Consider the following 50,517-nt stretch of genomic DNA (forward strand, 5'->3'; position numbering starts at 1 on the left):
GCAAGAACTCCGCTCGGCCTCCTGAAGTCGCAATTGGCGGCGCCTGAACTATCGTGCACTTAGAAGCAAGAGCAAAACAAAAAAACAAAAAAACAAAAAAACAAAAAACAAAAATATAGCCTTAGACCAGAAAACTTTCAGAATTATTTTTATTGACCACACAAACACTTTCGCGGGTAAACCCGCTCCCACAGATTGTATGCAATGCCTGTAGGAGCGGGTTTACCCGCGAATGAAGGAACAGGGCTCAGCGCGCCGGCGCAAGTTTGCCCTTGTCATCGGAAAAGACAATCTCGACCCGGCGGTTCTGCGCCCTACCCCGCTCCGAGGCATTGGCTTCCACCGGATACTGGTCACCGTACCCCTCAACCTGAATACGTTTCTCGTTCACCCCCAGATCGACCAGCATATCCGCCACGGCCTGCGCCCGATCGCGCGACAACTTCAAGTTGTCATCCGGCGCGCCGGTACTGTCGGTGTAACCCTCGATCCGCACCACCCGACGCGGATTGAGCTGAAGGAACTGCACCAGCTTGAGCACCGTGCGACTGGCCGAGTTTTTCAGATCGGCCTGGCCAGTGTCGAACAGCACATCGCCCAGGGTCATCACCAACCCACGGTCTGCCTGCTCCGACGCCAGCGCCACGATCTGCGCCTCGACGAACTTGCCCTGCTGCTGCACGCTGGCCAGCTTGGCCTCGCGCAGGGCCAACTGCAGGCGCTGACGCTCCAGGTCAAGCTTGGTCAGGCGCTCCTGGCTCAATGCCAGCTTGGCGTGCTCACTGGCGATCTCGCTGTAGCGCTCGCTGAGGTAGGCGTAATGACGCACATCGCTGCCCGTGCCGACATAGCCCGAGAGCCGCTCGGCCCGCCCCAGCGACTCACCGGCACGAATGACGTCGCGCGGCGCGCTGCGCAGTACATCGGCGTCATCCTTGACCTTCTGGAACGCGGCGCTGGCCTCATCCAACGCCGACTCGCTGCGCTGGCTCGCGCAGCCCTGCAGCCCGGCCAGCGCCAACAACGCCAGAACGGCCATTGGCTTGAGACGGCTCATGGCTGCACCTCCAACTGCTTACGCAGACGCTTGACCCGCGACTGCATCACCTGCAGCTGTTCCTCGCTTTTCTGGTTCAATACCCGCGCCTCGGCCAGGCGCGCATCCAGTTCGGCTTGCTCGGCGCGCATGCGCGCGTCGCGGTAGCTCTCGCTGAGCATGTTGCTCTTGGCCCGCGCCAGCTTTTCTTCGGCCAGCTTGAACTCCGGCACCTGGTCACTGGCGCCGACCGCCTTGGCCTGCTCCAGTGCCTGCTCGGAAAGACGCAGCTGTTCATTAGGTGCCGGGTCGTTGGCACAGCCGGCCAGGCCAAGCACGGCCAGGGCGAGCATCAAGGGTTGGATTCTCACTCACGCTTCCTACTGTTTGGGGGCACCCTGCGACGCCTGCATCTGCGCCTTCCAACGCTCGACATTGCGCTGCAGCACAGCTTCGCTCGCCCCGGAGATCGGCAATTCTGTCAGTTTTTTCGCCAGTTGTCCGCGCAACCAGCTGTCGTTACACGCCGAGTTGTGCGAGACCGCCAGGTACAGCCCCGGACGATCCACCGGCAAGCCCCGGGCGATGAGGTCGCTGCCCACGCCCAGGCTCTGGGCCATGGCCATGCCCGAGTAGCGCCCGGCCAGCACATAATCGACCTGGCCAAGCACCAGCTTCTGGAAGGCCTGCGTCAGGTTCTGCGCAGGCTCAGGCTTGAGCTGGGCCTTGGCGAAGGCGTCGAAGGCCGGGGTCAGGCGCGCCTTCTCCGATAATGCGCCACGGTAGCGGGCAAGATCGGCTGGGCCATCGAATACCAAAGTGGCGTCATGGCGGGTCCAGACCAGATATTCATTCAACTGCAGGGCAGGGTGGATGTAGTCCAGGCGGGTGAGCTGATCCACCTGCATCGGCGTATCCAGCAATAGGTCCATGCGCCCGCTACGCACCTCCTCCAGCGCCTGCTCGCGCTTGCCGGCATGCAGCACTTCGACCCTCAACCCCAACTCGCCAGCCACCTGGCGCAGCAAGTCGACATTGGCGCCTATCAGGTGTTTCGGGTCCTGCGGATCCTGCCAGGAATACGGCGGCGCATCCGGGCTGCCAGTAGCCACCAAGCGCTCGCACTTGCCTGCCGCCAGCGCCTGCGTCGACAGCAATGCCAGCATCCAGGCCAGCCCCCTCATCCCTTTGCGACACACCATGCCACCCTTCCCCCACCCCTGAAAAAACCCATGAAAAAACCCGGACCGCCAAAGGCGGGCCGGGTTCTTTATAAGTGAAGCAGGCGGATCAGACCAGCTTTTCCAGCTCCGGAACCGCTTCGAACAAGTCGGCGACCAGGCCGTAATCGGCCACCTGGAAGATTGGCGCTTCTTCGTCCTTGTTGATCGCGACGATCACCTTGGAGTCTTTCATGCCGGCCAGGTGCTGGATCGCGCCGGAGATACCGACGGCGATGTACAGCTGCGGCGCGACGATCTTGCCGGTCTGGCCGACCTGCATGTCGTTCGGCACGAAGCCTGCGTCGACGGCGGCGCGCGAGGCACCGACGGCGGCGCCGAGCTTGTCGGCCAGGGCGTACAGGTGCTTGAAGTTGTCACCGTTACCCATGCCACGGCCGCCGGAGACGACGATCTTGGCGGCGGTCAGCTCAGGGCGGTCCGATTTGGCCAGCTCTTCATTGACGAAGGCCGACTTGCCGGCATCGTGGGCAGCCGCGACGGCCTCGACGGCGGCCGAGCCACCTTCGGCGGCCACGGCGTCGAAACCGGTGGTACGCACGGTGATGACCTTGACCGCAGCGCTCGATTGCACGGTGGCAATGGCGTTGCCGGCGTAGATCGGACGCTTGAAGGTGTCGGCGGATTCGACCGCGATGATCTCGGAGATCTGGTCGACGTCCAGCAGCGCGGCGACGCGCGGCAGGATGTTCTTGCCATTGGTGGTGGCCGGGGCCAGCACGTGGCTGTAACCCTTGGCCAGCTCGACCACCAGCGGCGCGACGTTCTCCGGCAGGGCGTGGGCGTAGGCGGCGTTATCGGCGACCAGCACCTTGGCCACGCCAGCGATCTTGGCGGCGGACTCGGCGACGCCACCGACGTTCTGGCCTGCGACCAGCACGTGGATATCACCACCGATCTTGGCGGCGGCAGCGACAGTGTTCAGGGTGGCCGGGGCTACGGCACCGTTCTCGTGTTCAGCGACAACCAGGATAGTCATTTAGATTACCTTCGCTTCGTTCTTCAGCTTCTCGACCAGTTCGGCCACCGACTTGACCTTGATACCCGCGCTGCGGGCGGCAGGCGCTTCGACCTTGAGGGTCTTGTTGGTGGAGGCGAGAGATACGCCCAGCGCGTCCGGAGTGACGGTCTCCAGCGGCTTCTTCTTGGCCTTCATGATGTTCGGCAGCGACGCGTAGCGTGGCTCGTTGAGGCGCAGGTCGGTGGTGACGATGGCAGGCAGGTGCAGCGCGACGGTCTGCAGGCCGCCATCGATTTCACGGGTGACGTTGACCTTGTCGCCGGCGACCTCGACCTTGGAGGCGAAGGTGCCCTGGGCGTAGCCGGTCAGCGCGGCCAGCATCTGGCCGGTCTGGTTGTTGTCGCTGTCGATGGCTTGCTTGCCGAGGATGACCAGCTGTGGCTGCTCCTTGTCGACAACAGCCTTCAGCGCCTTGGCCACGGCCAGGGAGTTCAGCTCGTCAGCGGCTTCCACCAGGATGGCGCGGTCGGCGCCCAGGGCCAGGGCGGTGCGCAGTTGTTCCTGGGCAGCGGTCGGGCCGATCGAGACGACGACGATTTCGCTCGCCACGCCCTTCTCTTTCAGGCGGACGGCTTCTTCCACGGCGATTTCGCAGAAGGGGTTCATGGACATCTTGACGTTTGCAAGGTCGACGCCGGAGTTGTCCGCCTTGACGCGAACCTTGACGTTGTAGTCGACCACTCGTTTGACAGCTACAAGAACCTTCATGGATTCCTCGTTACTCTCCGGTGAAAAGAAGATCGCCTGGGGACTGCCCGGCGAATGCGCGTGGGTACAAGGGCACCTCTAAAAACGTTCTGGAGCGGGCGAACTTCAATTGACCGAACAGTCCTGTTTCGACTGCCGCGGGTAAAACCCACGGGTCATTTTCTGTCGTGGCGTGTAGACTCCACTACAAAACCTGATTCGGCCCGTAAACCCTGCTCCACGCCTGGTCTTTAGGGGTGCACCTGCGCCCGACGGTCAGCCTACGGCGAACGCGAAAGCGCTCGTATCTTGACCGTAACACCCAATCCGGTCAATACGGCAAATTGGCCAGCCTCCAGCCGCCTACCTGTGATTCTACGGGCCTCCGGCAAATTCAAACAAACGTTTGTATTGGACCCGCCAAGTGGTGTAGATATAATGCGCGGCCAAGACAAGACGGTGTAGTCCGTCATCCACGCAGCTACAGCCACCGCGCGCCGTGCATGACCGTGAAGCACCCATAAAAGACAAGCAACAGCGATGAGCCTTGAGTAGGAGAGAACCAGTGGAACGCGAATACATGGAATTCGACGTGGTCATCGTCGGCGCCGGCCCGGCGGGCCTGTCCGCCGCCTGCCGCCTGAAGCAGAAGGCCGCCGAAGCCGGTAGCGAGATCAGCGTCTGCGTGGTCGAGAAAGGCTCCGAAGTCGGCGCCCACATCCTCTCCGGCGCGGTGTTCGAACCCCGCGCCCTGAACGAACTGTTCCCCGATTGGAAAGAGCTCGGCGCGCCGCTGAACACCGAGGTCAAACGCGACGACATCTATGTCCTGAAAAGTGCCGACAGCTCGACCAAGGTCCCCGACCTGTTCGTGCCCAAGACCATGCACAACCACGGCAACTACATCATCTCCCTGGGCAACCTGTGCCGCTGGCTGGCCCAGCAGGCCGAAAACCTGGGCGTCGAGATCTACCCGGGCTTCGCCGCCCAGGAAGCGCTGTTCGATGAAAACGGCGTGGTTCGTGGCATCGTTACCGGCGATCTGGGCGTCGACCGCGAAGGCCATCCGAAGGACGGCCTTTACACCCCGGGCATGGAGCTGCGCGCCAAGTACACCCTGTTCGCCGAAGGCTGCCGTGGCCACATCGGCAAGCAGCTGATCAAGCGCTTCGACTTGGACAACGAATCCGACGTCCAGCACTATGGCATCGGTCTCAAGGAAATCTGGGAAATCGACCCGGCCAAGCACGAGCAGGGCCTGGTGGTGCACACCGCTGGCTGGCCGCTGGACGTGATGAGCGCCGAGAACACCGGCGGCTCCTTCCTCTATCACCTGGAAAACAACCAGGTAGTGGTCGGCCTGATCGTCGACCTGTCCTACTCCAACCCGTACCTGTCGCCGTTCGACGAGTTCCAGCGCCTCAAGCACCACCCGGTGATGAGCCAGTACCTCGAAGGCGGCAAACGCATCAGCTACGGCGCCCGCGCCATCTGCAAAGGCGGCCTGAACTCGCTGCCGAAGATGGTCTTCAATGGCGGCGCGCTGATCGGCTGCGACCTGGGCACCCTGAACTTCTCCAAGATCAAGGGCAGCCACACCGCGATGAAATCGGGCATGCTCGCCGCCGATGCGGTGGCCGATGCACTGATCGCCGGCAGTGAGGGCGGTGACCAGTTGAACGGCTACGTCAGCGCCTTCAAGGCCAGCTGGCTGTACGAGGAACTGTTCGCCAGCCGCAACTTTGGCCCGGCCCTGCACAAGTTCGGCCCGCTGCTCGGTGGCGCGTTCAACTATGTCGACCAGAACTGGTTCGGCGGCAAGCTGCCGTTCACCCTGCACGACACCAAGCCGGACTACGCCTGCCTCAAGCTGGCCGCCGACTCGCAGAAGATCGACTACCCGAAACCAGACGGCAAGCTCAGCTTCGACAAGCTCAGCTCGGTATTCCTCTCCAGCACCAACCATGAAGAGGAACAACCCTGCCACCTGAAGCTGACCGACCCGAACATCCCGATCGCCAGCAACCTGCCGCTGTACGACGAGCCAGCCCAACGCTACTGCCCGGCCGGTGTGTACGAAGTCGTCACCCAGGAAGACGGCAACAAGCGCTTCCAGATCAACGCGCAGAACTGCGTGCACTGCAAGACCTGCGACATCAAGGATCCGGCCCAGAACATCACCTGGGTCACCCCTGAGGGCGCTGGCGGGCCGAACTACCCGAACATGTAAGCCCTGCCCTCGCGGCAACAACAAGCCCCCTGGTCACACGACCCGGGGGCTTTTTCGTGTCAGGCGCTGCGCACTTCTTCGAACAGCTCTGGGTGACGATCGAGCAGCTTGAACAGCTTGATCAGCGCAACCGGTGGCTGGGTCTTGCCGTTTTCGTAGCGGGAGAAGGCGTTAACGCCACCGCCGAAGATTTCACCTGCCTCACGCTGGTCGAGGTCAAACTTACGGCGTACGGCGACAATAAAGGCTGGATCGACGGCGGCGGCATTGATTTGCCGGTCGAAAGCCCGCATCAGATCGCTTATGCGCTCCGACTCTGCAATGGTCAGCACCGCTTCGCCACAGACCGGGCAGTAGTCCCCGAACACATCGGGGATCATCGTATCCTGGCCTTTATAGCGATAGGGCATGTCCTGAGCCTGGGCAACCAGCTCTGCGCCTCCACACATTGGACATTTCATTTCAGAGCTCCTTGAAGGACACGACCAGTACGTCGTCCACCACCGTCAGTTTCACGTAGATCCAGCCGGGCTGAGCATGAACGTGATAAACATCCTGCCAAAGCCTGTGATCATGATAGGTGGTCATGCTTTTATAAAAATCAGAGGGCGAAAGCGCGCGAACAACATCAAAAATCTGCCGAGGTTGCAGGCCAAGCGCATGAGCGCCTTGAGTTGCGGCTCGCGTCGATCTTGCCTTCCCCTGACGCAACAGAACATGTACCCGCTCCAAAGGGCAGTGTGGCGTTCTCTTTTCCATGAGAAATTAACCTTTAAGGTTAAATTTGGCTAATAGGTTATTCCAATAGCCGCCACCCGAAAGTCTGCCTCACCACCCGCCAGCCGCTACCACCTCATTTGTCACCACACATGATCGGCATCGGCTCCGCGGCAAACGCCAAGGGCTCACGGCGCCCGAAGTAAAAGGCCGTCAGCAGCCCCACGGCCCCCATGATCAGACAAAAGCCGACACATACCCACGGACTCCAGGGCATCAGCGCGATCAGCACCAGCGGCGTGGTGCTGGCCCACAGGGCGTAGGCCACGTTGTAGGTGAACGAGATACCCGACACGCGGATCTGCGCCGGGAACAGCCCGACCATCACCGACGGCACCACCCCCACCACGCCACAGGACAGCCCTGCCAGCGCATAGGCCGCCCAGGTCGCGCCCCACTGCCCTACCAGGCTGGCGTAGAGCGCACCGATGCCCAGCGGCAGCAGCAGGCTGTAGAGCATCAGCGCGCGCCAGGCGCCGATGCGATCCACCAGCAGCCCGGCCAGCACACAGCCGATGTTGAGAAAGACGATGCCCACGCTGCTCAGGGCGAAGGTATGCCCTGCCGTCATGCCGAAACGCTGCTGCATCACGGTCGGCGTGATCACCACCAGCACCACCACGGCGGAGGTCAGCACGCAGGTCAGCAACGCAGCCGGTAGCAACGCCTGGCGATGCTCGCCCAGCACGCTGCGCAACGGAAACTTCACCGGACGCTCCTGGCGCTCGCGCAGGGCCAGGAACACCGGAGTTTCACTGAGCCAACGGCGCAGCCAGACACCGATCACACCGAACACTCCGCCCAGCAGGAAGGGATAGCGCCAGGCGTGATCGAGAATTTCCTGAGGGGTGTAGACCTGCGCCAGCAAGGTGGCGGTCAAGGCGCCAAGCAGATAGCCGAAAGTCAGCCCCGCCTGCAGGAATCCCAGCGCATAGCCCCGCCGCCCAGGCGGCGCATGCTCGGCGACGAAGGTCCAGGCACTGGGCACTTCGCCACCCACCGCCGCCCCCTGCAGGATGCGCAGGGCCAACAGGATCAACGGTGCGGCATAGCCAATGTCGGCGTACGTCGGCATCACGCCGATCAACAGGCATGGCAGGGCCATCATCAGGATGCTCAGGCTGAACACCCGCTTGCGCCCCAGATGATCGGCGAAATGCGCCATCAGGATCCCGCCCAGCGGCCGGGCCAGGTACCCCGTGACGAAGATCCCGAAACTCTGCAGCAGACGCAGCCACTCCGGCATCTCGGGCGGGAAGAACAGCTGGCTGAGGGTCAGCGCGAAGAACACGAAAATGATGAAATCGTAGATTTCCAGGGCGCCGCCCAGCGCCGCCAGGCCCAGGGTCCGGTGGTCGCCACGGCTGAACCGGGGCGGGCGGGCGGTATCGATGGCAGTCATGACAGGTTCCGCAACTCGGCAAAAGGCCAAGAGGATAGCAAAAGCCTGCGCCCGACAGGGCTCAGGCGTTGCGGCAGAACACGGTCTGGGCGAGCCCGCTGCGCCGCCAGGCAGGGCTCGCGCTGCCCGCCAGGCCAGGTGGCAATGGCAGTTGCCCGACCAGCACCGGCATGTCGATGATCGCCATGAATGATTCGAGCGCCTCGCTGTCGGGCGCATGCGGCAGGCTGATGCTCACGGCATGGCGCTCGCCGGGCGGCACCGTCGGCACTTTCAGGTGCGGCGAGTGATACAGCAAGGCGTGCTGGATCTGCGGGCTGACCCGACAGAAGCGCGCCAGGTCGACACCGGCGTGGCTGGCCAGCTCGATGTTGCCCACCAGCAGGTCGAAGGGTTGCAAGGCACTGTGCACCAGGCGCTGCAGGTCGTCGAAGCTCTCGACCGGGGCGATTCGATAATAGCCCAGGCTGTTGAGCATCCTTTCCAGCTGCAAGCGCTGGTCGAGGTGCTCGTCGGCGATGAGGATGCGCATGGATTTGTTGGGCATCGTCCGGACCTGGGCAGCAGGGTGATAAGGGTGGCTCCTTGACCGTACTGCGCCAGTGAAGGCACCGCCGGACGGAATGCCCGGGCGGGGTCTTCTTTGATAGTTGTCGTGAAACATCGAGAAATCAAGTCGCGCCTTCACGGAATTTTCACGTGCTGCGTCGCCCGCTCAGGACTCCCACTGACGCATGCGCACACGACAGTGCTTCATGGCGTTGACGATGTGCTTCTCCACCAGGCTGCGGGAGATCCCCAGGCGCTCGGCGATCTGCAGGTGCGACAGCCCGTCGAGCTTGCGCAGCAGGAAGCTGTCGCGACAGGGCGCGCTCAGTTCGTTCAGGGCCTGTTGCATCAGGGCCAGGCGCTGGTCCAGTTGCATGTGGTGCATGGGCGCCGGGCCGTGCCAGCGCTCGTCGTGGTCGAGCACTTCCAGGGGCTCGGTCTGACGCACCTGGTGACGTCGGTGGCGATCGATCACCAGGTTCAACGCGGTGCGATACAGAAAGGCGCGCGGATGCTCGATCTGCCCGAGGTCGCAGCGCTCCAGCACCCGCAGGTAGGCATCATGGGCGACGTCTTCGGCAGCCTGGCGGTTGCCAAGGCGGGCGCTGAGGAAGCTCACCAATTCGCGATAATAATGTTCCACGATGGCACCTGGCGCCTTTCTGCATGCCGTCAGGCATGCATCAGTTGCGGATCTGGATGATGTCAGCGTGCGATCTTACAAATTATAATTATTCTCAGCAACACGAAGTACGCCCTGCGCTCGGCGCTAAATCATCATGCTTCGCGTTCGTTTAACTGGGAGCCCCGAGCTCGCAGCCCGCTGCCGCACTCGGCCACAACCTTCGGCTGGAAGTCCGCATGACACGCACACCCAACACCCGCCGCCGAGTGCTGCTCGGCGCCCTTGGCCTGCTCGGCCTCGGTAGCCTGGTGGCCTGGCAGACCATGCCGTTCGGCGCCGCCCCCGTGAGCACCGTGCCGGTGATCCGCGCCGATATCGAGAGCAGCGTCACCGCCCTGGGGACCCTGCAACCGCGCCGCTACGTCGACGTCGGCGCGCAGGCCTCCGGACAGATCCGCAAGCTGCATGTGGAGTCTGGCGACGAAGTGCGCCAGGGCCAGTTGCTGGTGGAGATCGACCCTTCGACACAGCAGGCCAAGCTCGACGCCGGGCGCTACTCGATCGAAAACCTCAAGGCCCAGCTCGCCGAACAACGCGCCCAGTATCTGCTTGCCCAGCAACAGCAACAGCGCCAGCGTGGCCTGGCCGCTGCCGGCGCCACCCGCCAGGAAGACCTGCAGGCCGCCGAAGCCCAGTTGAAAGTGACCCAGGCGCGCATCGACATGTATCAGGCGCAGATCCGCCAGGCCCAGGCCAGCCTGCGCAGCGACGAGGCGGAGCTGGGCTACACGCGCATCTACGCGCCGATGAGCGGCACCGTGGTGGCGGTGGACGCCCGCGAAGGCCAGACTCTCAATGCCCAGCAGCAGACGCCGCTGATCCTGCGTATCGCCAAGCTGTCGCCGATGACCGTCTGGGCCCAGGTCTCCGAAGCCGACATCGGCAAGGTCAGGCCGGGCATGAGCGCCTATTTCACCACCCTGTCCGGCGGCAAGCGACGCTGGACCAGCACCGTGCGGCAGATCCTGCCGATACCGCCCAAGCCCCTGGACCAGACCAGCCAGGGCGGCGGCAGCCCGGCCAGCGCCACGGCCGGCACCACCGGCAGCAAGGTGGTGCAGTACACCGTGCTGCTGGACGTGGACAACCCCGACGGCGCCCTGATGGCAGAGATGACCACCCAGGTGTTCTTCGTCGCGGGCAACGCCAGCCAGGTCCTGAGCGTGCCACTGGCGGCCCTGGGCGACGCTTCCACTGACGGCCTGCGCCTGGCCCAGGTGGTCGACGGCAAGGGCAGGATCGAGGCACGCAAGGTACGCACCGGCCTGAGCGACCGACTGCGGATCGAGGTCGTCGACGGCTTGAGCGAGGGCGAGCGCCTGGTCATCGGCGCACCCGCCGCCAGCGGAGGTTGACATGACCGCCCCCCTGATCGAGCTGCGCGATATCCGCAAGGTCTATGGCGGCATCGACTCGCCGCAGGTCGAGGTGCTGCGCGGCGTCAGCCTGAGCATCCACCCCGGCGAGTTCGTCGCCATCGTCGGCGCCTCCGGCTCCGGCAAGTCGACCCTGATGAACATCCTCGGCTGCCTCGACCGCCCCAGCGCCGGCAGCTACCACTTCGCCGGCCGGGATGTCGCCGAGCTGGACAGCGACGAGCTGGCCTGGTTGCGCCGCGAAGCCTTCGGCTTCGTGTTCCAGGGCTATCACCTGATCCCCTCGGGTTCGGCCCAGGAGAACGTCGAGATGCCGGCCATCTATGCCGGCACGCCGCCCGCCGAGCGTCACGCCCGCGCCCTCGCCCTGCTCGAGCGCCTGGGCCTGGCCAGTCGTACCGGTAACCGCCCGCACCAGCTGTCCGGTGGCCAGCAGCAGCGCGTGTCGATTGCCCGGGCCCTGATGAACGGTGGGCACATCATTCTCGCCGACGAACCCACCGGCGCGCTCGACAGCCACAGCGGCGCCGAGGTCATGACCCTGCTCGACGAACTGGCGAGCCAGGGCCACGTGATCATCCTGATCACCCATGATCGTGAAGTCGCCGCCCGCGCGCAGCGGATCATCGAGGTCCGCGATGGCCAGGTGGTCAGCGACTCGGCCGCCGACCAGCCCACTCCCGCCGTCAGCGAGCAGCTGCAGGCCGATGACCTGCGCCAACGCCTGGACCGCGGCGCCACGCTCAAGGGTGCCTGGAAGGGCGAACTGCTCGAGGCACTGCAGGCGGCGTGGCGAGTCATGTGGATCAACCGCTTTCGCACCGCCCTCACCTTGCTCGGCATCGTCATCGGCGTGGCCTCGGTGGTGGTGATGCTGGCCGTCGGCGAAGGCAGCAAGCGCCAGGTGATGGCACAGATGGCCGCGTTCGGCTCCAATATCCTCTATCTCAATGGCAAGCAGGCCACCGAGCGGGAACCGGGTGGCATCGTCACCCTCGACGATGTCGACGCCATCGCCCAACTGCCCCAGGTCAAGCATGTCATGCCGGTAATCGGCGACAAGCTGATGGTGCGCCAGGGCAACAACAGCCAGCAGTTCTACGTGGGCGGTAACAACACCTGGTTCCCCGAGGTATTCAACTGGCCGGTGGTCGAAGGCAGCTTCTACAGCGAAGCCGACGAAGCCAACGGTACCGCGGTGGCGGTGATCGGCGCCAAGGTGAAGGAAAAGATGTTCGGCGATGGCAGCAACCCGCTCGGCCAGTACCTGCTGATCGGTAACGTGCCCTTCCAGGTGGTTGGCGTGCTGGTGGCCAAAGGCGCCAGCTCAGGCCAGCAGGATGCCGACGAGCGCATCGCCGTGCCCTACTCCGCCGCGGCCGTGCGCCTGTTCGGCAGTCGCGACCCCGAGTACATCGCCATCGCCGCCCAGGACTCCAGTCGCGTACACGAGACCGAGCTGGCCATCGACCGTCTGTTGCGCCAGCGCCACCAGGGCAAGCACGACTTCGAACTGACCAACGACGCCGCCCTGATCCAGGCCGAGGCCCGCACCCAGAACAGCCTGTCGCTGATGCTCGGGGCAATCGCCGCCATCTCTCTGCTGGTGGGCGGTATCGGCGTGATGAACATCATGCTCATGACCGTGCGCGAGCGCACCCGCGAAATCGGCATCCGCATGGCCACCGGCGCGCGCCAGCGCGACATCCTGCGCCAGTTCCTCACCGAGGCGGTGATGCTGTCGATGGTCGGTGGCGTGACCGGCATCGTCCTGGCCCTGTGCATCGGCGGCAGCCTGCTGCTGAGCGGCATCGCCGTGGCCTTTGCCCTGCCAGCCATCCTCGGTGCCTTTGCCTGCGCCGTGATCACCGGCGTGGTGTTCGGTTTCATGCCGGCCCGCAAGGCCGCCCGCCTTGACCCGGTCAAGGCCCTTACCAGCGAATGACCCATGACGATCCCCAGCCGTTTCAGCCTGTTGACCCTGAGCCTCTGCCTGGCCGCCTGCAGCACCCCGCCGCCACCGCCGGCGAACATCGATGCGCCAGCCGCCTGGCAGGGACCTGCCGACCTGGCGCGGCCTGCGCCTGACAGCCGCTGGTGGCAAGCCTTCTCGAGCGCCGAACTGGACCGCCTGGTGGAACGCGCACGGGGCAACAGCCACGACCTGGCCGCCGCCGCGGCGCGCGTTCGCCAGGCCCAGGCCAGCGCGGTGATCGCCGGCGCGCCGCTGCTGCCCGAGGTGCAACTGGGCCTGGACGGCAGTCGCCAGCGCCTGCTGCGCGGTGACGGTAACGACCAACTCGACGCCAACAGCAGCGAGCGTACCAGCACCTCCTTCGGCACGCGCCTGAGCGCCAGCTACGAAATCGACTTCTGGGGCGGCCTGCGCGCGACCCGCGACAGCGCCCTGCGCAGCCTCGACGCCAGCCGCTTCGATCGCCAGACAGTGGAACTGACCCTGGTCAGCGCCGTCGCCGACAGCTACCTGCAAGGTCTGGCCCTGGAAGAACAACTGCGCATCGCTCGACTCAACCTGGACAACGCCCGCGACGTGCTGGGCCTGGTAGAGGCACGCGAGCGCGCAGGCTCGGCCACCCGCCTGGAGCTGGCCCAGCAACGCAGCCTGGTGGCCGCGCAGGAGCGCCAGCTACCGCTGCTCGAACAGCGCCGACAGGACAACCGCGTCACCCTGGCCACACTGTTGGGCGACCCGGTGCAGGCACTGCCCGCCAGCAACGAAACCATCGCGGCCCTGCAGTGGCCAGGAATCGGCAGCGGCGTGCCCAGCGAGCTGCTTGGCCGCCGCCCGGACATCGCCGCCGCCGAAGCGCGCCTGGCCGCGGCGAGCGCCAATGTCCAGGTGGCCCGGGCCGCCATGCTGCCGCGCCTGGTGCTGGGCGCCGATCTGGGCAGCGGCGCCCGCACGTTCGCCAACCTGTTCGACAGCCCCTACTACACCCTGACCGCTGGGCTCACCGCACCGATCTTCAACAACGGCCGCCTCAGTGCCGCGCGGGAACTGGCCACGGCCCAGCAGCAGGAACTGCTGGAGAGCTACCGCGCCAGCATCCTGGCCGGCTTTGCCGATGTGGAGAAGGCGCTGAACGCCATCGACGGCGTCGAGCGCCAGCGCCAGTGGCAGGACCAGGAGGTGGAACAGGCGCGGATCGCTTTCGACCTGGCCCAGCAGCGCTATGCGGCCGGGGCCGAGACCTTGCTGACCGTGCTCGAGACCCAGCGCACGCTCTATGCCGCGCAGGATCAGCAGGCGCAACTGCGCCTGGCGCGATTGCAAGGGAGCGTGGCGTTGTACAAGGCGTTGGGCGGGGGATGGCAGGCGCCGTCCTGAACGCGGCGGCCAACGAGGACGGCTGATGGCCTAGCGCGAGCCTGTGGGAGCGGGCTCCCACAGGTCGGCGAGCGCCACGAGGCGGATGTCGAATACAGTCAGACGATGTTCTTCATCGACAGGTGACGCGCATACCAGGGCCGTTGCGGCACCTTGCGCAGCAACGGGTCGATCTTGTCGTCCTCGCCGAAGGTGATGCGCAAGGCCAGCTTCATGGTCTCCACATCCATCTCCACCGACTTGCCTGGGCGCATCCCCGGTTGAGTGCTGCAACCATGGGTATCCGGCCCCAGCCATGGATCGCCCACCTCGACCCAGCGCCCCGCCGCGAACCACGGCACGCCATTGACCTCCAGGCGCCGCACCTGGCCGGGGTGGTAGCGCTCGTGGGCGCGGAACCAGTCGTCGATGCGATCGTCGATCCAGCCATGGAAGCCCCAGAACACCGGATTGACGTGTGACGAGAACGGGTCGCCGAGAAAATCGTTCTCGCGTCCGTACCAACGTGCGGCAAAGTCAGCCGAATCACGGGCGAACGGCACCGGCGCGCCATTGCTCGGATCGCGCGGCACCGATGCCCAGCACATGTGCAGCCAGTCGTGCAGGTTCATCTCCAGCTCCGAGCCGAAGGCGCCCAGCGACAGTTTCGACAGGTACAGCGGGTCCTGGTACTGCGACTCCCATACCTGGAAGTTGCTGCAGTAGGTCTCGCCGGCCTTGATCGCCCCGACCCACTGGCCGTAGGCCTCGTCGCCCGGCGCTTGCCAACCCGGCGGCACACAGTAGCCATCGTGGTTGTCGTGATAGCGGGCGAAGCCGACACGGTCGAACTCGACACTGGGTTGCGGCAGCGGGAAGCGCTGCCACGAAGGCAGGTCCTGCAGGGTACGTGCATGCATCAGCATGTGCCGATGCATGAACAGAAAGTCGATGCCTGAACCATTGCGGTGCTTGCGCGGGCCACGGGCATCGCGCTCGTGATCCCGAGGGCCGGGCTGCCAGCCCAGTCCGCGCAGGGCATTGTGCTTGTTCTCCGGCAGTTTGTGCCATTGGTCGCGGGTGGCATGCCAGAGCTGATGGAACAGACGGTGCTCGGCGCCGATCACCCAATCCTGCATCTGTGGGGTGTAGGGCAGTCGCTCGCGCGCTTCGGGGAACAGACGCTTGACCGCAACGAAGCGATTGTCCTGCAGCGGCAGGGTCAACGGGCGGTCCAGGCGCTGCACGCGCACGCTGAGGGTGCCGCTGCCGGCGTTGGCGAACTCGCCCCATACCTCGTCGAGACTGGCCACGCACTCGTAGCCCACCCCGCCGCGCTGACTCATCAAGCGCCAGCGCACCTCGCCGGTACTGGCGCCGACCAGGTCGCCGAGCACCCGATAGGCCGGCTCGCCCGCCCCGCGCAGGCGCTCGCCGGTATCGACGAAACCACGCAGGCCACGGCCTTTGGTGGCGATATCGAGGAACATCTCGATACCTTGCCCAGGCAAGCCCTCAAGGCCACCGTCGGCGCCCTCGAAGCGGATGTCCCAGACACCACGCAGCTTGTCCGCCAGGACCTGGCCACTGTAATCGGCCAGCTCAACGCTGGCCTCGCCAGGGGTGACGATGTCGTCTTCAGGATCGTGAGTCAGTTGCTTGTGCGCGTAATACGCCGCCGTGCCGGTGGCGCCTGCCACTGCCAGGCCGGCGATGAATCCTCGTCGAGAAATTGTCATTGCGCCTCAATCCGTCTCCGCGTGCCGCGGCCTCTATCCCTGCTAGGACGTAAGCTGGAAGGGGAAATTTAGCCATGCGGCTGCGACACGAGGCCGCTGCCACAGGAAAATAACGCCCCCCCTGCAACAGCGGCCTCGCGAAATGAATGGGCTGCCTCGCAGCCCCGGATGCCTCAGCCGGCGAGCGCCGCCTGCACCGCCTCGGCAAAGCGCGCAGCGACCTCGTCGATCTGCTCGGCACTGATGATCAGCGGTGGCAGGAAGCGCACCACCGCGCCATGCCGACCACCCAACTCGAGGATCAGGCCGCGACGCAGGCATTCGCGCTGCACCTTCGGCGCAAGGCCGCGGTGCGCCGGCGGATGCCCCAGAGCGTCTGCCTGGCCGGTCGGGTCCACCAGTTCAACCCCCAGCATCAAGCCGCGCCCACGGACATCGCCCAACTGCGGATACGCCTGCTGCAGGCGCTGCAGATGCCCGCGCAGGCGCTGGCCCATGGCCTCGGCGTGCTCGCACAGACGGTGCTCGACCAGGTATTTCATCACCGCCGAACCGGTGGCCATGGCCATCTGGTTGCCACGGAAGGTGCCGGCATGGGCACCCGGTGACCAGGTATCGAGCCAGTCGCGGTACACCGTCACCGCCATCGGCAAGCTGCCGCCGATGGCCTTGGACAGGGTGACCACATCCGGCACGATGCCGGCGTGCTCGAAGGCGAACATCCGCCCGGTACGGGCGAAACCGCTCTGGATCTCGTCGACGATCAGCGCCACGCCGGCCTGCTCGGTGATCCGGCGCAGCCCACGCAGCCATTCGACATCCGCCGGGATCACCCCGCCCTCGCCCTGCACCACCTCGACGATCACCGCCGCAGGCAATGCCACGCCCGCCTCTGGATCGTTCAGCAGGTTTTCCAGCAGGTGCAGATTGGCGCGCACCCCGGCCTCGCCGCCCAGACCGAACGGGCATCGATAGTCATACGGATACGGCAGGAACTGCACTCCATTGCTCAGCAGCGCGCCCAGCGGCTTTTTCGGTCCCAGGCTGCCCATCAGGCTCAGCGCCCCCTGGGTCATGCCGTGGTAGCCGCCCTGGAAGGCCAACACGGTACTGCGCCCGGTGGCGGTACGCACCAGCTTCAGCGCGGCCTCCACCGCGTCGGTGCCGGTCGGTCCGCAGAACTGGATCTTCGCCTCTCGGCGCAGGGCCTCGGGCAGCAGGGCGAACAGGTCCTGGACGAACTGGTCCTTGACCGGCGTGGTCAGGTCCAGGGTGTGCAGCGGCAGTTCGTCGGCCAGCACGCGCTGGATCGCGTCGATCACCACCGGATGGTTGTGCCCCAGGGCGAGGGTCCCGGCACCGGCCAGGCAGTCGATGAACTGGCGGCCCTCGACGTCCTCGACATAGATGCCACGGGCACGCTTGAGCGCCAGGGGAATGCGCCGTGGGTAACTGCGGGCGTTGGACTCCTGCTGTTGCTGGCGCAGCAGCAGCGGTGAGTCGGCGAATTCGTACAGGACACGCGGCGCGGAAGCCGGCAGCGCCTGGGCAAGGCTGGAAGCGGTCGACATCGGAAAATCCCTCGCAAGCAAGCGAATGTGCCCGCCACGCTTCCTGTAACTGGATGTGTGTCGGGTTGTTATCGCTTGGAAAACGCTTTGGCGAGGCGCGGATTTAGCGCTTGGCGTGGGATTTGTTGCGGCGCGCCCCATGCTGGCGCGCCGCCTGGTCAGTTCGTCGAGCGCGCCGGCACCTGTAGCCAGACCCGCAGGCCATCGGCCTGGCTGTCGAAGCGCAAGGTGCCAGAGCAGCGCTGGACAATGGCCTGGACGATCGCCAGCCCCAGGCCGCAGCCGCCACTCTGGCCGTGGCGCCAGAAGCGTTCGGTCAGGTGCGCCAGGTCTTGCTCGGCGATGCCCGGGCCATGGTCACGCACCATGAAGCCCACCTGACCGCCCTGAGCCTGCACTTCCAGCTCCACGGCGTCGTCACCGCCATGGCGCAGGGCGTTGTCCAGCAGGTTGCGCAGGGCCGCCACCGCCAGTGGCGCCGGCATGCCCAGGTAGATCTTGGCCGCATCCTCGGGCAGGCGCAGCAGGATACGCCGGTTGTCACCGGCATCCTGAATCGCCTGCAGGGCGACCTGCTCGGCGCTGCACTGCACGCCATCGTCGAACGACAGACTGCCCTCGACCCGTGCCAGCATCAGCAGCTGCTCCAGCGTGCGGTGCATGCGATCGGCGCCCTGCTCGGCATGCTCCAGCGCCTGCTCGCGCACGGCGCCATCGGTCATGCGCGCTACCTGCAGGTGAGTCTTGATCGCCGTCAGCGGGCTGCGCAGTTCATGGGCGGCATCGTCGGTCAGACGGCGTTCGCGCTCGATGGTCTGGGCGATGCGCAGGAACAGCTGGTTCTGGGTCGCGAGCAACGGCTGCAGCTCGCTGGGCAGGCCGGCCACCTGCAGCGGCTCGACGCTGTCGGCGCGACGCCGGCGCAAGGCATCACGCATGCGGTTGAGCGGCTCCAGCCCCTTGCCCAGGCCGATCCACAGCAGCCCCAGGCTGCCCAGCAGGGCCATCAGCACCGGCGCCGAGGCCGCCAACAGGATCGACTGGTTGAGCGCCTCGCGCTCCTGGTGGCGATCGGCGGTGGTAATGCGCACGTCGCCATGGTTGTAGGTGAAGGTGCGCCACGAGGCGCCGTCGATGGTCTGGTCACGAAAGCCGCTGCGCTGGTCGTCCATGCCGCCATCATGCTTGTGGTTGCTGGCAAGGATTTCACCGCGCAGGGAACTGACCTGGCAGGCCATGCCGTCCGGCACGCTGAACTGGTCGGCGGAGAAATGCGCGTCCTGGCCCTTGGCGGTCAAAGGCTGCGGCAACTGGTCGATCAGCCCGGCGACCATGCGCGCCGACGCCACCAGGCGCTGGTCGAGGGAGAACATCATCTGCTGGCGCAGGTCGCGCAGCATCCACGCGGCAGCCAGCACCCAGATGACGATGAAGGCGCTGCCGAGGATCAACGACAGCCGTACCCGCAGGCTCATGGCGCAGCCTCCTCCGGCGCCTGCGCCGGCCCCAGGCGGTAACCCAGCCCACGCACGGTCTCGACGATGCTGTTGCCGAGCTTGCGCCGCAGGTGATGGATATGCACGTTCAACGCGTTGCTTTCGACCTCGTCGCTGAAACCGTAGACACAGTCCTTGAGCTGCTCGCTGGACAGCACCCGCCCGGGATTCTGCAGCAGCGCCTGGAGCAACGCCTGCTCGCGACGCGACAGGTCGACCGGCTGCCCCGCCAGCGTCGCCATGCAACTGCTCGGGTCATAGCACAGTGGGCCATGCTCGATCGCATTGACCGCTCGCCCCGCCACCCGGCGCAACAGCGTGTGCAGGCGCGCGGCCAGCTCGCGAAGGTCGAAGGGCTTGAGCAGGTAGTCGTCGGCGCCGGCCTGCAAGCCATCGACCCGATCGCTGACCGCATCGCGCGCGGTCAGCACCAGCACTGGCAGGGTCAGGCCCTGCTGGCGCAGGCGGCGCAGCAGCTTCAGGCCGTCCTCGTCGGGCAGGCCGAGGTCGAGAATCATCACGTCGAATTGCGCGGTCTGCAGCATCTGCCGGGCCTGTGAGGCGCTGGCGACCCGGTCCACGGTCAGGCCCTGGGCCGAGAGGCCGGCGCAGATGCCGCTGGCGATCAGGTCGTCGTCCTCGCAGAGCAGAACGTGCATGGGGGGTCTCCTGGGTGGGGAAGCTGGCATTGCACAGGGTGGTGATTAAGGGGGGATTATGAACGGGTTTGGAAGAATTCGCCGAAGGGATAGCATTGGGGCGAACAGGGGTTTGACGACAGCCTTGCGGCGCTCTCGAGATCGAGCGCCGCCCGCGCGGCGCATCGCGACGCAAGGCCGCTCCTACATTTGTTTCGGGCCAGTCTCTCCTGTGCCATTACCTGGTCCGCCTTGTTGGCACGACGCGGTTTCAGCGTGGGCGTTGCTGCCGCCCCACATGGCTCAAGGCATGCGCCAAGGCGGGCAGCGGTACTTTCACAGGAATAATTGGCCCGAAACAGATGTAGGAGCGGCCTTGCGTCGCGATGCGCCGCGCGGGCGGCGCTCGATCTCACAGGCGCTGCAAGGCCAACGCCGAACACCCTGAAAAAGCCAACTTAACCTTCAGTTAATAACCCAAGGCCAGCATGGCCCTCTTCAAAGCTCTGCCAAGGCGTCGACATGCGTGTTTTCCTGCTCTTCCTGACATTCCTGCTCGCCGGCCCTCTCCAGGCCAACCCCTTCGCGGTAAAACCAGACTTCCTGCCGGTGAACGAAGCCTTCGTCCTGACCCACGACCGTCTGGAAAACGGCCAGATGCGCCTGCACTTCCAGATCAAGGACGGCTACTACCTCTACCAGAAACGCCTGAAATTCGACGGGCTGCCCGACGGGCAGCACCCCACCCTGCCCCAGGCCGAAAACCATCACGACGAGTTCTTCGGCGACAGTGCCGTGTACCGCACCGAGCTGGAACTACTACTGCCGGCCAGCGCCAGCGGCGAACTGCGCCTGGGCTGGCAAGGCTGCGCGGACGCTGGCCTGTGCTACCCCCCGCAAACCACGCCGATCGCCCTGGGCGGTAACGCCGCGCCTGCCACCACTGCCGACCAGGCCAGCGACCAGGCCCTGGCCAGCAACCTGCAGCAAGCCAGCCTGGGCTGGAGCCTGCTGGCATTCTTCGGCCTGGGCCTGCTGCTCGCCTTCACCCCCTGCTCGCTGCCAATGCTGCCGATCCTTGCCGGACTGGTCATGGGCAACGGCGCCAGCGCTCGCCGCGGCTGGTGGCTGGCAGGGGTCTACGTGCTGAGCATGGCGCTGGTCTACGCCGCGCTGGGGGTGATCGCCGCGCTGCTGGGCGCCAGCCTGCAGGCCTGGCTGCAACAACCCTGGCTGCTGGGCAGCCTGGCCGGCCTGTTCGTGCTGCTCGCCCTGCCGATGTTCGGCGCTTTCGAGCTGCAGTTGCCAGCCTTCCTGCGCGACCGCCTGGACCGCGCCGGACAAGGCACCCGGGGCGGCAACCTGTATGGCGCGGCGCTCTTGGGCGCGCTCTCGGGGCTGCTGCTGGGGCCGTGCATGACCGCGCCGCTGGCCGGCGCGTTGCTGTACATCGCGCAGAGTGGCGACGTGCTGCAAGGCGCGCTGGTGCTGTTCAGCCTCGGGCTGGGCATGGGTGTGCCGCTGCTGCTGCTGGTCACCCTGGGCAACCGCTACCTGCCGCGCCCAGGCGCCTGGATGAACCTGGTCAAGGGGCTGTTCGGCTTCGTGTTCCTGGCCATGGCCCTGTACACCGTGCGCGGCCTGCTGGCCGAAACCCTGGTGCTGGCCCTGGCCGGTGCCTGGCTGATCGCCCTGGGCTGGGCCGCCTGGCCGGCCCTGCAGCGCCTGCCCGCCCTGCGCGCGGTACCGCTGCTGGGTGCCTTGTGGGGCGGCCTGTTGCTGGTGGGTGCCGCCGCTGGCGGCAACGACCCGTGGCAACCGCTGCAGCCCTTCGCCGCCAAGGCTGGCGGTGCCAGCGCCCCGGCCACGACCCATGACGCCTTCGTCACCGTCAGCGCCCCAGCCGACCTGCAACGCGAGCTCGACGCCGCCAAGGCCCGTGGCCAATGGGTGCTGGTGGACTACTATGCCGACTGGTGCGTGTCGTGCAAGGTCATGGAGAAGCAGGTGTTCGGCCGCGCCGACGTCCAGGCCAGCCTGGCCGGCGTGCACCTGCTGCGCCTGGACGTGACGGCCGACTCCCCGGCCAGCCGCGAGCTGCTGCAGCGCTATCAGGTACCCGGCCCGCCCAGCCTGATCTGGGTAGGCCCGGAAGGTGAGGAACGCCGCGCCCGACGCATCACCGGCGAAATCGACGCAGGCGGTTTCCTGCGGCACTGGGCGCAGACCAGGAGCCAAGGCTGATGCTGACCGTCACCCTCGGGCCATTGACCATGGCCCTGAACCACCTGCTGCTGCTCGCGGCACTGGGTATCGCCTGCCTGGTCGGTTGGTGGGCGGCCCGGCGCGGCGGCGAAAATCCGGAATCGGCCCTGTTCAACCTGTTCCTGCTCGGCCTGCTGTTCGCTCGCCTGGGCTTCGTCCTGGCCTACTGGCCGATGTACCGTGACGATCCGCTGCAGATCATCGATATCCGTGACGGTGGCTTCCTGCTCTGGGGTGGCCTGCTGGGTATCGTGCTCGGCACCCTCTGGCAAGGCTGGCGCCGCCCGGGCCTGCGCCGGCCGCTGGGCTGGGCGCTGTTCAGCGGCGCCCTGTTCTGGGGCCTCGGCAGCATGGCCAGCCACCTCTACAGCAAAGGCACGGAGCTGCCGCAGATGGCCCTGCGCGACAGCCGTGGCCAGGCGGTGGCCCTGCACGACTACCGTGGTCGCCCGCTGGTGATCAACATCTGGGCCACCTGGTGCCCACCGTGCCGCCGCGAGATGCCGGTGCTGCAACAGGCCGAGGACGACTATCCCCATGTGACCTTCCTGTTCGTCAACCAGGGCGAGACCCCCGAGAACGTCAGCACCTTCATGGCCACCACCGGCCTGACCCTGTCCAATGTGCTGTTCGACGGCACCGGCGAGCTGGCCCGCAAGGTCGGCTCCATGGCCCTGCCCACCACCCTGTTCTACAACGCCGAAGGGCGGCTGGTCGGCAGTCACCTGGGCGAACTGTCGCGCGCCAGCCTGCGCCACGCCCTGGAACCCTTCGAACGCGACGACGCGCCCGCCCCACAAGGAAACTGACATGCGATTGAATGCGCTACTGCCCCTGACCCTCTCCCTGCTCGCCGCGCCCCTGCTGCACGCCGAGGAATTGCCCAAGGCCATCCAGCAACTGCAGGCCAAGGGCGCCGTGATCAAGGGCAGCTTCGACGCCCCCGACGGCCTGCGCGGCTATGCCGCCGAGTACCACAACAACGGCATCGCCCTGTACCTGACCGCCGATGGCAAGCACGTGCTGGTCGGCAGCCTGTTCGACGAACAAGGCAAGGACCTCAGCGCCGAGCCGCTGGAAAAGCTGGTGTACGCGCCGATGAGCAAGGCGGTGTGGGCGAAGATGGAAAAGACCGCCTGGATTCAGGACGGCAAGGCCGATGCACCGCGCATCGTCTACCTGTTCAGCGACCCCAACTGTCCGTACTGCAACATGTTCTGGCAACAGGCCCGGCCTTGGGTCGATTCAGGCAAGGTGCAGCTGCGCCATATCATGGTCGGCATCATCCGCGAGGACAGCCCGGGCAAATCCGCCGCGCTGCTGGCGGCGAAGGACCCGGCCAAGGCGTTGCAGGAGCACGAGAAGGCCGGCAAGGCGAGCAAGCTCAAGGCGCTGGACAAGGTGCCGGAAGCGGTGCAGAAAAAGCTCGAGGCGAACCTGGCATTGATGGAGGAACTGGGCCTGGCGGCGACGCCAGCGATCTTCTACCAGGATGAGCAGGGACAGCTGCAAAGCCAGCAAGGCGCGCCGCGGCCGGAGATGCTGGGCAAGATCCTCGGCAAGCGCTGAAAACCATCGCGGGGCAAGCCCGCTCCCACGCCACCACATGCATCTCGTGGCGTGGGAGCGGGCTTGCCCCGCGAAAGCCTTTACAGCGCCTCCAGCTCCGCCATCAGGTCGCTCAACCGATCGACCTTGTCCTCGTCCAGCGCGCTGTCGCGCAGCCCCTGTACGTACTCGGCCAACTCCTCCACCGTGCTGCACTCGAACATCGCCCGCAGCGGCACGTTCAGCTGCAGGACCTTCTGCACCCGCGAGGCGATCTGCGTGGCCAGCAGCGAATGCCCGCCCAGTTCGAAGAAGTTGTCGCGCACGCCCACCCGCTCGGCCTTGAGCACATCGGCCCAGATACCGGCGAGGGTCTGCTCCAGCTCGTTGCGCGGCGCCAGGTAGTCCTGGCTGTGCTGGCCGCCGATCTCGATGACTGGCAGCGCCTTGCGGTCGAGCTTGCCATTGGCGTTGTGCGGCAGGCTGTCGAACCAGCCCCAGTGCAGCGGCACCATGTACTCCGGTAGCTCGGCGCGCAGGCGCTGCTTGAGCTGGTCGAGCAACGCGGCATCGGCCGACACACCCTGATGAGCCACCAGATAGCCCACCAGGTGCTTGCCATTGACGCCCTCCTGCACCCCGACCGCGGCATCGCGCAGCTCCGGCTGCTCGTGCAGGCGTGCCTCGATCTCGCCCAGTTCGATGCGGTAGCCACGGATCTTCACCTGATGATCGATCCGACCGACGTACTCCAGCACGCCATCCGGACGGCGGCGGGCCAGGTCGCCTGTGCGGTACAGACGCTCGCCCGGCGCACCGTACGGATGCGGGATGAACGCCTGCGCGGTGCGCAGCGGATCGCCGACATAGCCCCGGCCCACGCCGGTGCCGGCGACACACAGCTCGCCCACGGCGCCCAGCGGTACCAGGGTCTGGTCCTCACCGAGCAGGTACAGGCGGTTGTTGTCGGTCGGCGTGCCGATCGGCAGGTAGCTGCCCTGCGTCGACGCCAGGTCGACGCGGAAGAACGCCACGTCGTCCGAGCACTCCGCCGGGCCGTAGGCATTGACCAGGCCGATCTGCGGATAGCGCTGCAACCACTGCGCGGCCAGCTCCGGCGGCATCGCCTCGCCGGTCGGCAGCATCCAGCGCAGGCCGTCCAGCGCCTGGTGTTCATTGGCGAGCATGCCCTGGATCAGCGACGGCACGCTTTCCAGCACGGTGATGCCGGTGGCCTGCACATGGGCCAGCAAGCCTTGTGGATCATGGGCAATGGCGTTCGGCACGATCTCCACCCTGGCACCGAACAACGGCGCGGCGAGGAACTGCCAGACCGAGATATCGAAGCTCTGTGACGCGGTCTGGGCGATCACGTCCTGCTCGTCCAGCGCCAGGTACGGCACCTTGCTCAACTGGTTGTTGAGCATGCCGCGCTGCTCGACCATCACGCCCTTGGGCAGGCCGGTGGAGCCCGAGGTATAGATCACATAGGCGAGGTTGTCCGGCGTGCTGTGGATACCCGGGTTATGGCTGGCCACGTTGCTCGCCTGCACCTCCTCCCAGACCAGCAGTTTCGGCCGTACCGCACCCGCCACTTCATCGAGCAATTGGCGCGCCTGCTCGGCGCACGCCGCGCTGCACACCAGTACCGGCGTGCGGCTCAGCTCGACGATGCGTTGCAGGCGCGCCGACGGCAGGCCCGGATCCAGCGGCAGGTAACCGGCGCCGGCCTTGAAGCTGCCGACGATCATCCCCAGCAGGGCCAGACCGCGCTCGGCCAGCAGTGCTACCGGCTGGTCGATGGCGACACCCGCCCCGACCAGGGCATGGCCCAGACGGTTGGCCGCAAGGTTCAGCCCGGCGTAGTCGAACGCGGCCTCCTGGCAGCGGGCGACGATGCGCTGCGGATGCGCCGCGACTCGCGCCTCGAACAGCTCGACGTAGCTCTGCTCCAGGGCATAGGCGTGTTCGGTGCGGTTGCATTCCTCGAGCAGGAAGCGCTGCTCGTCGGCACCCAGCAGCGGCAGTTCGTCCACTTCGCCGTCGAAGCCTTGCACCAGCGCCAGCAGCAGGCGCTTGAACTCGGCGAGCAGGCGCTCGACGGTCGGGTAGTCGAAGTAACGCTGGTCGAAGGACAGGTGCAGGCCCAGATCATCGCCCGGGTAGCACACCGCGGTCAGCGGGAAGTTGGTGTGGGTGCGGCCGGAATCCGAGCTGGCGTTCAGGTGCTGGGCATGGTCGAGCACGGCGCTTTCCACCGGCGCGTTCTCGAACACGAACAGGCTGTCGAACAGCGGCTGGCCCTTGGGCAGCTCGCTGCACTCCTGGATCGCCACCAGCGGCAGATACTCGTACTCACGCAGCTGCATATTGCGATCGAGCAGCCCTTGCAGCCATTCACGCACGCTGCCCCGCTCGCCCGGCTGCGGCAAGCGCACACGCAGGGCGATGCTGTTGATGAACAAGCCGACAGTGCGCTGCATCTGCGGCAGGCTCACCGGACGCCCGGCCACGGTGACGCCGAACAGCACATCGCGCTCGCCGCTGTAGCGCGCCAGGGTCAAGGCCCAGGCCGCCTGAGCGAAGGTGTTGACGGTCAGCTGATGGGCCTGGGCCAGCTCGCGCAGCCGCGCGCCCTCGCTGACCTCCAGACGGGTGTAGCAGTCGCCCACCACCATGCCGTCGCCGGCGTGGTCATGGCGCAGCGGACGGTCGCTGGGGATCGCCGTGACGCGCTCGAAACCAGCCAGGTTGGCCTGCCACCACTGACGCGCCTCGTCCAGATCCTGGCGCTGCAGCCAGCTGATGTAGTCGCGGTAGCGCGGCGGCACCGGCAAGCGGGCCAGGCGCCCCTCGCCGAGGGCCTGGTAGATCTCGAAGAAGTCGTTCATCAGCAGTGAGCGGCACCAGGCATCGATGAGGATGTGGTGGTTGCTCATCATGAACCAGTAACGCGCCTCATCCACGCGCACCAGACGCAGATGGAATGGCGCCTCGCGCAGCAGTTCGAAGCCGGCTTCGCGCTCCTGCTTGTGCAGCGCCTGCAGGCGCGCTTCCTGGGCCTGCTCGTCGAGACCACGCCAGTCCTGGTAGTCCACCGCCGTCTTGCCGGGCTTGTGGATGATCTGCAGCATCGCTTCGCCGGCATTCCAGCTGAACGACGCACGCAGGGCCTCATGGCGCGCCACCACGGCTTGCCAGGCCTGGGCGAAGCGCTCAGGGTCCAGGGCGCTGTTGATGCGGTAGCGATCCTGCATGTAGTAGATGCCGGTACCCGGCTCCAGCAGGGTGTGCAGCAGCAGCCCCTCCTGCATCGGCGTCAGCGGGTATACGTCCTCGATCTCGGCGGCCGGGACCGGCAGTGCGTCGATCTGCTCCTGGGTCAGTTGCGCCAGGGGGAAGTCCGACGGGGTGAAGCTGCCGTTGTCCTCGGCCAGGCAGTGCGCGACCAGCGCCAGCAGCTCCTGGCGATAGGCCTCGGCCAGCGCGGCGATGGTCTGCTCGTCATAGCGCTCGGCGCTGAAGCACCAGCGCAGTTGCAGGGCGCCGCCATAGACCTGGCCATCGACGCTCAGCCAGTTGGGCAGTGGCGCGTCCAGGTCGTGCGCCAGCCCTGCCGGCGCATCGAGTGGTTGGAACAGCGCGGCCTCGTCGAACTGCTGATCGAACTGGCCCAGGTAGTTGAAGGTGATGCGCGCCTGCGCCAGCGCGGCCATGCGTTCGCGTCCAGCCTCGTCGGCCAGGTAGCGCAGCACGCCGTAGCCCAGGCCTTTGTGCGGGACCTGGCGCAACTGTTCCTTGATGCCCTTGATCGACGCGTTGCGGGCCGCTTCGTCAGCGCCCGTTGCCGGGCGCAGGCTCAACGGATAGGCACTGGTGAACCAGCCGACGCTGCGGGTCAGGTCCATGTCCTCGAACAGACCATCACGGCCATGACCCTCCAGTTGCACCAGCACCTGCTCGTCACCGCTCCACTGGCACAGGGTGCGCGCCAGGGCGGTCAGCAACAGGTCGTTGACCTGGGTGTGGTAGGCCGCAGGCGCCTGTTGCAGCAGCTGGCGGGTCTGTTCCACGTCCAGTTCGATGGCGACGCTGCGGGCATGGCGGTGCAGGTTGCCACCTTGCGGATGGTCACACGGCAGTTCGCGGCGGGCACTGCCCAGCTGGGCCTCCCACCAGGCCAATTCGTCACGCAGCGAATCGCTGCCGGCGTAGCTGGCCAGGCGCGCGGCCCAGTCGCTCATGGCATGGGTCTTGGCCGCCAGCGCCTGGCCACGGTACAGCGCCTGCAGGTCTTCGAGCAGCACGCGCCAGGACACGCCGTCGACCACCAGGTGATGGATCGCCAGCAGCAGACGTTGCCCGCCCTGGCCGTCGCTGACCAGCAGGGCGCGCAGCAGCGGGCCCTCTGCCAGGTCGAGGCTGCGCTGCACATCGCTGTAAAGCGCCTGGCAGTCGTCGAAATCGGCCACCGTGGCCGTCCACAGCAGCGGCTGGGTGGCCGGCTGGGCGTACTCGCCCTGCCAGCGACCGTTGGCCTGGGCGAAGCGCAGGCGCAGGCTGTCATGCTGCGTCACCAGCGCCGCCAGGGCCCGCTCCAGGGCCTCGGCCTGCAACGGCTGGCGCGCCTCGAGCAACACGGCCTGGTTCCAGTGCTGAGGCTGCGGCACCTCGCTGTCGAAGAACCAATGCTGGATCGGTGTCAGGCCGCTGCGGCCCTGGCGTGGGCCCTGCTCGATGGCGCTCGGCGCCTCGCTGCGTGTGACCACGGCCGCCAAGGTCTGGATGGTCTGGTGCTGGAACAGGTCGCGCGGGGTGAATTGCAAGCCCAGCTGGCGAGCGCGGCTGACCACCTGGATCGACAGGATCGAGTCGCCGCCCAGTTCGAAGAAGTTGTCCTGCACGCCGATGCGCGACAGGTTGAGCACCTCGCGCCAGATCTGCGCCAGTTGCTCTTCCAATGCGTTGGCCGGCGCCTGGTAGTGCTGGTGCGCCTGTTCCAGGTCCGGCGCCGGCAGCGCCCGACGGTCGAGCTTGCCATTGCCCATCAAGGGCAGGCTGTCGAGCAGCACAAGATGCGCCGGCACCATGTAGTCCGGCAGGTGCTGACGGGCGTCAGCCTTGACCGCGTCGCGCAGACGGGCTTGGGCTTCGCTGTCGGCGCCTGCCTGTCGGCAGACCAGGTAGCCCACCAGCTGCTTGCCACCCGGCAGGTCGAGGGCCAGGACTACCGCCTCGTCAACATCGGCGTGCTCCTGCAGGCGGCTTTCGATCTCGCCCAGTTCGATACGGAAACCGCGGATCTTCACCTGCTGGTCGGCACGGCCGACGTACTCCACCTGGCCATCGGCGCGCAGGCGCACCAGGTCGCCGGTGCGGTACAGGCGACCGCCGTCAGGGCTGAACGGGTCAGCGACGAAGCGCTCGGCGCTCAGGCCAGGTCGGTCGTGATAGCCCTGGGCCAGGCCCGCGCCACCGACGTACAGCTCGCCGATGCCGCCTTGCGGCAGCAGGGCCAGGTCTTCGTCGAGGATATAGGCGGTACGGGCACCGATCACCCGGCCGATCGGCACGCTGCCGGCGTCGGCGGGCAAGGTCTCGGGGGCCAGGCACGCCAGCGGCATGACCACGGTCTCGGTCGGACCGTAGGCGTTGAAGAACTGCTGCGGGCCGAATGCCTGACGAATGCGCTGCAGGTGCTCGCCGGTCAGCGCCTCGCCACCGGTGATCACCAGGCGCACCGGCAAGCGCTCGCCCTGCCCGGCCAGGTACTGGGCGAGCTGGCTGCCGTAGCTCGGAGTGAAGCCAAGGATGCTCACCTGCTGCTCGCGCACCAGCTGGCAGATTTCCTCCGCGCCCCATTGTCCCTGGGCACGCAGCACCACGCGGGCGCCGCACAGCAGCGGCGTGAGCAGGCGCTCGCTGGCGGCGTCGAAGTTGATCGAATAGAAATGCAGCTCGCAATCGTCGCTGCGCATGCCAAATGCCTCGATCACCGCCTGGCAGTGCATGGCGATCTCGCCATGGCTGACCACCACGCCCTTGGGCTTGCCGGTGGAGCCGGAGGTGTAGATCAGGTAGGCCTGGTGCTGCGGCACATTCAAGTTGTCCAGCGGCGCGTCGCTGAAAGCCGACAGGCTCGCGGCATCGTCTTCGAGGCTCCAGCGGGCCACGCCATCGGGCAACTCGCCCAGGCTGTCGAGCAGGGCGCGCTGGCCGATCAGCAGGCCCAGGCGGCTGTCTTCGATCATGTAGCGCAGGCGGTCGAGCGGGTACTCCGGGTCCAGCGGCACATAGGCGCCGCCGGCCTTGAGGATGGCCAGCAGGCCGATGACCATTTCCAGCGAGCGCTCCAGCGCCAGGCCCACGCGCACTTGCGGGCCGACTCCGCGTTCACGCAGGGCGCGCGCCAGGCGGTTGGCCTGCTGGTCCAGCTCGGCGTAGCTCAGGTGGTTGCCGGCGAAGGTCAGCGCCAGGGCTTGCGGGGTGCGCTCGGCCTGGGCAGCGAACAGCCCATGCACGGTACGGTCGAGTTCGAAGTCCTGCTCGCCCTGCAGTTGGCCGATCAGCACCTGCTGCTCGGCCTCGGCCAGCATCGGCAACTCGCACAGACGCTGCTGCGGATTGTCCAGCAGCGCCACCAGCAACTGCTGCCAGTGCTCGGCCATGCGCGCAATGCGCGGCTCATCGAACAGGTCGCGGCTGTAGGTGAAGCAGCAGCCCAGACGGCCGTCGAGGTCGGTGACCTCCAGGTACAGGTCGAACTTGGTGGCGCTGGCGTCGTTGACCAGGTAGTCCACCTGCATGCCCACCAGCTCGCGGCTCTGCTGGAAGGCCCAGCGCTGTACGTTGCACATGACCTGGAACAGCGGGTTGTAGGCACTCGAGCGTGGCGGCTGCAGGGCTTCGACCAGCTGTTCGAACGGCAGGTCCTGGTGTGACTGGCCATCGATGATGGTCTGGCGTACCTGATCGAGCAGCGCGCGGGCGCTCATCTGCCCATCCAGTTCGCAGCGCAGTACCTGGGTATTGAGGAAGGCACCGATCAGCCCTTCGCTTTCAGGACGGATGCGGTTGGCCACCGGCGCGCCGATGCGCAGGTCGCGCTGGCCACTGTAGCGGTGCAGCAGCGCGGCCAGGGTGGCGGTCATGGTCATGAACAAGGTCAGGCCATGTTGGCTGTTGAAGGCGTGCACGCGCTGAACCAGCGCCGGGTCCAGGTCGAAGCGGTACAGCTCGCCACGGTGGCTCTGCACCGCCGGACGCGCTCGGTCGGCCGGCAGCGCCAGCACCGGGTGCTCGTCACCCAGACGGTCTTTCCAGTAGGCCAGCTGACGCTCGCCCTCGCCGCTCTCCAGCCACTGGCGCTGCCAGACGCTGTAGTCCAGGTACTGCACCGGCAGCGGCGCCAGCGGCGACTCACGCTCGTCGACGAAGGCTTCGTAGAGCTCGCCCAGCTCGCGGGCGAAGATGTCCATGGCCCAGCCTTCGGTGACGATGTGGTGCAAGGTCAGCACGAAGTAGTGCTCGCGCTCGCCGGCCTTGACCAGGCAGGCGCGCAGCAGCGGACCACGCTCCAGGTCGAACGGCTGGTGCGCCTGGGCGTCGGCCAGTTGTTGCAGCCGCTGCTGGCGAACCTCGGCGGCGTCGCTGCTGAAGTCATGCCAATCCAGGTGCAGGCTGCTGTCGTCGGCCACGCACTGGTAAGGCTTGCCATCGATGCTCGGGAACGTGGTGCGCAGGGTCTCGTGGCGCACGATCAGCGCTTGCAGGGCACGCTCGAAGGCGTCCACATGCAGCACGCCCTTGAAGCGGGCCATGCCGCCGACGTTGTAGGCGGGGCTGTCCGGTTCCATCTGCCAGAGGAACCACATGCGCTGCTGCGAATAGGACAGCGGCACCGCCTGGCGACGGTCGACCCGGGCGATCGCGCCCTGCAAGTTGCGCTCGCCGCTGGCTTGCAGGCGGGCGATCTCGGCGCAGAAGGCGCCCAGCTCGCTGGCCTCGAACAAGGCCTTGAGCGGCAGTTCGACATCCAGCGCCTGACGGGTGCGCGAAACGATCTGGGTAGCCAGCAACGAGTGGCCGCCGAGGGCGAAGAAGTCATCCTGCAGGCCGACCTGGGGCAGGTTCAGCACTTCGCGCCAGATCGCCGCGACCTGGCACTGCAACGCACCCTGCGGTTCGACATGCTCACGCTGCTGCCAGACAGGCGCCGGCAATGCCTTGCGTTCGACCTTGCCGCTCGGCCCCAGGGGCATCTGCGCCAGATGGATCAGTTGCGCCGGCACCATGTAGGCCGGCAGTCGCTCGGCCAGGGTGGCCAGCAGCACGGCGGTCTGTTCGCTACCGCTGTAATAGCCGACCAGCTGGGCGCCCACGGCGTCCTGGTGAATCAGCACCAGCGCCTGCTCGACGCCCGGCTGCGCCAGCAACACGGCCTGCACCTCCTCGGGCTCGACGCGGAAACCACGCACCTTCACCTGCTGGTCGAGGCGGCCAAGGTATTCCAACGCCTCGCTTTGCACATGCCAGCGCGCCCGGTCGCCGCTGCGGTACAGGCGCTCACCGTCGCCGTCCGGCTGGGGCACGAAGCGCTCGGCGGTGAGCCCGGGACGTCCCAGGTAGCCGCGGGCCAGGCCTGCGCCACCCAGGCACAGTTCGCCCGGCACACCGGGGACGGTCAGCTCGAATTCATCATCCAGCACCCGGCACAGCACATTGCCCAGTGGGCGACCGATCGGCGAGCGTTCGCCGTCGCTGGCCTGGCAATGCCAGTGGGTGACGTTGATCGCGGTTTCGGTCGGGCCGTAGCGGTTGTGCAGCCGCACCTGTGGCAACAGTTGCAGGGCGCGGTCTCGCAGCGCCGCCGGCAACGCCTCGCCCCCCGAGAACAGCCGGCGCAGGCTGGTGCAACCGGCAGCCAAAGGCTCCTGCACGAATACCTGCAGCAGCGGCGGCACGAAGTGCAAGGTGGTCACCTGATGCTGCTGGATCAACTGGGCGATGCGTTGCGGATCACGGTGCTCGCCGGGACCGGCCAGCACCAGCCGGCAGCCGGTGACCAGCGGCCAGAAGCATTCCCAGACCGATACGTCGAAGCTGATCGGCGCCTTCTGCATCAGCACGTCGCTGGCGTCCAGCGCGTAGGTGGCCTGCATCCATTGCAGACGCTCGGCCAGCGCGGCGTGGGTATTGCCCACGCCCTTGGGTTGGCCGGTGGAGCCGGAGGTGTAGATCACATAGGCGAGGTTGTCGCCGTGCAGGTGCAGGCCCGGGGCCTGGCTCGGCCAGCTGTCCAGGTGCAACTGGTCGAGGGCGATGGCACTGACGCCATCGACCTGCGGCAGCTTGTCGAGCAGGGCGCTGTGGCTGAGCAGCAGGCTGGCCTGGCAGTCGCCGAGCATGTAGGCCAGGCGTTCGGCGGGATAGTCGGTGTCCAGCGGCACATAGGCGCCACCGGCCTTGAGAATGGCCAGCAAGCCGACCAGCAACTGTGGCGAACGCTCCAGGGCGATGGCCACGCGGGTGTCCGGGCCGACGCCCTTGTCGCGCAGGTAGTGCGCCAGACGGTTGGCTTGCTGGTGCAGCGTGGCATAGTCGAGCTGGCCGCCCGCCCATACCAGCGCAACGCGTTCGGGGGTGAGGCGAGCCTGTTCATTGAGTTGCTCGACCAGCAGATGCTGGGGGCGAGCGCCCGGTGCCTGGCCCCAGTCCGACAGCTGCGCACGGCTCTGCTCATCGAGCAGCTGCACCTCGCCCAGGGCCAGTTGCGGCTGGGCAGCAACCTGCGCCAGCAATGCCAGCAAGTGGTTGGCCAGGCGCTTGACGGTGCTGGCTTCGAACAGCTCGGCGGCGTAGTCGAGCGCCAGCGTCAGGCGCCCTTGATGATCCTCCTCGCTGTGCAGCTGCAAATCGAACTTGGCTTCGCGGCTGTGCCACGACAGCTCTTCGGCCAGCAGACCGGGCAAACGGCGCAAGGCCGACAGGTCGCGTTGCTGGTGGTTGAACATGACCTGGAACAGACCCTGCTCGCGGGCCTCGGGCATGGCTTCGAGCAATTGCTCGAAAGGCAGGTCCTGATGGGCCTGGGCCTCCAGGGTCGCTTGGCGCACCTGGCCGAGCAGCTGCGCGAACGGCAGGCGGCCATCGAGCTCGGCGCGCAGTACCTGGGTGTTGATGAAGAAGCCGACCATGCCCTGGGTTTCCAGACGTGGACGGTTGGCGTTGGGCACGCCGACGCGAATGTCGCCCTGGCCGGTGTAGCGGTGCAGCAGTGCCTGCCAGCCGGCCAGCAAGACCATGAACAGGCTGGCCTGCTGGTCACGGGCAAGGTCTTTCAGGGTCGTGGTCAGCGCGGCAGGCACTTTCACGCTCAAGCGCGCGGCACGCTGGTCACGCAGGCTGGCACGCGGCTGATCGGTGCACAGATCGAGTACCGGCAGCTCGTCGCCGAGCCTGGCTTTCCAGTAGTCGAGCTGGCGCGCCGCCTCGCCTTCAGCCAGCCACTGGCGCTGCCAGATGCCATAGTCGGCGTAGCCCAGAGACAGCTCGGGCAGGTTCACGGCCTGCCCTTGGGCGGCGTACAGGCGAGCGAACTCATCGAGCAGAATGTTCAGCGACCAGCCATCGGCGACAATGTGGTGCAGGGTCACCCACAACTGGTGCTGATCGTCGTCCAGGCGCGCCAGGGTCACCCGCAGCAACGGTCCGACACGCAGGTCGAATGGCTGCCGGGCTTCGTGTTCGCGACGCGCCGTCACTTCGGCGCTGTCCAGACCTTCCAGGTCGAGGCGCCGCAGGCTGAACGGCTGGCTCGGCAGGATGCGCTGCAGCGCCTGGCCATCGACTTCGTCGAACAGCGTGCGCAGGGATTCATGACGCGCCACCAGGGCCTGGAAGCTGGCTTCGAGCGCGGCTTCGTCCAGCTCGCCGCGCAGGTGCAGGCCCGCCGGGATGTTATAGGCGGCGGACTGCGGCTCCAGCTGCCACAGCAGCCACAACCGGTTCTGCGCCAGAGACTGCGGCACAGCCTGGTCACGGCGCAGGGTCGCGACAGGCCCGACGGCGCTGCCGCCGTCGGCGAGGATCGCCGCCACCGCGGCGGTGTATTCGGCCAGGGTCGGCGCTTCGAACAGGGTACGCAGGCCGAGCGTGATGCACAATTCGTCACCCAGGCGCGCGCAGACCTGGGTGGCGGCGATGGAGTTGCCGCCCAGCAGCAGGAAATGATCGTCCGCCGCCACCGCCTCGACCTTGAGCAGCTCACGCCAGATGCCCGCGATGCGTGCCTGCAGGTCATCCCCCATCACCGTCTCGCCCTTGGCTGGCGCCGCAGCCGGGAAACGGGCATAGATATCCAGGCTGCCGTCATTCATGCGCAGGCGGCAGGCCGAACGTTGCAGCTTGCCGCTGGATGTCTTGGGCAGCGCGCCCGGATTGAGCAACAGCACCACCGCCGGCGCCTGACGGCAGGCGTCGGCGATGACCCGGCGCACGGTGTTGATCAGTGCCTCGGGCGTGTGCGCCTTCTGCACGTTGCGGCTGATCTCGACCGCCACGCCGATCCCCTCCTCGCCTTGGTCGTCGACGGCGAACACCGCCACACGCCCTTTGCGCAGCACATCGACCTCACGCTCGAGGGTCTTCTCCAGGTCCTGCGGGTAGAGGTTCTGGCCACGGACGATGAGCATGTCCTTCAGGCGACCGGTGACGAACACTTCACCGTCGCGCATGAAGCCCAGGTCGCCGGTACGCAGCCAGGTCTGGCCATCCTTCTCGACAAAGGTCCGCGCGCTGGCCTCGGGGTTGCGCCAGTAGCCCAGGGCGATGCTCGGGCCACCGGCCCAGATCTCGCCGACCTGATTGTCACCCAGCACCTCCAGGCGCTGCGGCTCGACGATGCGTACCGGATGGTCCGGCTGTGGGTAGCCGCAGCTCATCAGCACGCTGCCCGCCCCCGGCTCGGCGCGGTTGGCGGCGAACGCCTCGGCATCCAGCTCCAGGGCGCCGATGCCCTGGCCACGACGGCTGCCGCTGACGAACAGGGTGGCCTCGGCCAGGCCATAGCTGGCGAAGAAGCTGCCGGCGGCGAATCCGCAAGCGGAAAATTTTTCGGCGAAGGTATCGAGGCTGTCCTGGCGGATCGGCTCGGAGCCCGAATAGGCCACGCGCCAGCGACTCAGGTCGAGGCCAGCGAGCGCCGCCTCGCTGACCCGCTCGCTGCACAGCCGATAGGCGAAATCCGGACCGCCACTGATGGTGCCGCCGTACTCGCTGATCGCCTGCAGCCAGCGCAGCGGCCGGGCCAGGAAATAGCCCGGCGACATCAGCACGCAAGGCACGCCGCTGAAGATCGGCTGCAGCAAGCCGCCAATCAGGCCCATGTCGTGGTACAGCGGCAGCCAGCTGACGATCACGTCGTCCGGGTTCAGGTCGATGCCGAAGCCATGGCGGATCAGTTGCTCGTTGGCCACCAGGTTGCCATGGCTGACCTGTACCCCCTTGGGCAACGCGGTGGAGCCTGAGGTGTACTGCAGGAAGGCGATGTCGCGGCCTTCGAGGCTCGGTGCCTGCCACTGGTCGGCCAGTTGCGGCTCCAGGCGGTCGACGGCCAGCAGGGCCGGGGCGTTGTCCCCAGCCAGGGCTTCGAGGCCCTGCAAACTGTCACACAGCGCTTCTACCGTCAGCAGCAGACGCGGTTCGGCGTCGGCGATGATCGACAGCAGGCGCTCCTGGTGGTGTTGGCGCGAAGACTCCGGCGGATAGGCCGGTACCGCGATCACTCCGGCATACAGGCAACCGAAAAACGCCGCCACATAGTCCGGACCACTGGGAAACAGCAGCACGGCACGCTCGCCGAAACCGGCCCGGGCCTGCAGCGCCGCGGCAATGGTCCGCGCGCGCTGGTCGAGGTCCCGATAGCTGAGCACTGCCTGTTCGCCGGGCGCATCGGCGAGAAAGCGCAAGGCGATCCGCTCCGGGGTCTGGGCGGCGCGCTGTGCCAGGGCCTGGACCAGCGAGTGCGGGAGTTCGAAGGCGTCCGTCATGGAATGTTCCTGCCAGTGTCTGGGTGAGTCGTGCCTGGCTGGCCCCGCACATGACAGGCGGGCAGCGCTCGGCAGCTGGATGTACACAGGGGAACGGATGGACAGCGGAAGAAATTAGGGCCGCCGGGCTGCCCGGAGCAGACGGGCGAGAGGCGAAAAGTTGACCTGCTTCACAGGTATTCGCTTAGAACTGAAACCTATCGAAACTCATTAACTTTCGTATTTGACAATCATTATCATTACGAATAGTTTGTCGCACGTCGTAGGAAGCCTCCCTCTGGGATGTGCTCCCTTTCCCCTCAGAGACAAGGTGATTTCCATGGCGGAACAACTATCCACAAGTAAGTGCGATTCACCATTACTCCAGGCGTTCGTCGACAATCGCAGCATTCTGGTGAAGATCGCAGCCCGTATCACTGGCTGCCGGTCCCGCGCGGAAGATGTGGTGCAGGACGCGTTCTTCCGGCTCAGCGCCGCCCCGCAGATCACCTCGTCGTTCAAGGCCCAGCTCAGTTACCTGTTCCAGATCGTGCGCAACCTGGCCATCGATCACTACCGCAAGCAGGCCATGGAACTGAGGTACTCCGGCAGCGAAGAGGAAGGGCTCAACGTGGTCATCCAGAACGCTTCGCCCGAAGCCACGCACATCAACCTCGCCACCCTCGAGCACATCGCCGACGCGCTCAACGAACTGCCCCAGCGCACCCGCTATGCCTTCGAGATGTATCGCCTGCATGGCGTGCCACAGAAAGACATCGCCAAGGAGCTGGGTGTATCGCCGACGCTGGTCAACTTCATGATCCGCGATGCACTGATCCATTGCCGCAAGAGCAGCCGCCAGGGCTGAGAGACCCTTCCACCCGCTCCCCGATACCTGCGGGAGCGGGCTTGCCCGCGAAAAATCCCACCCGTTATCAGACCAGCTTGCAGCGATCGAAGAACTGCTCGCGCCCCAGGATCATCAACGCCGCGCGCTTGTGCGGGAAATCGAACTCTTTCTCGCAGTGGAAGCACTGGTCGTGCATGTAGCCGATCATCTTGCCGTTGTCGGCGCGCGGCTCGGCCACCACACGCTGGGTGCGCGGATCATCGAGGAACAGGTAGTGCACCAGCGCCGACAGCCAGCTGGCCACCTTGTGCGGGCCTCGGTGCGCCTCCTCCCCGACCAGCATGTGAACACCGCGATCATAGTCATCGGCCGGATAGAACGGCGCGATGCGGTCTTCCTTGGCCCAGTAGGCTTCGAAGTAGGCAAAGGGCTCGTCATCGAAACAACCGACCAAGGTCAGGGTGTGCGGGTCCGCGTCCAGCTTGGCCAGGTACTCGCGGTGCTGCGCCAGCGTTCCACCTTCCTGCCAGAACTGCACGACGCGCGGGTTGTTCTGCCAGCGGTTGAACCGCTCGAGGTCCTGTTCGATCTCCAGGGTGCGCAACGACACCCAGGCGCCCAGGCGCGCATCGAAACGCCGGTACACTTCGCCGCGGGGCTTGGGCGCCCGGCGCGGGTGGCGCTTGCCGTTGCTGATCAGCATCTGCTGCGGATAACCCCCGGAGACCGACTCGCCCAGCCAGGGTTGCGGCAATTGCCAGAACAGGGTGCGTTCGCACAGGTACTGACCAGGTTGCTCGCTCGGCAGCAGCAGACCGCTGGCCAGCGCCCCAGGCAGCGGCCGTGGCAACAGCCAGACCAATCGCTGGCAGCCCGGATCACGCGACAACAGCCAGTAGCAGGCCGCCCACAGCGCCTGTTCGGGACGCTCCGGACAGATTTCTTCGAGGTGGACTTCAAGGGCATCGGCCGGTACCAGGCGAGCCTGGATCAGGGGACGCCCTTCAAGGGTCAGGCTGAGGCGGCAATCGGCCTCGTCGGCCTGCAGACTGCGCCAGCGTGGCGCGCAAAGGGGCTGCGAAGCGGCATCGAACGGCATGGTCATGGCTCACGGGAAATGTAAGAAAGGCTCACACCAGAGAACGTGGCCACCCCCGCGGAATTTAGTCGCGCGGTGCTTCGACGGTGATCTGGTAAGGCTGGAAAATACGCAGCAGCTCGCCATTTTCACGCAGCCGGCGCAGCAGCGCGGCGAACGCCTCGGGGCTGATCGACGCACCAGGACGCAGTAACGCGTAGTGGTGGTACACCTGGTCGACGCGCTGCGAGGGCATCAGCCGAGCGTCGCTTTCGGGATTGCGTCTGAGGAAATCGCTGAGGTAGGAACGCGTGACCAGGGCGATGTCGGCACGCTCGCGTTCGACCATGCTCAGGTTGCTGTCGTGGGAATAGGTCAGGGTCGCCCGGTAGCGCTTCTTGAGGTAGGCCGGGTCGGGGTTGAAGTCGGCGAAGGCATAGTGGTAGCCGTTGAACAGCGCCAGGCGCTTGCCGTCGAGGTCGTCGAAGTAATGCTGGTCACGCCCCGCCTGCTGGCGGGCGACGAAGATCTCGGCATCCTCCAGCCCCATGTCCACGGCCTTGTGCTCGATGCCCTGCCAGCCCCATTGCGGATTTTCGAAGATCGCCATGTCGGTACGGCCTTGCTGGAAATCGCCAAACCGCCGCGGGATCGAAGTGGGCACCAACACGAAACGGTAATCGCTCTGCAACCGGTTCAACGCATCCACCAGTTGCGGCAGCAGGCCGGTGTCTGCGCCTTGCTCCGGACGCACGGTGTAAGGTGGAAAATGCGCCGCGCCGATCTTCACCTCCAGGGCCTCCCCGGCCCGCGCCCCGGTACTCAGCGACAGCGCGGCAAACAACAGCAGGAAGGACAGTGGCTTGAGGCTGGACAATGGGATCAAGTGGAAACACTCATCACGGTGGGGCCTGGATGCGCCTAAGCTAGGCGTTTTCCCACACAGGCACAACCGCCGAATATGCCAAAGTGCCAGGGGATGCCGTGCGCGTCGAGTTTGGCTACGCTCTACAGGCCTGCATGTTCGACAAGCACGCAGGCCACTGTGCATTGATAGGGAGCCTGGCATGGGCCACTGGTTGGTGATCGACCTGGAAGCCACCACCGACGACGGCGGCTGGCCAGTCACGGAGATGGAAATCATTGAAATCGGCGCAAGCCTGGTCACCCGCGAAGGACGCGAGGTGGATCACTTTCAACGCTTCGTGCGCCCCAGGCGGCGCCCGCAACTGACCCCCTTCTGTCGCGAGCTGACCCATATCGGCCAGGCCGATATCGACAATGCCGCAGCGTTCCCCGAGGTCTGGGCGCAGTTCGAGCGCTGGCTGGGCCATCACCAGGCACAGCTGCAGGCCTGGGTCAGCTGGGGCGACTACGACCGCCAGCAGCTGCTCCAGGAGTGGCAGGCGCACCAAGTGCAAAGCCTGATGCAGAAACTGCCGCACATGAACCTCAAGCAACGCTTCGCCAAGGCCCGTCACCTGCAACGCCCGGCAGGGCTCAACAGCGCCCTGCAGCTGGCCGGCCTGCAGTTTGCCGGGCAACAGCACCGGGCCCTGGAAGACGCCCGCAACACCGCGCGCCTGCTGCCCCTGAGCCTACCGCCGGGCACGGCCTGAAACAGATGACGCAGGGGCGGGCCTTGGGCATACTGGCCAACCCTTTTTTCATCCCTTTTCAGGAGTCGCCCGATGTTCAAGGTCAATGAGTACTTCGATGGCACCGTCAAGTCGATCGCCTTCGAAGGCAAGGAAGGTCCGGCCACCGTGGGCGTGATGGCCCCGGGCGAATACGAGTTCGGCACCGCCAAGCGCGAGATCATGCACGTGGTCTCCGGCGCCCTGACCGTCAAGCTGCCGGGCAGCGACAACTGGGAAAAATTCGACGCCGGCAGCCAGTTCAACGTGCCCGCCGACAGCAAGTTCCAGCTGAAGGTCGCCGTCGATAGCGCCTACCTGTGCGAGTACCGCGACTAAGCGCTAGCCTGCGCCAACCTCTTCGCGGGTAAACCCGCTCCCACAGGGTTCGAGGATTGCACCGTCCCTGTGGGAGCGGGTTTACCCGCGAAGAAGCCTGCATCAATCTTTCAGGAAAGCCGCCACTCGCTCCGCCGCCGCCTGCATGTGCTGCTCATGACTGAACCCCGACGCCTTCAACGGCTTGAGGTCATGATCCGCCGCCACCAGCCAGCTCACCTCGATCGCCGGCGATAGCGCATACCCCGCCACCGCCTCACGATTGCCCAGGGCATCCCGCTCGCCCTGCACGATCAATGTGCGCGTGCGCAGCCCGGCCAGGTGCTCCACCCGCGGCTTCTCAGGCTTGCCCACCGCATAGAACGGATACCCCAGGCACACCAGCGCATCGGCGCCCAGTTCGTCCGCCAGCAGGCTGGCCATGCGCCCGCCCATGGACTTGCCGCCAACGGCCAATCGCCCTGCGACCAATGGTCGCAGCTGGTCGTATACAGTCCGCCAGCATTCGAGCAACACCTTCTGCGGATTGGGCGGTCGCCTGCCGCCGTTTAGACGGCGTTCGGCCATGTAGGGAAACTCGAAGCGCACCACCCCGACCCCTTGCCCCGCCAGCCTTTGCGCCATGTCCTCCATGAACCCGCTGTCCATCGGCGCACCGGCGCCATGGGCGAGGATCAGGCAAGCGCTACTGCCGCGATCCTCCGCGATTCGAGGGGGATCGCAGCGCAAGCCTGGGACATTTGCGATCTTCGCCCATTGATCCCCGTCAATACCGGCACTTTGCCCATTAATCATGCTTGCCTCGCTGTTTAGCCTGCCTATAACCGTGGATGGGAACCCATACATGAACACAACCAGCAGTACCGCCTACAACTACAAGGTGGTCCGCCAATTCGCCATCATGACGGTGGTGTGGGGCATCGTCGGGATGGGGCTCGGCGTCTTCATCGCCGCCCAGCTCGCCTGGCCCGCCTTCAACCTCGACCTGCCGTGGACCAGCTTCGGCCGCCTGCGACCCTTGCACACCAACGCGGTGATCTTCGCCTTCGGCGGCTGTGCCCTGTTCGCCACCTCCTATTATTCGGTGCAACGCACCTGCCAGACCACCCTGTTCGCGCCAGGCCTGGCCGCGTTCACCTTCTGGGGCTGGCAACTGGTGATCCTGCTGGCGGCGATCAGCCTGCCGCTGGGCTACACCAGCACCAAGGAATACGCCGAACTGGAATGGCCGATCGACATCCTGATCACCATCGTCTGGGTGGCCTATGCCGTGGTGTTCTTCGGCACGCTGATGAAGCGCAACACCAAGCACATCTACGTGGGCAACTGGTTCTTCGGCGCCTTCATCCTGACCGTGGCGATCTTGCATGTGGTCAACAACCTGGAAGTACCGGTCAGCCTGACCAAGTCCTACTCGCTCTATGCCGGTGCTACCGATGCCATGGTGCAGTGGTGGTACGGCCATAACGCCGTGGGCTTCTTCCTGACCGCCGGCTTCCTGGGGATGATGTACTACTACGTGCCCAAGCAGGCCGAGCGCCCGGTGTATTCGTATCGCCTGTCGATCGTGCACTTCTGGGCCCTGATCACCCTGTACATCTGGGCAGGTCCCCACCACCTGCACTACACCGCGCTGCCGGACTGGGCGCAGTCGCTGGGCATGATCATGTCGCTGATCCTCCTGGCCCCGAGCTGGGGCGGCATGATCAACGGCATGATGACCCTCTCGGGCGCCTGGCATAAGCTGCGCAGCGACCCGATCCTGCGCTTTCTGGTCGTCTCGCTGGCGTTCTACGGCATGTCCACCTTCGAAGGCCCGATGATGGCCATCAAGACGGTCAACGCCCTGTCCCACTACACCGACTGGACCATCGGCCACGTGCATGCCGGCGCCCTTGGCTGGGTGGCGATGATCTCCATCGGCGCGCTGTACCACACCATCCCCAAAGTGTTCGGCAAGGAGCGCATGTACAGCCTCGGGTTGATCAACGCGCACTTCTGGCTGGCCACCATCGGCACCGTGCTCTACATCGCCTCGATGTGGGTCAACGGCATCGCCCAGGGCCTGATGTGGCGCGCGGTCAACAGCGACGGCACGCTGACCTACTCGTTCGTCGAAACCCTGGTGGCCAGCCACCCCGGCTTCGTCGTGCGCTTCGTCGGCGGCGCGATCTTCCTCAGCGGCATGTTCCTGATGGCCTGGAACACCTGGCGCACCGTGCGCGCCCCGGCCGCCGAGCAAGCCACCGCCAACGCCCAGCTGGCTTGAGGAGTAGAGCCTGATGAACCATGAAGTCGTTGAGAAAAACATAGGCCTGATGGCCCTGCTGATGGTGTTCGCCGTCAGCATCGGCGGCCTGACCCAGATCGTCCCGCTGTTCTTCCAGGACGTCACCAACAAGCCGGTCGAGGGCATGAAGCCCTACACCGCCCTGCAGCTCGAAGGCCGCGACATCTACATCCGCGAAGGCTGCGTGGGCTGCCACTCGCAGATGGTCCGGCCGTTCCGTGCCGAGACCGAGCGCTACGGCCACTACTCGGTGGCCGGCGAGAGCGTGTGGGATCACCCGTTCCTGTGGGGCTCCAAGCGTACCGGTCCGGACCTGGCCCGCGTCGGCGGCCGCTACTCGGACGACTGGCACCGCGCCCACCTGTACAACCCGCGCAACGTGGTACCGGAATCGAAGATGCCGTCGTACCCGTGGCTGGTGGCCGCGCAGGTCGACAACAGCCACACCGACGTCAAGATGCGCGTCCTGCGCAGCCTCGGCGTGCCCTACACCGACGACGACATCGCCGGCGCCAAGGACGCAGTCAAGGGCAAGACCGAGATGGACGCGCTGGTCGCCTACCTGCAGGTGCTCGGCACCGCGATCAAGAACAAGAGGTGAGTGCGATGGAAATGGACATCGGCATGATCCGCGGCCTGGGCACCCTGGTGGTGATGATCGCCTTCATCGGCCTGTCGCTCTGGGTATTCAACCGTCGCCGCGACCGTGATTTCGCCGAAGCGCGCCTGCTGCCCTTCGTCGACGACCGCCTGCCCCCCGCCGGGCAGGAACCTGCCGCATTGAGGAGTACCCAGCAATGACCACCTTCTGGAGTACGTACATCAGCGTACTGACCATCGGCAGCCTGATCGGCCTGACCTGGCTGCTGCTCGCCACCCGCAAGGGCCAGAGCAGCGACACCACCGACCAGACCATGGGCCACAGCTTCGACGGCATCGAGGAGTACGACAACCCGCTGCCGAAATGGTGGTTCTGGCTGTTCGTCGGCACCCTGGTGTTCTCGGTCGGCTACCTGATCCTCTACCCGGGCCTGGGTAACTGGAAAGGCATCCTGCCCGGCTACGAGAATGGCTGGACCCAGGTGGACGAGTGGCAGAAAGAGATGGACAAAGCCGACGCCAAGTTCGGCCCGATCTTCGCCAAGTACGCCGCCATGCCGGTGGAGGAAGTGGCCAAGGATCCACAGGCGCTGAAGATGGGCAGCCGGCTGTTCGCCTCCAACTGTTCGGTGTGCCACGGCTCCGACGCCAAGGGCTCCTACGGCTTCCCCAACCTGACCGACAGCGACTGGCGCTGGGGCGGCGAGCCGGAGACCATCAAGGCCTCGATCATGAACGGCCGCCACGGCATCATGCCTGGCTGGTCCACGGTGATCGGCGAGCAGGGCGTGGCCGACGTGGCCGCCTTCGTGCTGACCAACCTCGATGGCCGCAGCCTGCCGGAAGGCGTCAAGGCCGACCCGGTCAAGGGCCAGGAGCTGTTCGCCAGCAACTGCGTGGCCTGCCACGGGCCTGAAGGCAAGGGCACCCCGGCCATGGGCGCGCCGAACCTGACCCATCCGCAGGCGTTCATCTACGGCTCGAGCTTCGCCCAGCTGCAGCAGACCATCCGCTATGGTCGCCAGGGCCAGATGCCGGCACAGCACGACATCCAGGGCAACGACAAGGTCCACCTGCTGGCGGCCTATGTGTATAGCCTGTCGCAGGAGCAAGTGCCTGAAACCGTAACCGCCAAGTAAAACCTCTTCGCGGGTAAACCCGCTCCCACAAAACCTGTGGGAGCGGGCTTGCCCGCGATGGGCTGCATGGCAGCCCCTCTCCCCTCCCCGCCTTGCACCCCCTCCGAACACAACTAAGCTTGTTGCCACAGTGGCTTCGCTCGCAGCAGGCGGAACAGACGTGGCGCACAGCCTGACGCCACGCATCCGCCTCCACGTTCGAACCTGCGGTTTCCGGACAGCGCCTTGCATGCCCGTCCAGGCGCCTGAAAAGCTTGACCGAACGATCAGAAAAATATGGAAAACGGTACACATTACAAATATTTATTTGTGTACAATCATCCAGCCCAAAAGCCGCGGGACGGCGGTGGAAAGGGTCTGGACACGGGTCGGCGCAGGTTTCCTTGCGTTGCCATAACCCTGGTGGTTATCGATACTGGCGCCGATTTACCAACCAACAAGAACACCCAAACCGTGGAACCTTAGAATGAGCACTGCAATCAGTCCGACTGCTTATAACTATAAGGTCGTCCGCCAGTTCGCCATCATGACGGTGGTCTGGGGGATCCTTGGCATGGGGCTCGGCGTCTTCATCGCCTCGCAACTGGTATGGCCCCAGCTGAACCTGGACCTGCCATGGACGAGCTTCGGTCGCCTGCGCCCGCTGCACACCAACCTGGTGATCTTCGCCTTCGGTGGCTGCGCCCTGTTCGCCACCAGCTACTACGTGGTGCAGCGAACCTGCCAGACCCGCCTGATTTCCGACAGCATGGCCGCCTTCACCTTCTGGGGCTGGCAGGCGGTGATCGTCGGCGCGCTGATCACCCTGCCGATGGGCTACACCACCACCAAGGAATACGCCGAGCTCGAGTGGCCGCTGGCGATCCTGCTGGCCATCGTCTGGGTCACCTACGCCCTGGTGTTCTTCGGCACCATCGTCAAGCGCAAGACCAAGCACATCTACGTCGGCAACTGGTTCTACGGCGCCTTCATCGTGGTCACCGCGATGCTGCACATCGTCAACCACATCTCCCTGCCGGTGAGCCTGTTCAAGTCATACTCGGCCTACGCCGGCGCCACCGACGCGATGATCCAGTGGTGGTACGGGCACAACGCCGTGGGCTTTTTCCTCACCACCGGCTTCCTGGGGATGATGTACTACTTCGTGCCCAAGCAGGCCGAACGGCCGATCTATTCCTATCGCCTGTCCATCGTGCACTTCTGGGCACTGATCACCCTGTACATCTGGGCCGGCCCCCACCACCTGCACTACACCGCGTTGCCCGACTGGGCGCAGTCGCTGGGCATGGTGATGTCGATCATCCTCCTGGCGCCGAGCTGGGGCGGCATGATCAACGGCATGATGACCCTGTCGGGGGCCTGGCATAAGCTGCGCACCGACCCGATCCTGCGCTTTTTGGTGGTGTCCCTGGCGTTCTACGGCATGTCCACCTTCGAAGGCCCGATGATGGCCATCAAGACCGTCAACTCGCTGTCGCACTACACCGACTGGACCATCGGCCACGTGCATGCCGGCGCCCTCGGCTGGGTAGCGATGATCTCGATCGGCGCGGTCTACCACATGATCCCGAAACTCTACGGCCGCGAGCAGATGCACAGCATCGGCCTGATCAACGCGCACTTCTGGCTGGCCACCATCGGCACCGTGCTGTACATCGCCTCGATGTGGGTCAACGGCATCACCCAGGGCCTGATGTGGCGCGCCATCAACGACGACGGCACCCTCACCTACTCCTTCGTCGAAGCCCTGCAGGCCAGCCACCCGGGCTACATCGTCCGCGCCCTGGGCGGTGCGTTCTTCGCCTCCGGCATGCTGCTGATGGCCTACAACGTGTTCCGTACCGTGCGCGCCGCCAACCCGGTTCAGGCTGAGGAAGCCGCCAAGATCGTCGTCGTGGGAGCCCACTGATGAAGCATGAAGCAGTCGAGAAGAACATTGGCCTGATGGCCTTCTTCATGGTCATCGCCGTCAGCGTCGGTGGCCTCACGCAGATCGTCCCGCTGTTCTTCCAGGACGTCACCAACAAGCCGGTCGAGGGCATGAAACCGCGCACCGCGCTGGAGCTCGAGGGGCGCGACATCTACATCCGCGAAGGCTGCGTGGGCTGCCACTCGCAGATGATCAGGCCATTCCGCGCCGAGACCGAGCGTTACGGCCACTACTCGGTGGCCGGCGAGAGCGTGTGGGACCACCCGTTCCTGTGGGGCTCCAAGCGCACAGGTCCCGACCTTGCCCGCGTCGGCGGCCGCTACTCGGACGACTGGCACCGCGCCCACCTGTACAACCCGCGCAACGTGGTACCGGAATCGAAGATGCCGTCGTACCCGTGGCTGGTGGAGAACAAGCTCGACGGCAAGGACACCGCCAAGAAGATGGAAGTGCTGCGCACCCTGGGCGTGCCCTACACCGACGAAGACATCGCCGGCGCCAAGGACGCAGTCAAGGGCAAGACCGAGATGGACGCCATCGTGGCGTACCTGCAAGGCCTTGGCACCCTCATCAAAAGCAAACGGTGAACTGATGGATATCGGGATGATTCGCGGCCTGGGCACCGTCGTGGTGCTGGTGGCCTTCGTGGGCCTGGCGTTGTGGGTATTCAGCCCGCGACGCAAGCAGGAATTCGACGAAGCGACGCAATTGCCGTTCGCGGACGATCCAGAAGCCACCCGGCACGTCGAGCAAGCAAAAGCTTCTAGGAGCAAACAACAATGACAACCTTCTGGAGTCTGTACGTCACCGTCCTGACCCTGGGCACCATCTTCGCCTTGACCTGGCTGCTGCTGTCGACCCGCAAGGGCCAGCGCGAGGAAATTACCGACGAAGTCGTCGGCCACGCCTTCGACGGCATCGAGGAGTACGACAACCCGCTGCCGAAATGGTGGTTCTGGCTGTTCGTCGGCACCGTCGTCTTCGCCCTCGGCTACCTGGTGCTCTATCCGGGCCTTGGCAACTGGAAAGGCATCCTGCCGGGCTACGCGTACCTGGACAACGACAAGAAGACCGAGTTCGCCAACGGCCAGGCCGGCTGGACCGGCGTGCACGAGTGGGAAAAGGAAATGGCCAAGGCCGATGCCCGCTTCGGGCCGATCTTCGCCAAGTTCGCCGCCATGCCGCTGGAAGACGTGGCCAAGGACCCGCAGGCGCTGAAGATGGGCGCCCGCCTGTTCGCCTCCAACTGCTCGGTGTGCCACGGCTCCGACGCCCGCGGCGCCTACGGCTTCCCCAACCTGACCGACAACGACTGGCGCTGGGGCGGCGAGCCGGAGACCATCAAGACCACCATCATGAACGGTCGCCACGGCGTGATGCCGGGCTGGGCCACGGTGATCGGCGAGCAGGGCGTGGCGGATGTAGCAGCCTTCGTGCTGACCAACCTCGACGGCCGCAAGCTGCCCGAGGACGCCAAGGCCGACCCGGTCAAGGGCCAGCAGCTCTTCGCCACCAACTGCGTGGCCTGCCACGGCCCCGAAGGCAAGGGCACCCCGGCCATGGGCGCGCCGAACCTGACCCATCCGCAGGCGTTCATCTACGGCTCGAGCTTCGCCCAGCTGCAGCAGACCATCCGCTATGGCCGCCAGGGGCAGATGCCGGCACAGGCGCAGATGCAGGGCAACGACAAGGTCCACCTGCTGGCGGCCTACGTCTACAGCCTGTCGCACCAGGAGCAGCAGTCACCAAAGACCGAGTGACAGGTTGAACCGTGGGAGCGGGCTTGCCCCGCGATGGCGTCGTCAGCTTCGCGACCATCGCGGGGCTAGCCCGCTCCCACAGTTGCTTCAGCGGGACCAAAACGAACCACGGCTGACCTGGATCAATTGACAGCCGCCATATCACGATTCCTATCGATAACCCAACGCGACGAAGTGTCGCAGCGCGCCCCAGGCATGCCATCTCAGGCGTATCATGGGCCGCAGAGCGCTAGCAGAACGCGCGAGACTGCGGCCGGCACGCACTGGCCGCGGCGTTTCTCCACTGCCGTGGGACTTGATGATGAGCAAGCAAATTCCGGTACATGACGTCACCCCGCCTGCCAGCAAAGGGAAGGATTCCGTCGATCTCTACGCCTCGCGCGAAAAAATCTACACCCGCGCCTTCACCGGCATCTTCCGCAGGCTGCGGATGGTCGGCGGCGCGGCACTGTTTCTGCTGTACTTCGGCACCGTCTGGCTGAACTGGGGCGGCCACCAGGCCGTCTGGTGGAACCTGCCCGAACGCAAGTTCTACATCTTCGGCGCCACCATCTGGCCCCAGGACTTCATCCTGCTCTCGGGCATCCTGATCGTCGCCGCCTTCGGCCTGTTCTTCATCACGGTCTACGCCGGCCGGGTCTGGTGCGGCTACACCTGCCCGCAGAGCGTATGGACCTGGGTGTTCATGTGGTGCGAGAAAGTCACCGAAGGCGATCGCAACCAACGCATGAAGCTGGACAAGGCGCCCATGAGCGCCAACAAGTTCCTGCGCAAGCTGGCCAAGCACAGCCTGTGGCTGCTGATCGGCTTCGTCACCGGCATGACCTTCGTCGGCTACTTCGCGCCGATCCGCGAACTGGCCATCGAGTTCTTTACCGGCGAAGCCGATGGCTGGGCCTACTTCTGGGTCGGCTTCTTCACCTTGGCCACCTACGGCAACGCCGGCTGGCTGCGCGAGCAGGTGTGCATCTACATGTGCCCATACGCGCGCTTCCAGAGCGTGATGTTCGACAAGGACACCCTGATCGTCTCCTACGACCCGCGCCGCGGCGAGACCCGCGGCCCGCGCAAGAAAGACATCGACTACAAGGCCAAGGGCCTGGGCGACTGCATCGACTGCACCATGTGCGTGCAGGTCTGCCCCACCGGCATCGACATCCGCGACGGCCTGCAGATCGAGTGCATCGGCTGCGCCGCCTGCATCGACGCCTGCGACAGCATCATGGACAAGATGAACTACCCCAAGGGCCTGATCAGCTACACCACCGAGCACAACCTGTCCGGGCAGAAGACCCACATGCTGCGCCCGCGCCTGATCGGCTACGCCCTGGTGCTGCTGGTGATGATCGGCGCCCTGGCCACCGCCTTCGCCACTCGCTCGCTGGTGGGCTTCGACGTGGCCAAGGACCGCGTGCTGTACCGCGAGAACGCCCAGGGCCGAATCGAGAACGTCTACAGCCTGAAGGTGATGAACAAGGACCAGCGCGACCACGTCTACGTGCTCGACGCCGCCGGCCTGCCCGACCTCAAGCTCGAAGGCCAGCGCGAGATCCGCGTCGCCGCCGGCGACATCGTCAACCTGCCGGTGCAGTTGTCGGTGGCCCCTGAACAACTGCCCTCGACCACCAACGAAATCACCTTCATCCTCAAGGACGCCGACGACAGCGCCACCCAGGTTGAAGCCAAGAGCCGTTTCATCGGCCCACAGATCCGCTGAGAGAGAAGACGAACAATGCCTGCAGCCACCGCCGCCAGTCCTTGGTACAAGCACCTCTGGCCCTGGATCATCATCGGCATCCTCACCACCTCGGTGTGCCTGAGCCTGACCATGGTCAGCATCGCCGTGCGCAATCCGGACAATCTGGTCAACGACAACTACTACGAGGCTGGCAAGGGCATCAACCGCTCGCTGGACCGCGAACTGCTGGCCCAGACGCTCAACCTCAAGGCCAGCGTGCACCTGGACGAGCTGACCGGTGAAGTCGACGTGCGCCTGACCGGCAACAGCGACCCGCAGACGCTGGAGCTGAACCTGATCTCGCCGACCCAGCCGGACAAGGACCGCAAGGTGCCGCTGACCCGCGCCGAACCGGGCCGCTATGTCGGCCAGCTCGACGACAAGGTCCAGGGGCGGCGCTTCGTCGAGTTGCTGGGTAGCCAGGATGAACATGTGTGGCGGCTGTTCGAGGAGGAGAAGGTCGAGCATGGGGTGACCTTGCAGCTGGGGGATGAAGCGTTGCAAGGTGCCGAGCACCAGCAATGAACGCGATACCGCTG

Annotated in this window: 38 protein-coding genes; 20 read left to right on the forward strand and 18 right to left on the reverse strand. The window is 65.7% G+C overall.

Going from position 1 to position 50,517, the window contains the following annotated elements:
- Positions 1-247 precede the first annotated feature (247 nt).
- From N5D48_RS10735 to N5D48_RS10755, 5 genes are all read right to left on the reverse strand, one after another.
- A complete protein-coding gene (locus tag N5D48_RS10735) occupies positions 248-1,057 on the reverse strand; it encodes an OmpA family protein (RefSeq protein WP_279883927.1) in 810 nt (269 codons plus the stop codon).
- Positions 1,054-1,407 carry a DUF4398 domain-containing protein gene (locus N5D48_RS10740; RefSeq protein ID WP_279883928.1) on the reverse strand — a complete coding sequence of 118 codons (354 nt, stop codon included), beginning with the start codon at positions 1,405-1,407 and terminating at the stop codon, positions 1,054-1,056. The genes N5D48_RS10735 and N5D48_RS10740 overlap by 4 nt, the downstream gene beginning before the upstream one ends.
- A 9-nt stretch (positions 1,408-1,416) precedes the next feature.
- Positions 1,417-2,238: a transporter substrate-binding domain-containing protein gene (locus tag N5D48_RS10745; RefSeq protein ID WP_279883930.1), complete on the reverse strand. Its 822-nt coding sequence runs from the start codon at positions 2,236-2,238 to the stop codon at positions 1,417-1,419.
- Positions 2,239-2,326: 88 nt separating this feature from the next.
- Entirely contained in the window at positions 2,327-3,256 is a 930-nt protein-coding gene (locus tag N5D48_RS10750; RefSeq protein WP_279883932.1) for an FAD-binding protein, read from the reverse strand.
- On the reverse strand, positions 3,257-4,006 hold the full coding sequence (locus N5D48_RS10755) for an electron transfer flavoprotein subunit beta/FixA family protein (RefSeq protein ID WP_279883934.1): 750 nt from the start codon (positions 4,004-4,006) through the stop codon (positions 3,257-3,259).
- A gap of 544 nt (positions 4,007-4,550) precedes the next feature.
- On the opposite strand from N5D48_RS10755, the gene N5D48_RS10760 reads away from it, so the two are divergent.
- Positions 4,551-6,215, forward strand: coding sequence for an electron transfer flavoprotein-ubiquinone oxidoreductase (locus tag N5D48_RS10760; RefSeq protein ID WP_279883936.1), 1,665 nt, complete (start codon positions 4,551-4,553; stop codon positions 6,213-6,215).
- 59 nt (positions 6,216-6,274) lie between these two features.
- Here N5D48_RS10760 and N5D48_RS10765 read toward each other — a convergent pair whose 3' ends face one another.
- The 5 genes from N5D48_RS10765 to N5D48_RS10785 form a co-directional block, all read right to left on the reverse strand.
- Positions 6,275-6,676 (reverse strand): type II toxin-antitoxin system MqsA family antitoxin, encoded by a 402-nt coding sequence (locus N5D48_RS10765; protein WP_279883938.1) that lies wholly within the window; start codon positions 6,674-6,676, stop codon positions 6,275-6,277.
- A gap of 1 nt (position 6,677) precedes the next feature.
- Positions 6,678-6,974 carry a type II toxin-antitoxin system MqsR family toxin gene (locus N5D48_RS10770; RefSeq protein ID WP_279883941.1) on the reverse strand — a complete coding sequence of 99 codons (297 nt, stop codon included), beginning with the start codon at positions 6,972-6,974 and terminating at the stop codon, positions 6,678-6,680.
- 94 nt (positions 6,975-7,068) lie between these two features.
- Positions 7,069-8,394, reverse strand: coding sequence for an MFS transporter (locus tag N5D48_RS10775; protein ID WP_279883943.1), 1,326 nt, complete (start codon positions 8,392-8,394; stop codon positions 7,069-7,071).
- A gap of 61 nt (positions 8,395-8,455) precedes the next feature.
- Positions 8,456-8,941, reverse strand: a complete 486-nt coding sequence (locus tag N5D48_RS10780) for a histidine kinase (RefSeq protein WP_279883945.1) — start codon at positions 8,939-8,941, stop codon at positions 8,456-8,458.
- Positions 8,942-9,109: 168 nt separating this feature from the next.
- Complete coding sequence (locus tag N5D48_RS10785) at positions 9,110-9,589, reverse strand: sigma-70 family RNA polymerase sigma factor (RefSeq protein WP_279883995.1); 480 nt, start codon at positions 9,587-9,589, stop codon at positions 9,110-9,112.
- A 215-nt stretch (positions 9,590-9,804) separates the two neighbouring features.
- Between N5D48_RS10785 and N5D48_RS10790 the strand changes: the two genes are divergently transcribed.
- The 3 genes from N5D48_RS10790 to N5D48_RS10800 are packed head-to-tail and all read left to right on the forward strand — an operon-like array spanning position 9,805 to position 14,353.
- Positions 9,805-10,983, forward strand: coding sequence for an efflux RND transporter periplasmic adaptor subunit (locus N5D48_RS10790; RefSeq protein WP_279883947.1), 1,179 nt, complete (start codon positions 9,805-9,807; stop codon positions 10,981-10,983).
- 1 nt (position 10,984) lies between these two features.
- On the forward strand, positions 10,985-12,949 hold the full coding sequence (locus N5D48_RS10795) for a MacB family efflux pump subunit (protein WP_279883949.1): 1,965 nt from the start codon (positions 10,985-10,987) through the stop codon (positions 12,947-12,949).
- A 3-nt stretch (positions 12,950-12,952) separates the two neighbouring features.
- Positions 12,953-14,353: an efflux transporter outer membrane subunit gene (locus N5D48_RS10800; protein ID WP_279883951.1), complete on the forward strand. Its 1,401-nt coding sequence runs from the start codon at positions 12,953-12,955 to the stop codon at positions 14,351-14,353.
- Between the two features lie 98 nt (positions 14,354-14,451).
- On the opposite strand, the gene N5D48_RS10805 is transcribed toward N5D48_RS10800, so the two are convergent.
- The 4 genes from N5D48_RS10805 to N5D48_RS10820 all read right to left on the reverse strand — a co-directional run bounded on the left by N5D48_RS10805 (position 14,452) and on the right by N5D48_RS10820 (position 19,797).
- Positions 14,452-16,071: a twin-arginine translocation signal domain-containing protein gene (locus N5D48_RS10805; RefSeq protein ID WP_279883953.1), complete on the reverse strand. Its 1,620-nt coding sequence runs from the start codon at positions 16,069-16,071 to the stop codon at positions 14,452-14,454.
- Between the two features lie 173 nt (positions 16,072-16,244).
- Positions 16,245-17,642 (reverse strand): aspartate aminotransferase family protein, encoded by a 1,398-nt coding sequence (locus N5D48_RS10810; RefSeq protein ID WP_279883955.1) that lies wholly within the window; start codon positions 17,640-17,642, stop codon positions 16,245-16,247.
- A 158-nt stretch (positions 17,643-17,800) separates the two neighbouring features.
- Positions 17,801-19,117, reverse strand: coding sequence for an ATP-binding protein (locus tag N5D48_RS10815; protein ID WP_279883957.1), 1,317 nt, complete (start codon positions 19,115-19,117; stop codon positions 17,801-17,803).
- Positions 19,114-19,797 carry a response regulator transcription factor gene (locus N5D48_RS10820; protein WP_279883959.1) on the reverse strand — a complete coding sequence of 228 codons (684 nt, stop codon included), beginning with the start codon at positions 19,795-19,797 and terminating at the stop codon, positions 19,114-19,116. Before N5D48_RS10820 ends, N5D48_RS10815 begins: the two co-directional genes overlap by 4 nt.
- Positions 19,798-20,298: 501 nt before the next feature.
- Here N5D48_RS10820 and dsbD point away from each other — a divergent pair.
- Genes dsbD through dsbG form a run of 3 tightly spaced genes read left to right on the forward strand, consistent with a single transcriptional unit; the run spans position 20,299 to position 23,610 of the window.
- Positions 20,299-22,020: a protein-disulfide reductase DsbD gene (dsbD, locus tag N5D48_RS10825; RefSeq protein WP_279883961.1), complete on the forward strand. Its 1,722-nt coding sequence runs from the start codon at positions 20,299-20,301 to the stop codon at positions 22,018-22,020.
- Positions 22,020-22,850: a TlpA disulfide reductase family protein gene (locus N5D48_RS10830; RefSeq protein WP_279883963.1), complete on the forward strand. Its 831-nt coding sequence runs from the start codon at positions 22,020-22,022 to the stop codon at positions 22,848-22,850. Before dsbD ends, N5D48_RS10830 begins: the two co-directional genes overlap by 1 nt.
- 1 nt (position 22,851) lies before the next feature.
- A complete protein-coding gene (dsbG, locus tag N5D48_RS10835) occupies positions 22,852-23,610 on the forward strand; it encodes a thiol:disulfide interchange protein DsbG (protein WP_279883965.1) in 759 nt (252 codons plus the stop codon).
- Between the two features lie 80 nt (positions 23,611-23,690).
- On the opposite strand, the gene N5D48_RS10840 is transcribed toward dsbG, so the two are convergent.
- Positions 23,691-36,638, reverse strand: coding sequence for a non-ribosomal peptide synthetase (locus N5D48_RS10840; protein ID WP_279883967.1), 12,948 nt, complete (start codon positions 36,636-36,638; stop codon positions 23,691-23,693).
- Between the two features lie 319 nt (positions 36,639-36,957).
- On the opposite strand from N5D48_RS10840, the gene N5D48_RS10845 reads away from it, so the two are divergent.
- Positions 36,958-37,485, forward strand: a complete 528-nt coding sequence (locus N5D48_RS10845; protein WP_279804531.1) for an RNA polymerase factor sigma-70 — start codon at positions 36,958-36,960, stop codon at positions 37,483-37,485.
- 67 nt (positions 37,486-37,552) lie between these two features.
- Here the strand turns inward: N5D48_RS10845 and N5D48_RS10850 are convergent, their stop codons facing one another.
- A complete protein-coding gene (locus tag N5D48_RS10850) occupies positions 37,553-38,566 on the reverse strand; it encodes a GNAT family N-acetyltransferase (RefSeq protein ID WP_279883969.1) in 1,014 nt (337 codons plus the stop codon).
- A 64-nt stretch (positions 38,567-38,630) separates the two neighbouring features.
- Positions 38,631-39,431 carry a transporter substrate-binding domain-containing protein gene (locus N5D48_RS10855; protein WP_279883971.1) on the reverse strand — a complete coding sequence of 267 codons (801 nt, stop codon included), beginning with the start codon at positions 39,429-39,431 and terminating at the stop codon, positions 38,631-38,633.
- Between the two features lie 181 nt (positions 39,432-39,612).
- Here N5D48_RS10855 and N5D48_RS10860 point away from each other — a divergent pair, with 181 nt between their 5' ends.
- Together N5D48_RS10860 and N5D48_RS10865 are read left to right on the forward strand one after the other, a co-directional pair.
- Positions 39,613-40,164, forward strand: coding sequence for an exonuclease domain-containing protein (locus N5D48_RS10860; RefSeq protein ID WP_279883973.1), 552 nt, complete (start codon positions 39,613-39,615; stop codon positions 40,162-40,164).
- Positions 40,165-40,236: 72 nt separating this feature from the next.
- Positions 40,237-40,521, forward strand: coding sequence for a pyrimidine/purine nucleoside phosphorylase (locus tag N5D48_RS10865; RefSeq protein WP_279883975.1), 285 nt, complete (start codon positions 40,237-40,239; stop codon positions 40,519-40,521).
- Positions 40,522-40,623: 102 nt separating this feature from the next.
- On the opposite strand, the gene N5D48_RS10870 is transcribed toward N5D48_RS10865, so the two are convergent.
- Positions 40,624-41,316: an alpha/beta family hydrolase gene (locus N5D48_RS10870; RefSeq protein WP_279883977.1), complete on the reverse strand. Its 693-nt coding sequence runs from the start codon at positions 41,314-41,316 to the stop codon at positions 40,624-40,626.
- 49 nt (positions 41,317-41,365) lie between these two features.
- Between N5D48_RS10870 and ccoN (N5D48_RS10875) the strand changes: the two genes are divergently transcribed.
- The 10 genes from ccoN (N5D48_RS10875) (at position 41,366) to N5D48_RS10920 (ending at position 50,503) form a co-directional block, all read left to right on the forward strand.
- Complete coding sequence (gene ccoN, locus N5D48_RS10875; RefSeq protein WP_279883979.1) at positions 41,366-42,790, forward strand: cytochrome-c oxidase, cbb3-type subunit I; 1,425 nt, start codon at positions 41,366-41,368, stop codon at positions 42,788-42,790.
- 13 nt (positions 42,791-42,803) lie between these two features.
- Positions 42,804-43,412 (forward strand): cytochrome-c oxidase, cbb3-type subunit II, encoded by a 609-nt coding sequence (ccoO, locus tag N5D48_RS10880; RefSeq protein ID WP_279883981.1) that lies wholly within the window; start codon positions 42,804-42,806, stop codon positions 43,410-43,412.
- A 5-nt stretch (positions 43,413-43,417) separates the two neighbouring features.
- Positions 43,418-43,612: a CcoQ/FixQ family Cbb3-type cytochrome c oxidase assembly chaperone gene (locus N5D48_RS10885; RefSeq protein WP_279805088.1), complete on the forward strand. Its 195-nt coding sequence runs from the start codon at positions 43,418-43,420 to the stop codon at positions 43,610-43,612.
- Complete coding sequence (gene ccoP, locus N5D48_RS10890; RefSeq protein ID WP_279883983.1) at positions 43,609-44,550, forward strand: cytochrome-c oxidase, cbb3-type subunit III; 942 nt, start codon at positions 43,609-43,611, stop codon at positions 44,548-44,550. The genes N5D48_RS10885 and ccoP (N5D48_RS10890) overlap by 4 nt, the downstream gene beginning before the upstream one ends.
- Positions 44,551-45,016: 466 nt before the next feature.
- Positions 45,017-46,459: a cytochrome-c oxidase, cbb3-type subunit I gene (gene ccoN / locus N5D48_RS10895; RefSeq protein WP_279883984.1), complete on the forward strand. Its 1,443-nt coding sequence runs from the start codon at positions 45,017-45,019 to the stop codon at positions 46,457-46,459.
- Positions 46,459-47,067: a cytochrome-c oxidase, cbb3-type subunit II gene (gene ccoO, locus N5D48_RS10900; protein WP_279883986.1), complete on the forward strand. Its 609-nt coding sequence runs from the start codon at positions 46,459-46,461 to the stop codon at positions 47,065-47,067. The genes ccoN (N5D48_RS10895) and ccoO (N5D48_RS10900) overlap by 1 nt, the downstream gene beginning before the upstream one ends.
- A 4-nt stretch (positions 47,068-47,071) precedes the next feature.
- Positions 47,072-47,263, forward strand: coding sequence for a CcoQ/FixQ family Cbb3-type cytochrome c oxidase assembly chaperone (locus N5D48_RS10905; protein ID WP_028692875.1), 192 nt, complete (start codon positions 47,072-47,074; stop codon positions 47,261-47,263).
- Positions 47,260-48,240, forward strand: coding sequence for a cytochrome-c oxidase, cbb3-type subunit III (ccoP, locus tag N5D48_RS10910; RefSeq protein WP_279883989.1), 981 nt, complete (start codon positions 47,260-47,262; stop codon positions 48,238-48,240). The genes N5D48_RS10905 and ccoP (N5D48_RS10910) overlap by 4 nt, the downstream gene beginning before the upstream one ends.
- 301 nt (positions 48,241-48,541) lie before the next feature.
- Entirely contained in the window at positions 48,542-49,957 is a 1,416-nt protein-coding gene (ccoG, locus tag N5D48_RS10915; RefSeq protein ID WP_279883991.1) for a cytochrome c oxidase accessory protein CcoG, read from the forward strand.
- 15 nt (positions 49,958-49,972) lie between these two features.
- Positions 49,973-50,503, forward strand: a complete 531-nt coding sequence (locus N5D48_RS10920; RefSeq protein ID WP_279883993.1) for a FixH family protein — start codon at positions 49,973-49,975, stop codon at positions 50,501-50,503.
- The last annotated feature ends 14 nt before the right edge of the window (positions 50,504-50,517 follow it).

The organism is Pseudomonas sp. GD03858, assembly GCF_029840925.1.
Lineage (GTDB): Bacteria > Pseudomonadota > Gammaproteobacteria > Pseudomonadales > Pseudomonadaceae > Aquipseudomonas.

Coding starts and splice junctions, on each gene's coding strand:
- N5D48_RS10735 (WP_279883927.1), bottom strand. CDS start 1,057: ATGAGCCGTCTCAAGCCAATGGCCGTTCTGGCGTTGTTGGCGCTGGCC.
- N5D48_RS10745 (WP_279883930.1), bottom strand. CDS start 2,238: ATGGTGTGTCGCAAAGGGATGAGGGGGCTGGCCTGGATGCTGGCATTG.
- N5D48_RS10750 (WP_279883932.1), bottom strand. CDS start 3,256: ATGACTATCCTGGTTGTCGCTGAACACGAGAACGGTGCCGTAGCCCCG.
- N5D48_RS10755 (WP_279883934.1), bottom strand. CDS start 4,006: ATGAAGGTTCTTGTAGCTGTCAAACGAGTGGTCGACTACAACGTCAAG.
- N5D48_RS10765 (WP_279883938.1), bottom strand. CDS start 6,676: ATGAAATGTCCAATGTGTGGAGGCGCAGAGCTGGTTGCCCAGGCTCAG.
- N5D48_RS10770 (WP_279883941.1), bottom strand. CDS start 6,974: ATGGAAAAGAGAACGCCACACTGCCCTTTGGAGCGGGTACATGTTCTG.
- N5D48_RS10775 (WP_279883943.1), bottom strand. CDS start 8,394: ATGACTGCCATCGATACCGCCCGCCCGCCCCGGTTCAGCCGTGGCGAC.
- N5D48_RS10780 (WP_279883945.1), bottom strand. CDS start 8,941: ATGCCCAACAAATCCATGCGCATCCTCATCGCCGACGAGCACCTCGAC.
- N5D48_RS10790 (WP_279883947.1), top strand. CDS start 9,805: ATGACACGCACACCCAACACCCGCCGCCGAGTGCTGCTCGGCGCCCTT.
- N5D48_RS10795 (WP_279883949.1), top strand. CDS start 10,985: ATGACCGCCCCCCTGATCGAGCTGCGCGATATCCGCAAGGTCTATGGC.
- N5D48_RS10800 (WP_279883951.1), top strand. CDS start 12,953: ATGACGATCCCCAGCCGTTTCAGCCTGTTGACCCTGAGCCTCTGCCTG.
- N5D48_RS10805 (WP_279883953.1), bottom strand. CDS start 16,071: ATGACAATTTCTCGACGAGGATTCATCGCCGGCCTGGCAGTGGCAGGC.
- N5D48_RS10810 (WP_279883955.1), bottom strand. CDS start 17,642: ATGTCGACCGCTTCCAGCCTTGCCCAGGCGCTGCCGGCTTCCGCGCCG.
- N5D48_RS10815 (WP_279883957.1), bottom strand. CDS start 19,117: ATGAGCCTGCGGGTACGGCTGTCGTTGATCCTCGGCAGCGCCTTCATC.
- N5D48_RS10820 (WP_279883959.1), bottom strand. CDS start 19,797: ATGCACGTTCTGCTCTGCGAGGACGACGACCTGATCGCCAGCGGCATC.
- dsbD (WP_279883961.1), top strand. CDS start 20,299: ATGCGTGTTTTCCTGCTCTTCCTGACATTCCTGCTCGCCGGCCCTCTC.
- N5D48_RS10830 (WP_279883963.1), top strand. CDS start 22,020: ATGCTGACCGTCACCCTCGGGCCATTGACCATGGCCCTGAACCACCTG.
- dsbG (WP_279883965.1), top strand. CDS start 22,852: ATGCGATTGAATGCGCTACTGCCCCTGACCCTCTCCCTGCTCGCCGCG.
- N5D48_RS10840 (WP_279883967.1), bottom strand. CDS start 36,638: ATGACGGACGCCTTCGAACTCCCGCACTCGCTGGTCCAGGCCCTGGCA.
- N5D48_RS10845 (WP_279804531.1), top strand. CDS start 36,958: ATGGCGGAACAACTATCCACAAGTAAGTGCGATTCACCATTACTCCAG.
- N5D48_RS10850 (WP_279883969.1), bottom strand. CDS start 38,566: ATGCCGTTCGATGCCGCTTCGCAGCCCCTTTGCGCGCCACGCTGGCGC.
- N5D48_RS10860 (WP_279883973.1), top strand. CDS start 39,613: ATGGGCCACTGGTTGGTGATCGACCTGGAAGCCACCACCGACGACGGC.
- N5D48_RS10865 (WP_279883975.1), top strand. CDS start 40,237: ATGTTCAAGGTCAATGAGTACTTCGATGGCACCGTCAAGTCGATCGCC.
- N5D48_RS10870 (WP_279883977.1), bottom strand. CDS start 41,316: ATGATTAATGGGCAAAGTGCCGGTATTGACGGGGATCAATGGGCGAAG.
- ccoN (WP_279883979.1), top strand. CDS start 41,366: ATGAACACAACCAGCAGTACCGCCTACAACTACAAGGTGGTCCGCCAA.
- ccoO (WP_279883981.1), top strand. CDS start 42,804: ATGAACCATGAAGTCGTTGAGAAAAACATAGGCCTGATGGCCCTGCTG.
- N5D48_RS10885 (WP_279805088.1), top strand. CDS start 43,418: ATGGAAATGGACATCGGCATGATCCGCGGCCTGGGCACCCTGGTGGTG.
- ccoP (WP_279883983.1), top strand. CDS start 43,609: ATGACCACCTTCTGGAGTACGTACATCAGCGTACTGACCATCGGCAGC.
- ccoN (WP_279883984.1), top strand. CDS start 45,017: ATGAGCACTGCAATCAGTCCGACTGCTTATAACTATAAGGTCGTCCGC.
- ccoO (WP_279883986.1), top strand. CDS start 46,459: ATGAAGCATGAAGCAGTCGAGAAGAACATTGGCCTGATGGCCTTCTTC.
- N5D48_RS10905 (WP_028692875.1), top strand. CDS start 47,072: ATGGATATCGGGATGATTCGCGGCCTGGGCACCGTCGTGGTGCTGGTG.
- ccoP (WP_279883989.1), top strand. CDS start 47,260: ATGACAACCTTCTGGAGTCTGTACGTCACCGTCCTGACCCTGGGCACC.
- ccoG (WP_279883991.1), top strand. CDS start 48,542: ATGAGCAAGCAAATTCCGGTACATGACGTCACCCCGCCTGCCAGCAAA.
- N5D48_RS10920 (WP_279883993.1), top strand. CDS start 49,973: ATGCCTGCAGCCACCGCCGCCAGTCCTTGGTACAAGCACCTCTGGCCC.